A 57,671-nucleotide genomic window follows, 5' to 3' on the forward strand; every position below is an offset into this window, starting at 1 on the left:
AGATTGGGGATTCAATGGCTGGGGTGAAAAATTTGATTTTGGAAACTGTGATGAAATTCCACAAAAGATTGGATCAGATCTAGGTATAAAAGTGATCAATCTGAATGATGAAATGGTGAATGAAGGAGGATCTGTGGAAACTGATGGAAACGGAGTTTTAATGGCTTGTAAAAGTTCAGTTATCAGTCAGAAAAAAGGTGCTACCAGAAATAAAGATATCACGCAGGAAGAAGCCGAAGAAATGTTTGAAACTTACTACGGAGTTTCAAAAGTGATCTGGCTGGATGGAGTAACAGGGTTAGATGTTACCGATATGCACATTGATGGTTTTACGAAATTTATCAACCATAATACCATGATTACCATGAAAGACAACGATCTTCTTGAGCTTGGACTTTCTGAGAAAGATGTCAATACGCTTTATACAGCAACGAATGTCAATGGAAAAGAATATAAGAAGGTCTACGTGCCGGCTACCAAAAACAAAGTGAAAACAGCCTACGGAAAACAACTTGACGAAAGCGGGTCTTATGTAAACTATTACGTAGCTAATACAGTGGTATTGGTTCCCAACTATGGAGATCCTAATGATACCATTGCCAATAAAATTATTCAGGATCAGTATCCAAATAGAAAAGTAATAGGAATAGATGTAAGAAATCTGTATGAAAACGGAGGAATGGTTCACTGTGTAACCCAACAGCAACCTGCCGGAAGTTCATCAAAATAAATTCAAATAACAAAGTAATTTTTTTGTACATCAGTCAGGTGGAATCAATTGAATAAATTAATTCCACCTGATTTTTTTATCATAACAAATCACAGAATCTGAAGGGTTTTTCGGTTATTTTTCGTATATTAGTAAGAGGTTATATTTCAAATTCAGGTGAATATTATAATCTGTTTGAAATACCTGCGGAGAAGCCGAAAACCGTTACAAAAAGTAGGCAGGACCAAAAAAGACATCTATGGCCAATTTATTTCAAACCCTTACCAATACAGTGAAACATTGGTATATTCCATTAATCTTCGGAATTCTTTTCCTTATCTGTGGTTTTTATGTATTCAGCGTACCTCTGGCAACGTATGTTACACTTTCTATTTTTTTCAGTGTTTCATTCCTGTTTTCAGGAATTACAGAGATATTTTTTTCCTTACAAAACAGTAAATCTCTGCAGGGTTGGGGCTGGTTTCTTGTAAGCGGATTACTAACAACCGCCATAGGAGTTTATCTTATCGCGAATCCTCAGATTTCAATGACAGTGCTTCCATTTGTGATCGGATTTACTTTGCTGTTCCGTTCTTTTCAATTATTAGGTTTTGCATTTGACTTGAAAAGTATGAGGATAATGAGTTGGGGAAATGTAGCCCTTGCCAGTGTCGGAGGAATTATCTTTTCTCTACTGCTCATATTTAATCCGGTGTTTACGGGGTTTTCATTGGTTACCCTTACCGGTGTTGCTTTTATCTTCATGGGAATTGCTTCAATTATGTTGGCCTTAGATTTAAGAAAAGTTAAAAAGATTCCTGGAAAAATAAGCAAGGAACTAAGAGACAGAATCCAATCTATTCAGGAGGAAATTGATGATCTTAAAAAATAAATAATACTATTATTTCTCAATATAAAAGGCCTTGTAAAGGGTCTTTTTTTTGTATACTAAGCAAAAATCTTCAATGATTATTGATATTGGAACTTGTTATGAAAGATACTGTTATGTAGTCTGATGCTCGTGTTAAATATCAATAATATATTTAATAATGTTAAATTTGTGTCTGAAAACTCAAATTTTGAATAGAAAACTGATTTCACAAGTCTCATCATAATATAAAAGATAACTATGTCTTACCAATGCAGAAATTTTTAATATCTAAAAGGCTATTGCAATAGGGTATATCTTTAAGAGTTCTTCCTGCTAATATCACAACTCTCAAAACTACTACACACAACCAATGTTTGATATAAAACAAACTTAATAATTATGATAAAAAATGATTTGAATCTACGCTTTAATATTTGGGATTATGAAGATATAAATGATTCAGAAATAACAGAATCTTTAAGCTTGGTACCCTATAAGGTTTATATTAAAGGAAAGCAAATAAATCCAAAATCTCCAAGAATATCAAAGAGAAATGGGTGGGTATATAGTGCATCATACGGGAATAGAGATGATTTTAAGGAGCAAATGGATAAAATTTTAGATGTTCTTGAACCTAAAATTCCTGTTCTAAGAGAATATGCAAAAAAATATTATTGTGAATTTTCTTGTGCACTGTTTCTAAATAATAGAGAAGAAAGTGCTCCTTATGTACAGCTTGATAAAAGATATAATGCTTTTGTAAGAGAAGTAGATGTAGAGTTTGATTTCAATATCTATTGTCCTTCTTTAGAAGAATAGAAAAAACTCCTGTCAAAAGATAGACGTTTTTATTATTGAAAATAACATGAAGTAAAAAATAGAATACCATAGCTTTTTAAAGAAAATAAAAATAGAGTAATATTCGGGATCAACTTTTAAAGTTCGTGCTTGAAAGATTATGTGAGTGATTACTATAATTATAATTTCGAATTGTAATTATTAAAATAGAAGTCTGAAAAATAGAAATAAAAGCAAAAACCATCCTTTTTAGGATGGTTTTTGCTTTTATTTCTTTATTAATTTTAAAGATTGTCTGCCTCTTTTTTTAGTTTCAAACCAGATCATATAATTCCCTTTTTCTAACCTTTGAACATTTATTGATTCATTGAATCTTGATGAACCATTTTGAACTATTTTCCCGGACATATCAAAAATACTGTACTCAAAACTTTCATTACCCTGTTTTTTATTTTGTATGGTAATATGATCCCCGGCCGGATTAGGATAAAGGGTAAAAGTATTATAATCTTTCACAGAAATATTATCAATTCCTAGAAAACCGCTGTTAAATTTCGTCAAAAAAGATTTATCGCCATGTGTTACACTGCCTCCGGAATAGCAAAGCACAAGTGAACCATCATTCAGATTAAACAATTTATGAATATAATCGGCCCTTAGCGAAGTAGTAGGAGGCGCAGCCATAAAATATTGAAAGCCCGCACTTGAAGTGGTATAATCTACAGTTCCATTAGCATTCAGTCTTGTTACAAATAATTGTGCAACAAGATTCGGGGTGCCATTATACATATTTGTTATACCTCCTGTTACTATTATTTTTGAATTGGGTAATACGGTAATTTGTCCCAATGCTAATTGCTTAGCAGTGAGAAATGAATAGTCTGGAGTTTTTCCATTATTAGCGAATCCCGAAACAAAAGATCCATTTAAAATTTGGATTTTAGTTAAGAAGAATGTACCTCGAGATGGTGAATTTTTCTGATGTAACAGTAAAATGGAATTATTTGTATAATCATATTCAAAATCTCGGACTGAAGAAGCCTCAGTATTGGGAATAAAAATAGCTCCATTGTTGCCAAATGTAGAATCATAGGTTCCATCAGCTAATCTTCGTTCTATATAAGAATCCTGAGTGTTAGTTAATGGATTGGTTTTAGTCCCTGCCATAACCAATTTTCCGTCGTTCTGGATATAAAATTTATTTGGATAAAACGTATTAAGCGATAACTTTCCATTGGTGCCGAAATTATTATCAATTACACCATTCTGGTTTACTTTTACCATATAAGAACCCATGTTGGAAATAAGAAGGTAACTGTTTCCATTCTGATCTACCGTAAAATCATTCACTGTACCATTTTGACCCACAGATTGAGTGGTAAAACCATTGTTGCCAAAGCTGGTGTCCAGAGATCCATCCAGATTAATTCTGGTTAAAAACCAATCATATAAGCTGTGAGTTGGCGTGGCGTTTACTCTTCCATAGATCAATATTTTATTATTATTTAAAATCATCCTTTTGATAGATTCACTTTTATCCAGTGAATTGCTGCCCATATCATAATCCTTTTCTCCGAAAGTGCTGTCAAGAATTCCGCTTTGGTTTACTTTTCTGATGGTGATAGAGCCCGTTGATGTTGCAGTAATGAATTGACCATCCGGAAGCAATACAGCATCAGACATTAAATCAAAATTGTCAAACATACAATAACCGCCATTTCCGAAGGTGGGATCCAGGCTAAAGCTTTGGGCATTCAGAAAAATACTGATGATTGAAAAGAATAAGAAATAGTGTTTCTTCATAGTTATAGTTTTAAATTGTTTATTCTGAATTCACTCAGAAATAAACGATAGTTATAAAAACAAAAACCACCCTTAAAAAAGAGTGGTTTGTAGACTCACAGGGATTCGAACCCCAGATGACTGAACCAAAATCAGTAGTGTTACCGCTACACCATGAGTCTGTTTGTTTTAGTGGTGCAAATTTACAGCTTTTTTCTTTATATACAAGAACTTTTTGATTTTTTTTTTAAATTTACTGTAGAATTTATTTACGGAAAATATGCTGATAGACTTCAATAATCTCAATATTAATCAATTATCATTCGATACCGAATTTGAAAAGAAAGTGAAAATTTTTCTGGAGGAATGGTTTTCAGAAAAAACAGGAGTAGATGTCCAGACTTCAGGTTCTACCGGAGTACCAAAAATTTTTGAAATTGAGAAAAAGAAAATGGTCAACTCTGCAGTCATGACCTGTAATTTTTTAGGATTAAAAGAAGGCGATACCGCATTACTCTGCCTGCCTGTAGAATATATCTCTGGGAAAATGATGATTGTACGTTCTATAGAAAGGAAATTAAAATTAAAAATTGCTGATCCTTCTTTAAAACCTGTTGAAGATCTGGATAAAGAAATAGACTTTTGTGCGATGACACCGCTTCAGGTAGAAAACTCACTGGAAAAACTCCATCTGATTAAAAACCTGATCATTGGAGGTGCCGCTGTTTCAGAAAGCCTGAAAAATAAAATTCTGCAGATGAATCTTAGTGCTTCAAACCGTATTTTTGAAACCTATGGAATGTCTGAAACCCTTTCTCATATTGGTTTAAAGCAATTGATGCCTGAGCAGGAAGATTATTTCACCGTTTTTGAAAATGTGTCCATTTCTTTGGATGAGAGAGGTTGTCTGAAGATCTTTGCTCCGAATGTAAATGCTGAAGAATTGCAAACTAATGATTTAGTTAATATTAAGGATGAAAAACAGTTTAAATTTCTCGGAAGAATTGACAATGTGATTAATTCCGGAGGCGCAAAAATTTTCCCGGAAACACTTGAAGCATTAGTGAAAAAAGAAATCCCGAACGAAGCTGTATTTGTGGGTTTGCCGGATGAAACTTTGGGACAGAAACTGGTACTCATTATTGAAGGAAATAAATCTGATGAGGTAATAAAGAAAATTACGGAAACGCCCTTTGAAAAGAGTTACCACAAGCCAAAAGACATTATTTTTATGGATGAAATTCCAAGAACACCTAATGGAAAAGTAAGCAGAATGGAACTCTATAAAAATTTAAATCTCTAGTCTTGGCTCTTGATTCTAATATCTCAAAATCTTTAAAAAATGAAAAACTTTTCAAAAGAACTCAGCTTCAAAACTTCCCGCAGCAGTGGTGCTGGCGGACAAAATGTGAATAAAGTGGAGACTGCCGTTACCGTACTTTGGAAAGTAGAAACTTCAGAATTTTTTAATGAAGATGAAAAAGTATTGATTCAGCATAAACTGAAAAACAGAATCAATGCAGATGGCTTTTTATTCCTCACGGTTTCCGAGAGCAGAACCCAGCTGATGAATAAGAATAAAGCCATTGAAAAAATAATTGAAATTGTAAACAAAGCACTTATTGTCCCCAAAAAGAGAACCGCAACTAAACCTTCAAAAGGGCAGAAACAAAAAAGACTGGATAATAAGAAAAAGCTTTCAGACAAAAAAGAAAACAGACGTTTCAGGTTTTAATTTGTTTGTCCGGTAGAAAACTTTATTTTTGCCGGAAACTTTTAAAACCATGATAAAAAAATTAATCTTAGTTGGAGTATTCTCAATCTCTACCATGTCTTTCGCTCAGAAATTTTCTATCAGACCTTCCGTAGGGTATGCATGGAGAACAGCAAAAACAATTTCCGGACTTAGTAAGGAAGAAAAAGACTATGTAAAAGATCTTAAAAACGGAGTGAACTTTGATATCGCAGCCCATTATGAAGTAAATAACGGGTTTGGGCTTGGTTTAAAATATTCTCATTACAGTGCATCCAGTGACGGGTTTTTGCTTGGCTATGTAAATGGAATGCCAGTATCTGTTCCTGTGACTACAAAGGATAATATTACTTTTTTTGGAGTTTCCGGGCTTATTTCAAATGATAATTCGCCTACCAGACATAAAGTATTTGCAGATATTGCATTGGGAGTACTATCTTATACTACCAAAACAGGAGATGTAAAAGGTACAGGAAGTACTTTCGGAGCAGAAATTGATTTTGGTTACCGATATCAGGTCAGTAAAAACTTTCTTATAGGGCCAAAAGTTGGTTTAAGTGGAGGTACCCTGAATAAAATGAAGTTTAATGGAGTAACCTATAAATTTGATGATGATCAAAAAGAAGGTTTACATAGAGTTTCTTTAAGTGCAGCCGCTACATTCCGTTTTTAAGGTGTATCTTTGTTTGAATTAATAATAATTGATAATGACAGCAACAATCTTTTTATCTGCAGAACACCGCCGGTCAGGATTGCTGCTGTCTTTACTTTATCTTCATACAGATTCTTTTCTGAAAAGTTCTAAGGACTTCATTATTTAAGCCCTGTCAGGATCCAAGACAGGGAATCATTCCGAATTTTATATATTGCTTTTTGCAGTTTTCTAGGGAAGAAGGCTGTCATACGTCTGTATTCTACATTGGATCGTCAGAGAATAACTGCATTTTAATTCAAAAAAAATGAAGAACATGTCCAATCATATTATTGTAACTACCGGAATTTATGATGCTATAAAAGATACACTCAGAAGAAAAAAAGTGAGTATCGGAGAAGAAAAGAGATTAGCTGAAGAACTTAGAAAGGCAAAGCAAGTGCTGAGAAGAGATCTTCCTAACGATATTGTAACGGTTGAAAGAAAAGTAACCTTAAAAGACCATACATTAGATTTTGAGCACGAATATATTTTTGTGGCGTCTAGTAAAGAAAAGCTTAAAAAAAATAAACATTCCATCCTGTCGGATATTGCGCTTGCAGTAGTAGGGTATAAAGTAGGAGATATCATCAACTGGCCTTTCAAAGACGGAGAAAGAAAAATCGAAATCCTGAAAGTGGAAAGCTGGGAAGGATAAATCTTTGTGAATATTATTAAGTTCAATGATAATGAAAGCGTGGCTCAATTTGGGCTGCGCTTTTTTATAAGAGCTAATGTTGGAAAATGCAAAGGCGCTATTTTTTTTATATACTATGTGCTTTAAGACGCAAAGATTTTTTTTTGATAAAATTTCATATTGTATATGTTATATCACACTGATTTACAGATAGTACAAAAAATGTGTGATTGGTGTGATTTGTGAAAAAAATAATCTAAGATAAAATGTCCCTTGCTAAAAATCTTGGATTTTTTTTGCACCTTAAATATTCACAAAGTTTTAAAACCCTTTGCGCCCTTGCGTTTTCCAACTTATACCTTCCCAATTTAACAAATGATAAAAAATACTTCTCTATCACACTTTCTTCAAGTGCTTTGATTACATTCCGTTTTTAAGTTTTATCTTTGCAAAAATTTAAAAAATGAGCAAACCGATAACTGAATTCATAGAAAAGTATTACCTGCACTTCAACGCAGCTGCATTGGTGGATGCTTCTAAAGGATATGTTGCACATCTTAAAGATGGCGGAAAAATGATGATTACTTTGGCTGGAGCAATGTCTACTGCTGAATTAGGGAAGATTCTTGCTGAAATGATCCGTCAGGGAAAAGTAGATTTTATCTCTTGTACAGGTGCTAACCTTGAAGAAGATTTAATGAACCTTGTAGCACACTCTCACTATGAAAGAGTTCCTCATTATAGAGATTTAACAGCTCAGGATGAGTGGGATCTTTTGGAAAGAGGTCTGAACAGAGTTACAGATACTTGTATCCCTGAAGAAGAAGCTTTCAGAAGATTACAAAAACATATCGTAGAGATCTGGAAAGATGCAGAAGCTAAAGGAGAAAGATATTTCCCTCACGAATTCATGTACAAAATGATCCTTTCAGGAGTATTGGAGCAGTATTATGAAATTCCTAGAGAAAACTCATGGATGATTGCTGCTGCAGAAGCCAACTTACCAATCGTAGTTCCGGGATGGGAAGATTCTACAATGGGTAACATCTTCGCTTCTTACTGTATCAAAGGTGAGCTTAAAGCTACTACAATGAAATCAGGAATCGAATATATGACTTACCTTGCTGACTGGTATACTAAAAACTCAGGAGGAAAAGGAGTTGGTTTCTTCCAGATTGGTGGAGGTATTGCAGGAGATTTCCCTATCTGTGTAGTACCAATGTTATATCAGGATATGGAAATGCATGACATTCCTTTCTGGTCTTATTTCTGCCAGATTTCTGACTCTACAACATCTTATGGTTCATATTCAGGAGCTGTTCCAAATGAAAAAATCACTTGGGGTAAACTTGATATCACTACACCGAAATTTATCGTTGAAAGTGATGCAACAATCTGTGCACCATTGATGTTCTCTTATATCTTAGAAAACGCTTAAGAATAAACATCTCATCAGAGATTACAATATCAGCGCTTCAATTTATTTGGAGCGCTTTTTTTATTACCATAAGTAAGTGTAATTTTGTTGGAAAACGCAAAGGCGCAAAGAGTTCCTAAGTATGTGGATATTTTTAAGGCGCAAAAAAAATCAAAGATTTTCAGCAAGGATTCTATATAGATTTAACAATCCAAAATTTTATCGAAGATAAAATCCTTGCATCTTAAAGCCCATAGTATATAAAAAAAATAGCGTCTTTGCGTTTCCCAAAATTCAACACCAAAATCTGTGTCATCTGCGGGAAAAACATTCACACAAATCCAGAAAAATCAATCCAAAGAATTCACCAGCACAAAATAACGATACACCAGAATTCCCTTTTCGATCTTAGTCAGATGATTAGGATCTTTCTTGCTCAGCTTCGGAAGAACTTTTTTATTAACGGCATTCAGCAGCCTGAAAAATGATTTTTTCATATCTTTATCTTTTAATGAAACATCATTGAATTTGATAGAGTTCAAAAATGATGCAAAAAAGAGAATACTCAGATATGGAAGAAATTTTCAAACAACAGGTTTACGAAGTGGCAAGACTTATTCCGAAGGGAAGAGTGTCTACTTATGGAGCCATAGCAAAGGCTGTTGGCTATCCAAATCATTCCAGACATGTAGGAAAAGCAATGGGTGGATGTCCAAAGGATGTCCCCGCTCACCGTGTGATTTCAAGTTCAGGAGTTTTGTCTGTTCCTGAATTTCAGCCTAAGCTGGAAGCTGAAGGAATCATTGTGGAAAACCTTAGAATAAAAAATTTCAAAAAACTGTTTTGGGATCCGTTGGAGGAATTGTAATTTGAGTGAAGTTTAATCTCATTATAAAAAATGTCACTCCATACATTAATATGAAATGACATCAATATTTTCTACAGTTTCAAACCGTATTATTTTCTTCCTCTTGGGATAACTTTCAGTTCTTCTTTCAGTCTTTCGTTTTCCTCTTTTAACAGAGCAATATAGTTCTGTAGATTTTCAATGATAGCTCCCGGAATATTATCATAATTATTCTGGTTAGTAATTACCCCTGCAGAAGAAGATCTGTCATTAAATACGGGATGATCATTATTGATAACTATTGCAGGTTCATCCTCTTCATAAATGTCCTCAAACGGTACATCCAGAAAACGGGCAAGTTTGTCCCACTCATCTTTTACAATTCTTACATCACCGCTTTCTTTTCTGCTGTAATTAGATACATCTGTTGCGATAAAGTCTGCTACTTGCTGTTGAGTGTAGCCTTTTTGCTTTCTGATGACGCGTAATTTTTCTTTTTGCATGACCTACATTTTATACAAAAATGGCAAAAAAGCAGAATCTATACAATAGAAAACAGAAAAAATGTAGAGCAAGGCAATGAAAGCGAATAGAAAAAGCGGAAAAGCTGTATAATATAAATCTTATTTGGATTAATTGTGTACGATTTTTATATTGTTTGGAATTGTTGGAAAAACGTGAAGGTGCAAGGATTTCTATCTTTATACTGTTGTAAGACGCAAGAAAATCAAAGATTTTCAGCAAGAATAATGGATCATTACTTAGCGGGATACAATTTTATCGGAGATAAAATCCTTACGTCTTAAAGCATATAGTATATAAAAAAATTAGCGCCTTTGCGTTTTCCCAAAAAACTCTCCACAAACATCTGTGGAAATTTAAGATTTTCAAAAACCTTAAGTGCCCAAGATCTTTTGTGACTTTTGTGGTTTAAAAAGATAAAAAAAGACTGCTTCAAAATGAAACAGTCTCTTGAGTATTATTTTTCAAGTTGCTTATAGCTTCTCTGTATAAAATCTGTCAGGTCTTTTCCTTTCAGTAAGTTTTGTGAAAGCTTGGCAAGATCAAGGGCATATTTGATCAAGCTCTCTTTCTCTTCAGCATTTTCTGTCTTTAAGATCTGATTGGAAAGTTCACTGTTGGAGTTCACCACAAGATTGTACATCTCCGGGAAACCTCCCATTCCAAACATACCACCTCCGCCTGTCGCCTGCATTTCTTTCATTCTTCTCATAAATTCTGGTTGGGTAATAGTAAATGGAGCATCATTGCTGTCAAGATCTTCAAGCTGAACCGTAAATTTGGAATCCTGAATAGCTTCTTCTACGTTCTTTTTCAATGATTCTTTTTCCGTTTCATTCAGTTTTGAAATTACCGGCTCGTCTTTTTTGATCAAATTATTAACATGATCAGCATCTACTCTTGCAAACGAAATATTTTCTTTTGACGTTTCCAGTTTCTGAATCACATGCGAAATAATAGGAGAGTCTAATAACAGAACTTCATATCCTTTATCTCTTGCAGACTGGATGTAGCTGTGTTGCTCATCCGCATTGGTAGCATACAGTACAACCAGTTTGTTATCCTTATCGGTTTGGCTTGGTTTGATTTTCTCTACCAATTCATCCCAAAGGAAGTATTTACCGTCTGTGGTAGGGTATAATGTGAATTTGTCTGCTTTTTCAGCAAATTTCTCTTCCGTAACAATTCCGTACTCGATAACCACTTTAATATTATTCCATTTTTGCTCGTAGTCTTCACGGTTTTCATTGATTAAAGAAGCCATTTTGTCGGCAACCTTTTTCGTGATATAAGATGAAATTTTCTTTACGGCACCATCTGCCTGTAGATAAGAACGGGATACATTCAATGGAATATCCGGAGAATCAATTACTCCTCTCAGGAGCATCAGGAAGTCTGGAACAATTCCTTTTACTTCGTCCGTTACGAATACCTGGTTTTGGTATAATTGAATTTTATCTTTGTCGATATTCAAATTGTTGCTCAGTTTCGGGAAGAACAGAACTCCTGTAAGGTTGAAAGGATAATCAACATTCAGGTGGATGTTGAATAATGGTTCTTCAAACTGCATTGGATACAATTCGTGGTAGAACTTCATATAATCCTCATTGGTCAATTCGCTTGGAGCAATTGTCCATGCTGGTACCGGATTGTTGATGATATTGTCTACCTCTTCTGTTTCAGCTACAGCATCTTCCGGAGAACCTTCTGGTAAAGGAAGTGTATGTGTTTTTGTTCCAAATTTAATCGGAACAGGCATAAATTTATTATACTTTAATAACAGTTCTCGGATCTTTCCTTCTTCTAAAAACTCTACGGAATCTTCAGCGATATGAAGGATGATTTCTGTTCCTCTGTCTGTTTTGTCAGTAGTTTCTTCAAGTGTAAATTCCGGGCTTCCATCACATATCCAACGTACTGCCGGTTCATCTTTGTATGACTTTGTAAGAATTTCTACCTTTTCTGCCACCATAAATGCAGAGTAGAATCCGAGACCAAAATGTCCAATAATTCCTGAATCTTTAGCAGAATCTTTATATTTTTCCAGAAACTCTTCAGCTCCTGAGAACGCAACCTGGTTGATGTATTTTTCAACTTCCTCACTGGTCATCCCAATACCTTGATCGATAATGCGTAATGTTTTCTGCTCTTTATCAATTTTAACTTCAAGTTTTGGATTTCCATATTCCACTTTTGCTTCCCCAATGCTTGTTAAATGTTTTAATTTTAAAGTAGCATCAGTAGCATTAGAGATTAATTCTCTCAAGAATATTTCGTGGTCACTGTAAAGAAACTTTTTAATAAGTGGGAAAATGTTTTCCACAGATACATTAATATTTCCTTTAGTCATCATATTTTATATTTTAATTATTCCACATACTTCTCAAAAAAAATACCACCATGAGGAATGTGACAGATTGACATTTTTTTAAGTTGAAACAGGTTCATCATGTGAATTTGTCGAAGAAATATCTTATTTTTAATTCTTAAAATATTTTAAATATGAAGTTGAAATGTACAGTTTTTATTCTGCTCATCATAACCTCCTGGATGTATGCGCAGAAAAAGCCTTTAGACCATTCTGTTTATGACAGCTGGCAAAATATTGGCTCGAGAAAAATCTCAAATGATGGAAAATGGGTTGCTTACTCTGTGGATGCTCAGGAAGGAAATTCTAACCTTTCTTTATATTCCGTTAAAAATAAAACCTCAAAGAAGTTTGCAAGAGCCACAAAAGTGGATTTTACAAATGATTCCAGGTTTGCTGTTTTTCAAATCCGTCCCCAGTATAAAGATATAAAAGCGGTAAAAGATAAAAAACTGAAGAAAAATAAATTAACGAAAGACAGCCTTACCATTGTTGATTTTTTCAATGATAAAACGGAGAAAATTCCTAATGTAAAATCTTTTAAAATTCCTGAAAAGGCAGGTTCTTACGTTGCTTATCTTCTGGAAAATACAAAAGATAAATCTTCAGATGATGCTCCAGATAAAGAAGATGGAGATGAAAATAAAGACGAAGATAAAAATGTAAAACCATTACAGTTGGTAGTGCGAAATCTATTGGATGGAAAAAGTACAACATATGATAATGTAGTACGCTACGAGTTCAGTAAAAATGGGAAACAGCTTGTTTTTGTGACAAAAAAGCCAGACGAAAAAAAGGATAAAAAAGAAGGAAAAGAATCAACGGATGAAAAATCCGCAGATAAAAAAGATACGGACAAGTCAAAGCCGAAGAAATATGCATTGCAAACTGTTCAGGTGGTAGATCTGCAAAAAGGAAGTGTAAATAAAATTTCTGAAATGGAAGGTGATTTTTCCCAGTTATCTTTTGATGAAGAAGGAAATCAACTGGCCTATGTGGGAACTTCTTCTGCACAGAATGATCTGGTGAAATTATATCAGCTGTATTACTTTAATTTTAAAGGAAACAAAAAAGAAATTGTTACCAATGAGAATGCTCAGATGAAAAAGAATTGGGTGATTTCTGAAAACCGATTACCTCTGTTCAGTAAAAATGGAAAACAGCTGTACTTTGGTGTTGCTCCAAAACCTGTTGCAAAAGATACGGCAATGATTGCGAATGACCATGCTGTAGTAGATGTCTGGAATTATAGAGATGACTATCTGCAAACGGTACAGCTAAAAGAATTGAAAAATGATCTGAAGAAATCATATGCTGCAGTAATGCAAACAGAAAAACCGGATTTCTTCAGAAATATTGATGGAGAAGATTTAGATACTTTACGATTGGTGAATGAAGGAAATGCAGAATTCGAATTGGGAATTACCAGTATCAGCAACCGTATTTCTTCACAATGGGAAGGCGCAACAAAGAAAACGTATTTCCTGATTGATAATAAAACAGGAGACAGAACTGAAATTATTCAAAATCTGAATGGAGCAGCAGCTGTATCTCCGCTTGGTAAATTTGTCGTAATCTTTGACAGAGAAAAAGGAAAGTGGCTGAGTTATAATGTAAAAACAAAACAACCCCTTCCATTAAATACCAGCTTACCTGTTTCCTTCGTTGATGAGGAATTTGATATGCCGGATTTTCCAAATTCTTATGGTATTGCATCCTGGACAGATAATGATGAATCTGTAATTATCAGAGACCGTTATGATCTTTGGGAGTTTTTCCTTGACGGTTCAAAAAAGCCAAGAAACATCACCAATGGATTTGGACGTAAGAATAAAATAACATTCGATACTTACGATTTAGATAAAGATATTAAAAGCTTAAACCGTAAATCAACTATTTATTTATCAGCGTTTGATAATACAACCAAGGCAAACGGGATTTTTAAAACATCCATTCAGAAGAATTCTGATCCTGTAAAAATTCAGATGGAAAATGTCTGGGGTTACAGAAATCTTCAAAAAGCAAAAAATGCTGAGGAATATATTTTGGTAAAAGAATCGTACACAGATTCTCCCAATATTTTTGCAACATCAGATTTCTCACATCAGCAAAAACTGAGCAACACCAATCCTCAGCAAAATCAATATAACTGGGGAACGGATGAACTGGTAAACTGGACAACCCCAAAAGGGAATACTTCCACAGGAGTTTTATACAAACCGGAAAATTTCGACCCGAATAAAAAATATCCGATGATTGTTTATTTCTATGAAAAACTTTCAGACAATCTGAACCGCTATGTTGCACCAGCTCCAACACCTTCAAGATTGAATATTTCTTATTTTGTGAGCAACGGATATCTGGTTTTCACGCCTGATATTTCATATACAGATGGTTTTCCTGGAGAATCTGCTATGGAATATATTAATTCAGGAGTTGAAAAGCTAAAGCAAAATTCCTGGGTAGATGGTGCTAAAATAGGAATACAGGGACAAAGCTGGGGAGGTTATCAGGTAGCGTATCTTATTGCTCATACCAATATGTATGCAGCAGCATGGAGTGGTGCTCCTGTTGTCAACATGACTTCTGCCTATGGGGGAATCCGATGGACTTCCGGAATGAACAGACAATTCCAGTATGAAAAATCGCAGAGCAGACTAGGAAAGAATTTATGGGAAGCTCCGGATCTTTATATTAAAAACTCACCGCTCTTTGCAATTAATCAGGTGAAAACTCCGGTAGTTATTATGAGTAATGATAAAGATGGAGCAGTGCCTTGGTATCAGGGAATCGAAATGTTTACCGCATTGCGCCGTCTCGGGAAACCAGTATGGCTACTGAATTATAATGGTGATGATCATAACCTTATTAAACGTCAGAACAGGAAAGATATTCAAATCCGCGAACAGCAGTTTTTTGATTATTACCTTAAAGGGGCAAAAGCTCCGGTCTGGATGACAAAAGGTATCCCAGCTACCCAAAAAGGAAAAGATTGGGGATTTGAGTTGACAGATGATAAACCTAATTAATAAAAAATTCCGGCGGAGCCTTTGGCTCCGCCGGAATTTTTTATTATAAAAGCAATGAAGAAGAAACTGACACAATGGCATTTTTTTTATGTTGGGTCTGTTGAGCACTTTTATTATATTTACCGCCAATTATAAATAACAGTATGGGAATCTTTGATTTTTTTAAGAAGAAAAATAACAGTCAGGAAAATGTAAGTATTCCGGTTCAGGAAATGGAAATGCCGGAAGAAAAAGTAGTAGAGGAAGTGATGGAAGAAGTTGTGGAAACAATACCGGAAATCCCTTCGCAGCCGGTAGAAGAGCCGAAAGTAAATGAAGAATATGAAAAAATCAGGATTTATAATGATTATATCGTGTATTCTATAGCTCTTCAGTTAAGAGGTGAGTATACGCCTCTTTCTGCTTTTGAAAAAGAGAATGGCAAGGTAGAAGGCTTTGCGTATATGGTAACTGAAGATGCTTATGCACTTTCTCCACAACAGGCGATTGCAAAAATGGAAGAAAAGTTCGAAAGTGAACTTCAGGAAGGTAAGATTAAATCTTATGTGATCCTGTATCATTCTCAGTTTGATCATAACGGTAACCACACTCCGGCAATTCAGGAAGGAGAATTCAAGGGGATTTCACTTGCTTATCACTTTGCTGGTGATGAAAAGAAGAAAACAGGGTTGCCTTATATTTTCGAAAACCAAAATATTACTTATAAAGGTTTTGCAGAGTTTTCTCATGAAGAAAATAATGCAATCATGAATCATCAGTTGATTGAGGGGCAAAATTATTTCCAGAATACAGAAGGAATTGCAGCTCCTGAAATGACGAATGAAGCAGGAATCATCATCAGAAAATCGAATGTTCATAACATGATGAATACATGGAGTGGGATTTTTGGTCATCAGAATTTCCAGACTAAAGATTACGGTCAGTATCTTAATGCTATTCTGACACAGTCTGAATCTTCTGATCCATCAGTGGATATTAAGAGCAAAACAGAATTTGAAGGGGTAACATTTAAAACTACTTTAACGGAGGAATTAAGCATTATCATTCCGGAAGTAACAACGGATTATACGTTGGATTTTGAAACGAGATCTATCAGGGAATGGGAAAATGCACTGAATTTACAGGCGATTGTAGCAGGACCTACTAGAGAAACTTTTGCAGTTTGGTTCTTTGCAACAGATTATGCTGAAAATAAAAATACATACATGACACAACCACATCTGAAAGTAAATGTCAGCGGAATTGTGTTTATTCTTGATGTTCACACCAATATTGATTTACCAGATGGTACTAAAATGAGTGAGGATTTCACAACGTATGCACCAAGCCAGGATCTTCCTAACTATGCATGTTTTGACTTTATTGGGCAGGTTGTAGATTTTAAGGAAACAGAATTGCTTGAAGATGGAAGTGTTAAAGGATATATTCTGAAGCTGAAGCTGATCACCAATGAAGAGAATGAAGATTTCTTCACCATTGATGCTTTTGTGAATAAAGAGAATATGAGATTTGAAACTCCAACAAAAGGAATGAAAGTGACCGGAGCACTTCAATTGCAAGGTAAAATTGCTGAATAATTTTTAGAAAATAATAACTGTATAAAAAAGGGATCTGAATATTCAGATCCCTTTTTTATTATAAAATTCTCGTAGATTTTTTATTAATCAAAGATAATTTTATCCTTACTTAATTTATAATATTTTGAAAAATAATCTATTTTCATTTGAAAAACATCAATTTTTTTTGACTTAGCAATTACTAATAACTTTTCTTTATTTTCTTCTGTTATATGTGCACCTAAATAAATTTCTTGAGGGCAAATATTTTCTATAAAGCCAAAGTTTGATTTGCCATCATCATAGTTAAGATTAGTTTGTTTTATTATTCTCCATTCTTTTTCATAAGACCAATCTGTTGATTTAAATAATAAATATTTATAATAAAAAAGTTTATCGAAGAATGGTTGATTAAATTTAATACCTAGTTGTAAATGTATATTATATAAAAAATTAAATTCCAAGTAAGATGTAGCATCATATCGTTCATCTATATACTTTACAGGAAATAATTTTTTATCGGCAAATTCAGTTGCTTTTACGTTTGGTATTCCTGTTTCAATAGAGTATCTTGCTTTAAAATTATAATTTAAAGCAAATCCTTGATGATTTTGTGCATAATGTGACCACATTAATACAGAGTTTATATTCTCGGTTAAGCAGCCAACCAATGAGGATTGTTTTAAACTTTTTATTGATTCTTCCGTTATATTATCTATGAGTTTGGTATGTATTTTATCAGATAACTCATTAAAAAAAGCCTCTTCTTCTGAGTCTTTAAATCCTGGACTTTGTAAATGATAACTTACAAACTCTTGTCCTAATAATTCTATTTGTGAGTTTCTGAATTCTAAGTCATTATTTAGTCTATCGATTAAACTTGAATCTTTATTTTCAGAATTAGTTATAATATCTATTAATGCTTGTTTGTCAACAAATAATAATGAGTCATAAGGATCATTAAACATTGTCGGTTTAGTTAGTAAAAACTTGTCATTTTCTAATGCATCAAAGCTATATTCATTACATGCCCTATATCTGTATAAATTTTCAGGGGTATTGTCCCAGCAATTCTTAAAAATTTCACTTACAATATAAGATTCTTCTTGGGTTGTTAAATCTGATGGAATTGTTTTGTTTAATAAGTAATCAATTAATTGGTCATTAGTCATTTGTAATTTATTCTTTGTATGAATTAAAAATAACAAAAAAGGCAATCCGAAGACTGCCTTTTCTATATTGTTCTGAAAAACTATTTGTTTTTCATTTCTTCTTTGATCTTACCTTCCAATTCTTCAGCAAGATCCGGGTTATCTCTTAAAACATCTTTTACAGCATCACGTCCCTGACCCAATTTAGTCTCTTCGTAGCTGAACCAAGATCCACTTTTCTTCACAATTCCCATATCTACTGCAGTATCAAGAATTTCTCCTACTTTAGAAACTCCTTCACCATACATGATATCGAATTCTGCCTGCTTGAAAGGAGGTGCTACTTTGTTTTTCACAATCTTCACTTTCACACGGCTACCAATAGCTTCGTCACCTTGCTTGATAGGTGCGCTTGCTTTTCTGATATCAATTCTTACAGAAGCATAAAACTTAAGAGCGTTACCTCCGGTAGTAGTTTCAGGGTTTCCAAACATTACACCAATTTTTTCTCTCAACTGGTTGATGAAAATCACAGTACATTTTGTTCTTGAAATAGTAGCTGTAAGCTTTCTTAATGCCTGAGACATTAATCTCGCATGAAGACCCATTTTGGAATCTCCCATTTCACCTTCAATCTCTGCTTTTGGTGTAAGAGCGGCAACAGAGTCAATGACAACGATATCAATAGCTCCTGAACGGATTAAGTTATCTGCAATTTCCAACGCCTGCTCACCGTTGTCTGGTTGAGAAATGATCAGGTTTTCAAGATCAATTCCTAATTTCGCAGCATAAGTTCTGTCGAAAGCATGCTCTGCATCAATGAATGCAGCAATACCACCAGCTTTTTGAGCTTCAGCAATAGCATGAAGGGTTAATGTTGTTTTACCTGAAGATTCAGGACCATATATTTCAATGATTCTTCCTTTTGGATATCCACCTATACCTAGTGCAATATCTAATCCTAAAGAACCGGAAGGAATTACTTCTATGGTATTGTCGATAGATTCATCACCTAAAGTCATTACTGTTCCCTTTCCATATGTTTTATCTAGCTTGTCAAGCACTAAAGCGAGTGCTTTTTTCTTATCATCAATGTTACTCATCTCTATTAATATAATTTCTCAAAAATACATAATTTAAATATTAAAAGCTAATATATTTTATTTCCTAAAGCTGTTTTTAGAGTTAAAAAATGATAAAATTTTATGGCTGATCTTATTCATTACGAAGCAGATGGAGGATGTGTTATCTAAAGTTTTTTTTAATGTTTTTTACTTTAGTAAAATGAGTTTTTTTTTGATATCGCAAAGGCGTAATTCTTTTAATATAGATTATGCTTTAAGGCGCAAAGATTTTATCTCCTATAAAATTGAGTAGTGTATGTATTTTTTACCTCACGCTGATTTTGCAGATAACGCATATGCTATTAAACCTGTATCGTCTGGTTGATTGCAAGAATTTTACCTGAAATTATATAATTCCCCTGCTGAAAATCTTCGATTTTCTTGCGTCCTAAAAAACTTTTGCAATGTCTTGAAATCTTTGCGCCTTCCAACAATTACTTTTAATGAAAATTTGAGTTTTTAGTGATGGCAAGATAATCTTCCAGTACTTTCATCTGATCCTTGTTTCCTCTTTGTATTCTCGATTTCCGGCTGACAAGCTGATCATAAATTTTGTTGAAAAGTATCTTAGATTTTGGAAACAGATTTCTGTAAGGAACTTCCGGAATTTGTAATCTTTTACACACTTCGTCATCCAACAAAAACCAGGTACAGCAGACATGTAGATATTTCAAATTTTTTCTTTGAAATTCATATTTTAAAATAGGGTTTTCCAATGATTCATCCAGCAGAGAATGAGCAAGAAGAACAGAATCTTTATCCGAAGGGGGCTGAACAGAAGTCCATAAATAGAAATATTCTGTTGCCTGTTTTTTATCATCAGGAAGAAGCTGCTCCGGAATTCCCAAAAGATAACCTACATATTTCCAGAGATGAAAAATTCCCTGTTCCTCTTCAACAGAAAAGCTATTTCCTAATTTTTTAAGACTATGAAGGAATACCAGACTGAATCCGATATAGGTTGCCATCATATCCCACGAATTGATAGGCTCTCCCCAGTTTTCAGTATCCCAGTCTTTATAATGTTTCTTAATGGAAAGTCTTGCGTAAGAATGGATCAAACGGGTTTTTATAGCAAATTCATATCCTTTTGCATGAATTTCCAGTGCATTATAGCGGGTAGCATTCACCCAGAAATCCAATGTTTCCGAAAGACGCTTTACAGCACCTTTTTTCAATGCTTCTGTGACAATCAGTGGCTTGTTGAGATAGGCGTAGTCGTAACCGCCAATCAGACAATAATCCCTCAGGGAGATCAAAGAATCAAGGTTGCTTCTCATACACAGTTCAGCACCACTTTTGAGAAGGTTATAATCCAGCCATTCGGGAACTTTTTGAGTTTGGGTGAAAAGCTTTTTTACACTTTCAGGAACTGCCTCTGTTTCCGAAACCCCATTTCTGATATACTGTTCAATTTCCCTGGAAGCCTCATGAAATTTTTTAGTGAAATAAACCTCTTTTACCACTTCATCACCGATTTCATCTACATGATGAAAATAGGGAGCAAATTTTTCAAATTTTTCAAAATTCACCTCTGCTCCGGAAAATTCAATAAGGAGTTTTCCATTCCCACTTTCCCAAAAGTTTCTGAAGTGAGGAGCATCTTTAAATCGAGGTTGTATCATGTTCATTCCTTTACCTATAAAAGTACAAGTTTTATGCTGAAGTTTTCCGGTGAGATTTATCAGCTATCCAGGAAAAACTTTCTGGAAAAATACCACAAACGGGTAATTTACTTGTGTTTATATAATTTGAAACTTTGTGTAAAACAAAACTAATAACCATGAAAACTTATTTATTACTACTATTTCTGCTTGGGTATGTGGGAATGGTTTTTGGACAAGAAAATTTTAATGTAAGATATCGCATCTATGATAAATTAGGTGATTATACTCTAAAAAAGAATATAAAAACGAGTTTTGAAAGTTTATCTGAGGAAGAAAAACGCAAAATAAAAGAAAAATATAAGTTCGGAGATAAAATATCTGTTGAAGATAAAGTTATTATTGACGGAAAAGAAATAAAAGTGATAAGAGAGATTACTATTGATGAAAAATTCTTTCGGGAGTATCAGGTTGATGAGGTTGTCGATGCAAATATAGGAAGTATGGAATGTGGAAATGTGAAAGTTGAGAAGAATAAATTGCTTGTTAATCTGCTGTTGAAAGATGGAAAGAGTAGCCCAGTCTATTTTTATGAATTGCAAAACAGAAAGAGCCCTGTTTTATACTTTACTTCTATGACCTTGAATGCTTTAACAATACCTATTAAATATCGATTTAGAGGTAAGAATGGACTTGATGAAGAGTTTTCGACAGGAATTAATGGTAATCTATTCTGGGGTATATATTCATATGGAGGAACAACATTTTTCTACAAGGACGAAATTGAAACCAAAGAGAATACATGGCGGATTACCGGAGGATTGTTGGTAGGAGCATCTTCTGTTAAGCTTAATAAATCAAATACAAACCTTGCGGATCGACCGATTACAGATGATACTGAAATTACTAAGGGACTAGGATCCGTTGCTTTGGGAATTACTTTTATGTATAATAGTATCAACATCGGAGTATTTTTAGGCGTTGATTATGCTATCGGAAAGGATGCTTCCATGTGGAACCATAATAAAAAACCTTGGCTAGGTGCTGGCTTTGGGTATAAAATATTTTAAATTTTATAAAAGTTAATACCTAATAAAAAGAAACCTTCCCATCGGGAAGGTTTTATATTACTAATTGCTTATCGTTTATTATAAAGAAGCAGCGTGTACAAGCATATCTACTAACTTGTTTGAGTAACCCATTTCGTTGTCATACCAAGAAACAAGTTTCACGAAGTTAGGAGAAAGCATGATACCAGCATCTTTGTCGAAGATAGATGTTCTCTTATCTCCTACGAAGTCCTGAGATACTACAGCCTCTTCAGTATATCCTAGGATACCTTTCAATTCACCTTCAGAAGCAGCTTTGATTACTGAACAGATTTCTTCATAAGAAGCAGCCTTTTCAATTCTCACAGTTAAATCTACTACAGAAACGTCAACAGTTGGTACTCTGAAAGACATACCTGTTAATTTTCCGTTTAGTGAAGGGATTACTTTTCCTACCGCTTTAGCAGCACCTGTAGAAGAAGGGATGATGTTGTTTAGAGCAGCTCTACCACCTCTCCAGTCTTTCATTGAAGGACCGTCAACAGTTTTCTGAGTAGCTGTTGTAGCGTGTACAGTTGTCATTAAACCTTCTACGATTCCGAAGTTATCGTGGATTACTTTAGCTAAAGGAGCTAAACAGTTTGTAGTACAAGAAGCGTTTGATAAAATTTTGATATCATCAGTAAGTTCCTTGTGGTTTACACCCATTACGAACATTGGAGTATCATCTTTAGAAGGAGCAGAAAGGATTACTTTCTTAGCACCTGCAGTAATATGTTTTGCAGCGCTTTCTTTATCTAAGAATAAACCAGTAGATTCTACTACGTAATCTGCACCAATTTCATTCCACTTTAGGTTGCTTGGATCTTTTTCAGCAGTTACTCTGATTCTTTTCCCGTTTACTACAAGATCATTTCCTTCTACAGAAACTTCACCTGGGAAAATACCGTGTACAGAGTCATATTTTAACATGTAAGCCATGTATTCTGCATTGATTAGGTCATTGATTCCTACAACTTCAATGTTGTCTCTTTCAGTCATTGCTCTGAAAACAAGACGTCCAATTCTACCAAAACCGTTGATACCTACTTTAATTGTTGACATAATAGTTTGTTTTTATTAGATTATAAAAATAATTAGATTGCTAAAATTTCTGAAATCAGTAAAAGATCTTTATTGATTTCGTTATGTTTTTTAATGGCTTCTTCTATCGGTGTATACGTCAAATCATTGGAACGCATTCCTGCCATTACATTGGTTTGTCCTTCCATGAGTCCTGTTACAGCACCGTATCCCAGTCTGCTGGCCAACACTCTGTCTGCACAGCTTGGAGAACCTCCTCTCTGCATATGTCCCAAAATCGCTACACGAATATCATAATCAGGGAATGTCTGCTTGGTTTTTTCAGCAAGTTCGTAAACGTTGGCTAATTTTTCACCTTCTGCTACCACTACAATACTGGATGATTTTCCTGTTTTTTCAGCATTTCTGAATTTTATGAAAAGTTCATCAATACTGTCTTTTTTCTCAGGAATTAAAATATCCAGAGCTCCGGTTGCCAATCCACTGTTTAAAGCAATAAAACCTGCATCACGACCCATCACTTCCACAAAGAAAACTCTGTTGTGAGACGTTGCGGTGTCACGGATTTTATCAATGGCATCCATTGCAGTATTCAAAGCAGTATCGTATCCGATGGTGTTATCTGTTCCGAAAATATCGTTATCGATTGTTCCCGGGATACCGATTACTCTGATTCCAAATTCTTCATTAAAGATTTTTGCACCGGTGAAAGTTCCGTCTCCACCAATACAAACCAATCCGTCTATTCCAAGCTTTATGCAATTGTCATAAGCTTTCTGACGGCCTTCTTTCGTTCTGAACTCAGCGGATCTGGCAGATTTTAGAATCGTTCCACCCTGGTTGATTATATTTTTTACGGAACGGGCTCCCATTTTCAGGAAATCATTGTTGATAAGGCCGTTGTAGCCTTCTCTCACTCCGTAGCATTCGATATTATAGTAATTGGCGGTTCTTACTACCGCTCTTAATGCCGCATTCATACCCGGAGAGTCACCCCCTGAAGTAAGAACTGCAATCTTTTTTACAGCACTCTCTTTCATCAAGTAAAAAATTTCGAACACAAATTTACAAAAACAAGTTCAGATTATCGTAGTAACTTTCCAATAGTTTTGAATATAAATTATTAAAAGCTTCTGAAGTTTGTAGGTTTAAAAAAATATCGTGCAGTTTTTGTTTCCTGAGCATCGATATCCAGGTCATACCAGGGCGTAAAATAGGGATTAAACGGATTAGAAAGCACATGAACCGATTGAGCTGGGGTAAATCCTTCACTTAATAAATACAATCTTTTCCCTTTTTGATTTTTGCAAACTCCGGTAATGAAAACAATATGTCCGGGACTGCCTGGAGTGATCAGAATATCTCCCGTTTTCAGATCAGAATTTCTTGTAACAGGCTTTGTTTCTTTATTTAAAGAAATTGTTCCTGCGTAATTGAAAATAAGATCCAGGTAATTTCTGAAACTCCCATAAGAATCATCAAAAGCTGCTGTTTTTCTAAAGCTGACCGAATTTCCGCTGACAAAAGCTCTCGTTCCGTTTTTATAATCGTTCCAGCTGAGAAGATCACCACTGGTAAAATGAAACTTGATTTCGTCAAATTTTTTTGCCTTATAAAGATACTCAGCTCTCATTCGGATTGCCGCATCAGCACATTGCTGGAGATCTTTATTTCCGGTATCAATATCAAAAACGGCTTCATGAAGATGCTGGGTAGAAATAGGAGTACCGTCATATTTTAAAATTGGACTGTCATAAGGTTTCAGTTTAAAATTTTCAATAAAATATCCGTAAGAATCTGGTTTTTCGTCAATCCACTCATATCCTTCCGGTGGAGAAAATCTTTCCCGGATGGTATTTTTATCCTTATGAATCTTTAGAGAATTTTCAGCAATTAAATGTTCGTTATGATCTGGTTCAGCCAGTAAACGGTCTGACAGTTTTTCTTTTGTACAGCCTGTGAGAAAGAGAAATGCTGTAATTCCTGTGATAATTTTTTTCATGCGTTTTTAGTTGATACAAAGATCATTTTTTTAGATATCTGGCAATTAAGGATTCTGAAAATATGAAGATTTGAAACCTCCTTTACACCTTTTCTTTTTCCGGAATTAAAAGTTTTCCCCAATCATTCAGCTGCCAGAGTATTTTTACTAATTTTTCTCCCAGTTCCGTAAGTGTGTATTCAACCCTTGGGGGAAGTTCATTAAAAGATTGCTTTGTTAAAATACCATCTTCCACCATTTCACTCAGTTGCTGATTAAGAACTCTTCGGTCCACTTTTGCAATACCACGCAAAAATTCACTGGGACGTTTTTTTCCTTCATTAATCTGCCAAACGATAGGAATTTTCCATTTTCCACTGATGGTATTGACTGCGACTTCCAACGGACAAATTTTATTTTCTTCAGCTCTTTCCTTTGTTTCCATAAATTGACTTTTTTATCCCTATGGGGGAAAAATATGCGGTATTGTTTTTCTCCGCCCACTTTCAGACTTTTGTAAAGATAATCATTAAATAGTATGACAGAAAAACGAAAAGGAGCCCGCTCCATCAAAGATATTCCACCAGATATATTGGAACAGCTGAACAGAGGAGAAATTGAAACCGCTAATCTTACAGAATGGCTGGCTGTAGATCAAAGGTTGTTGCTGGAAAATCTGCTTTTACAAAATGATCGTAAAGAATATCTAATCCCTGTTTTAGAAAATGTAAACCAGCTGAAGAAACAAACTGTCAATACTATTAATGAAACAATTGGTGTTGGGCTTCTTAATCTTGCTGTGAAAAATAAAGATGATCAATTTCTATTAAAATTATCTGTTCATCCGGCAGATTTGGTACGTTGCTGGGCAGCTTATACCATTGGGCGAAACCATGATTTAAAATTGAAAGAAAAGTTAGATAAAATTCAATATTTTGCTTCTGACTCTCATTTTGGAGTGAGAGAAATCTGCTGGATGGCGGTACGCCCGGATATTTCCAGAAACCTGGACGAAAGTTTATCTATATTATCAAAGTGGACAACACATGACAATGAGAACGTAAGACGTTTTGCCAGCGAATCCACAAGGCCTAGAGGTGTGTGGTGCGAACATATTGATACTTTAAAACAAAATCCGGGGCTTGGACTGGAAATACTGGAATCTTTACGATCTGATTCCTCCAGATATGTACAAGACAGCGTTGGCAACTGGCTGAATGATGCCAGCAAATCACAACCCGAATTTGTAGTGGAAATCTGTGACGAATGGCTTCGGGAAAGTCCCACAAAAGAAACGCAGTATATCGTCAAAAAAGCATTGCGAACGATTAAAAAGTAAAAGTTATCCACAAATTTGAAATGTTGATTTCAATTCTTGTTGTATAAATAACAGGTTTTCATCTATTTATATAAGATTTTCATATTCCTTATTCTTTTAGAAATGCCTTAATCTGCTTAGTTTTTAAGGAAAAAACTGTTTTGAAATATTTTCAATGTTAACGGTATGTTAACTGAAAAAAGTTATCCACAATATGAGTTTTCAAATAATGTGAATTATATCTACCACAAAATTAATAGGTTAAATGATCTTCTTCAAAAAAGAGTTTGAAATTATCTCTTTTTTCGCTGAAATAAAAAGTTATCCACAATATGGAATTTCAGACTACCATTTTTCAGTCAGATACTTCCAATATCTTTTCGGAACATGCTGAATATGGAGTTTCATATTTTTTCTTTCCACAATATTTGTTTTTGTGAAATACCTCTGCCAGAGAACCTGATAGCTTTTTTCATCATCATGGAATTTTTGCTGGTAATTATTGAGATCAATTTTTTCATCAGGATAGAAAAACTCACAATCGTTCAGATCATACAGAATTCCATAGTTTCTTCGAAGATCATAGATCATCCATTTCTGATCCTGATAGCGGTCATGAAAATGTTTTCTGATTAAAGGAAGAACATTGAAATCGGGATCTGTTTTGGAGAAGAAAACACCATCCTGCATTTTTTCAAAGCGGACAAATGCGGTCATTCTATGTCTTTCCCTGTCTACGGATTTCCCGATTTTAGAGATTTTCAAAATATCAGAATCAGCAAAATTTTCAAGAATATTAGCTTCCGGATGTTTTATAGACTGTTTTACAGCAGATAAGATGAGGTTTTCCAGCTCCGGTTCTTCAGATAAAAAAACTTTTAAAAGTTTGTAAACACCCTGTTTTCCGATATTCTGTTCCAGTTTATTCAGTACTCTTTCAGATTTTTCTGTCTGGGTAATAACTTCATGGATCTCCGCAAAAATATTTTCCTGGTGAAATCTTTCTCTACTTGTGATCTCTACATCTTTATAACGGTATTCGAAAACTTCAAATATCGCAGTGAAAAGTCCTTCGAAGCTGCCATCGTAGAGTAGGGTTGTCATGTATTTAATTTAAAATTTATTTGTGTTTGTCATTCTGAATGAAATAAAGTGAAATGAAGAATCTGGTTAATTGAAGAGATTCTTCCTTCGTCAGAATGACAAATGTGCTGTTAGATCGAAGTAATAAATTAGTGGCCATTTGTGAACATATTCGTGTGACTTGTGTTTAAAAATCAAAATAAAGTCAGCTGTTGTGAAAACTGGTTATGGAATTTGGATGAACTTCCCCCTATCAGCAGCTTTCTGAAGTTTTTATCTGTTAAATATCTTAGGTAAGCATTTCCTGCATTAAAATCAATGAAGTATTTTGCCCGATTCACAGCCGCACCCAGTTTTTTCAAATGATCCATGGTTAAAATCTGAAAACGTCTGGCACTGACAATTTTCTGAGCCGTTTTTACTCCAATTCCCGGAATTCTTAAAATCAACTGATATTCTGCAGTTTGAAGATTAATGGGAAACTGATCGAGATTTCGCAACGCCCAGCTTAATTTCGGATCTACTTCCAGATCGAGGAAAGGAACACGAGGATCTAAAATTTCTTCTGCTTTAAAACCGTAAAATCTCATCAGCCAATCCGACTGATACAAACGGTTTTCCCGAAGCATAGGAACTTCCGTCGTTAAAGAAGGCAACCTCTGGTCTTCCAACACCGGAACATATCCGGAGTAGTAGACTCTTTTCAAATTAAAGTTTTTATAAAAATGATCAGCAACTTTAATGATCTGAAGGTCGTTTTCATTGGTTGCCCCTACGATCATCTGTGTAGATTGTCCTGCCGGAGCAAACTTGGGAACTTTTTTCAGAACTTTCTTTTCATCCTTATATTGAATAATTCCTTTTTGGATATACCGCATCGGGCTGATCATATCCTGTCTGTTTTTTTCAGGGGCCAGCAATTTTAATCCGCTTTCTGTAGGAATTTCGATATTTACGGATAACCGGTCTGCATACAACGCAGCTTCCTGCATCAGATCATCACTTGCCCCGGGAATAGATTTCAAATGAATGTACCCGTTAAAGTTTTCTTCCAGACGTAACTTTTTGGCAACTCTTACAAGCCTTTCCATCGTAGTATCAGCGTTTTTGAAAATTCCTGAACTCAGAAATAACCCTTCAATATAATTCCTTCGATAAAAATTGATGGTAAGATCTACCACTTCTTCTACCGTAAATGCTGCTCTTTTGATATCATTGGAACTTCTGGAAACACAGTAAGCACAATCATAAATACAATGATTAGTCAATAAAATTTTAAGCAAAGAAACACATCTGCCGTCTTCTGTATAGGTATGACAAATCCCGCTTGCGGAACTGTCTCCTAAAGCTCCTTTTTTATTTTTTCTCGTGCCTCCGCTTGATGAACAGGAAACATCATATTTCGCTGCATCAGCAAGGATTTCAAGCTTTTCTTTAAGTCGGTCAAAATTCATATTTTAAAACAATTGATCTGTTTTGTATCAAAAAAGTATTTTAATTTTGTTCAAATTTAGTTCCAAAATTGATAAAAGTCAATCTTTTTTCATAGAAGTTATCAACAAAAAAGAGTCTCAAAATCATTATATTTACGGCTCATTAAAGTTTATATCATGAATCATAAACCAATCGAAGGTTTTTCCAAGCTTCCAAAGCAGGGGAAAATCGAATGGCTCGTAAACGAATATCTTGAAGGAAACCAGGAATATCAAAATATATTAAAACAGTATTGGAACGATGATGCAGATCTTCAGAAACTTCATGAAGAGTTTTCTGAAAATACCATCTCCAATTTTTATATGCCGTACGGAATTGCTCCGAACTTTTTAATCGATGGAAAACTATTGGCTCTTCCAATGGCTGTTGAAGAAAGTTCAGTAGTAGCTGCTGCTTCCAAAGCTGCCAAATTCTGGATCGACAAAGGGGGATTTAAAACAACCATTATCAATACAGAAAAGTTGGGACATACCCACTTTATTTTTAATGTAGAACCTCACAAATTATTACATTTCTTTAATTTCAGTTTAAAGAAAAAATTATTCGAAACAACGGAAGATATTACATCCAACATGAGAAAACGTGGTGGAGGTATTTTAAATATCAGCCTGGTGGATAAAACAGCAGAAATGCCGAATTATTACCAGCTTAAAGCAAGCTTTGATACTGTGGATTCAATGGGAGCGAACTTTATCAATTCTTGTCTTGAGCAGTTTGGAAAAACATTGAGGCAGGAAGTTGCTACCAGCGAAGATTTTACTCAGGAAGAAAAGAATTCACTACAAATTGTAATGAATATTCTTTCCAACTTTACGCCTGACTGTATCGTGAGAGCTGAGGTTTCATGTAAAATGGAAGATTTAAAAGACGACAGTGGAATTTCTCCTGAAGAATTTGCCGCTAAATTCAAACAGGCTGTTACCATTGCAGAAATTGAACCTTACCGCGCAACCACTCATAATAAAGGAGTAATGAACGGAGTAGATGCTGTTGTGATTGCTACCGGAAATGATTTCAGAGCTACTGAAGCCTGTGCACATGCGTATGCAGCGAGAGACGGACAGTACAGATCTTTAACCCACTGTACAACAGATAACGGAGTTTTCAGATTCTGGATTGATCTTCCTATTTCTGTAGGAGTCGTAGGAGGGCTTACCAACCTTCACCCTCTGGTAAAATTCTCTCTGGCACTTCTTGGAAAACCTTCTGCTCAGGAGTTGATGAGTATTCTTGCCGTTTCTGGCCTTGCACAAAACTTTGGTGCTTTACGTTCTCTGGTAACCACAGGAATTCAGAAAGGACATATGAAAATGCACTTATTGAATATTCTGAACCAATTGGGAGCTACCGAAGAAGAAAAGCAGCACTTTGTAACGTATTTTAAAGATAAGACGGTGAGCCACCATGAGGTGATCAACGAGTTTAACAGAATGAGAGGAAACTAATGTTACAGATCATTTTGCCCATTGTATTCCTTATTTTTGGATTTTTTCTGAAGAAAACAAACCATGAAGGTTTTAGAAGCTCCAAGAGATTTGCCAATATGTTTATCATACTGGGGATTTCTACATTGGTGGCCAAGTTCATTTTAATGTACTTAAAATCAAAATAGTGAAAAAGGGTATTGTATTTTTCTTACTGATTTCCGGATTAAGTTTTTCACAACAGCAAAAAGTGAAAATAAGTAATCTGCAGCCGAAAACTGAAGATACCGTTTTTCCGGTTGTTTCTTATTATGAAAATCCTCGGGTAGAAAATAAAATCAATACATTTTTGCAGGTGGATCAGCTGGAATATGTCCCCGGATCTGGTGGTAATCCTTTTAAACTGGCTTCTACAGCAACCAATTCCTATTCCAACTATCTTTATTTTTATAGTTGGGATAAGATTGAAACTCCCAAGAATATTCTGAGTATTGCCATAGATGGTGAAGCTTCAGGTGCTTATCCGGAAGGTTTTTTGATCTGGAAGAATTTTGATTTGAGAACAGGAAACTTTATCAATGCCAAAGATTTATTTCAACCCAGCTCAGTGAAGACTGTTGAGGGGATTATTCAGAAAAGAGTAAAGAAAAGGATTTCTGATTTTCTTGTTACACTGAAATCTGAGAAAAATCCTGAAGAGGAGACTCAGGATCAGATTGCTATGTATGAAGACTGTTTTACGGAACATACTTTAGAAGGGATCAGGTATTTCTTTGGAAAAGATAAACTGACTTTTGTTGCCGGAAGATGTTCTAATCATGCCATGAGAGCTTTGGATGAGCTTGGAAGTCATGAAATAGAATTTTCCTACAAAGAGCTGGAAAAACATTGGAGTCCTTACGCGAAAAATTTAATTTCCGGATCTGAAAAAACAGAGATAACCAGTCTTACTAATAAATTGTATAAGGGAAAGATCGATGGAAAGTATTCCATTACTGTTTTGATCAGTGAAGTATATGACGATGGTTCTTTTTCTGCAAAATACTGGTATGATAAAAATAAAAAGCTGATTGAGTGGAACGGAAAGATAAAAGGTAATCATATCTCCATTATAGAAAACGATTATTACAGCGAAGAAACCAACCAGTGGATTTTCAAAGCCTTGGTGGAAGCGGATCTGCAAGGCAGGAAAATTATGGGAACCTGGCAGGATTATAAAACAAAAAAATATTTAACCCTAGAATTAGACGAGTTATAAAATGAAAACAATTACTTTAGTTTTTGGAGCAGTTTACGGAATGGTTTCTGTAATCTTAGGTGCATTCGGAGCGCACGCTTTAAAGAAAATATTAGCTGTGGAAAGACTGGAAAGTTTTGAAACAGGCGTAAGATATCAGATGTATGCAGCTTTTTTCCTGCTGATCATCGGATATATTTTAAAATTCGAAACATCTGCTGAAAAATGGACTTCCATTTTAATGATTGCAGGAACTCTTTTATTCTCAGTAAGCATCTACTTTCTGAGCATGCAGGATTATCTGGGGATGAATCTTAAATTCTTAGGCCCTATCACTCCGCTTGGAGGTCTGATGATGATCTTAAGCTGGGGAATGTTGATCTTATATTTTGCTAAAAACAGAATTTAAGAATGAAAATCAATAGAAGGAGACGGTTAATACGAACATTCAATCTCTTGGATCAACCTATCAGATTCAACCCGTTTGTGTTCAGCCGCACTTTTTTTATGTGGGCTGTTACAGGCCTTGTAGGCGGCATCATTGCCGGAGGATATTGGATCGTTCTGGAACATTTTACAGAATTTCTGGCTGAGTTTCAAGGTTGGCAGGTGATTCCGACGATGGCGATCTGTGGTTTGCTGGCCGGACTGGTAATTCATTTTATCGGAGATCCGGGAGAAATTCATCTGATTGTTAATAATATCAGATTCAATAAAGGAAAACTGGAACCGAAGAATAATCCTTCGATGATCCTTTCTTCTCTTTTCTGTGTAGCATCAGGAGGAAGTTTAGGTCCTGAAGCTCCTTTGGTACAGGTCACCGGATCTACAGGAACCTGGCTTGGAAAAATTTTCAGACTGAAAGGGGAAGAGTTGCGGTCTTTGAGCATTGCCGGTATGGCTTCCGGTTTTACAGCGTTATTCGGTGCTCCGCTTGGAGGAAGTCTTTTTTCTTTGGAAATTTTGCATCATAAACATGCGGTAGAATATTACAAAGCTATTATTCCGGCACTGGTAGCAAGTTGTTTCAGTTACCTGATGTTTGCTTTGATTATCCATTTGGGAATTGGAGCAACCTGGGATCTGAAAGCATATCATTATACCGGAGTGTATGATTTTCTTTATGCTACATTGTTCGGAATTGTAGGAACTCTTTTCGGATGGATCTTTATTTTTGTAGTCAAATTTTTCAAAAAGGTTTTTGAGTACAGAAAATTTCCGATTTACATTAAAACATTAGTAGGTGGGATTATTTTAGGAATCATTGCCTATAATTTTCCCATTACAAGATACTTTGGGCACAACGAGATCAATCAGCTGATCGGAGGAAACTTCGGACTGAATTTTTTAATTCTGATTCTTATTTTTAAAATATTGGCCATTGCCATTACGGTGACTTCCGGATGGAGAGGAGGATTTATCATTCCCTTGTTTTTTGTAGGAACAACATTAGGACTGATTATCCATAATTTGTTTCCAAATTTTGATACTACTTTAGCTATCGTAAGCTGTATGGCTGCAATCAATGCCTGTGTGACAAGGACACCGATGAGTACAACAATTATTTTGGGAACACTTACAGGATTTACCTATTTTGTACCTATTTTATTTGCCAGCCTTACCGGATATTTTTTGGCTCCAAAAATTCCGTTTATCGGATCTCAGTCTGAGAAATTGTCGGAAGAATAGGGGAAATAGAATGATATGTTAAAAATCAAGTCGATCAGACTTTAAATTTTAAGTCAATAAACTTGAACTTCCGTGTCTTTTTAGTAAATTTGTCAACCTTTAAATATTAAAATAAAATAATAAAAATAATATGAATCTTCACGAGTATCAATCAAAAGAGATTTTATCAAAGTATGGAGTAGCTATCCAACGTGGTTTCGTTGCAAACAACGTAGATGAAGCTGTAGCAGCTGCTGAAAAATTGACTGCTGAAACCGGAGCACAGGCTTGGGTTGTAAAAGCACAGATTCACGCAGGTGGTCGTGGTAAAGGTGGGGGTGTTAAGTTTTCTCCAAACATGGATAAACTTAAAGAAAACGCTCAGAATATCATCGGAATGCAGTTGGTAACTCCACAAACTTCTGCTGAAGGTAAAAAAGTACACTCTGTTTTGGTTGCAGAAGATGTTTATTATCCTGGAGAATCTGAAACTAAAGAATTTTATGTTTCTATTCTTTTAGATAGAGCTGAAGGAAAAAATACAATCGTATATTCTACTGAAGGTGGTATGGATATTGAGCACGTTGCAGAAGTAACTCCTCATTTGATCCACAACGAATTGATTGACCCGGCAATCGGTCTTCAAGGATTCCAGGCTAGAAAAATTGCTTTCAACCTAGGTCTTGAAGGTAATGCATTCAAAGAATTTGTGAAATTTATTTCATCTCTTTACAATGCATATACAGGAATTGATGCTTCTCTTTTCGAAATCAACCCTGTATTAAAAACTTCTGATAACAAGATTATCGCTGTAGATGCTAAAGTAACTTTAGATGACAACTCATTGTTCCGTCACAAAGACTTAGCTGAGCTTAGAGATACAAGAGAAGAAGATCCAATGGATGTAGAAGCTGGTGAAGCGGGGCTTAACTTCGTAAAACTAGATGGTAACGTTGCTTGTATGGTAAACGGAGCTGGTCTTGCAATGGCAACTATGGATATCATCAAATTATCAGGTGGTAACCCAGCAAACTTCCTTGACGTAGGGGGTACTGCAGATGCTCAGAGAGTACAGACTGCTTTCGGAATCATCTTAAGAGATCCAAACGTAAAAGCAATCTTGATCAACATCTTCGGAGGTATCGTAAGATGTGACAGAGTTGCTCAGGGTGTTGTAGATGCTTACAAAGCTATGGGTAGCCTTCCGGTTCCATTGATCGTAAGATTACAGGGAACTAACGCTGTAGAAGCTAAAAAATTAATTGACGAGTCTGGTCTTCCGGTACACTCTGCAATTACTTTAGAAGAAGCTGCAAACAAAGTAAAAGAAGTTTTAGCTTAATCTAAAATTTTCAGATAAATAAGAAAACCGTTTCATTTTTGGAACGGTTTTTTTGTTGGCACGTAAAGGGTACAGTTTTGTAATAACTTCAGTGGAAATGTACTATTGTAAACCTAACAGGTTTTTAAAACCTGTTAAGTTTAAACATCTTCAATCAATCATCATAAAAAAGACCACTTCAATACTTGAAATGGTCTTTTTATTTTTATAAATAATTTTACTTATCCTGATGGCTTTCCGGCAAGTTAGCCTCTCCACTTGTAATACTAATACTTGTGGGCGTTACCAACTGAACTTTATCCACATCAAAACGTTCTTTAATTCCTAAATAGGCCTTACTTCTTATTTGAGCAAGGTTGGCTCCTACTTTTATCCAGAATTTCACCTGCAGGTTAAATGCCCCTTGTTTAAGGTCTGTAAAGATTACCTCTATAGTATCTAACTTATCCACATTGTCAAGATTTTTAATCACATCAAGAATTCCTTTCTGTGCTTTGGTGATATCTTCATCGGCCGGAATTTCAAAATTTAAAATAATTCTGCGCTGTGGTGAAGCAGTAATATTGTAAAATGGAGCATTAAATACTACTTGATTAGGAATATATGCTTTCTTCCCATCATCCGTAAGAATTTTTGTGGTTAAGAAACCGATTTCCTGTACTGTTCCGGAGTGGGCACCGATGGTAATATAATCACCTACTTTAAATGCTTTATCGATTCCGATCAGCATTCCTGAAAAAATACTCGAAACAAGGTCTTTCAGGGCTACCCCTGCAATAACTCCTGCAACTCCTAAACTTCCGATAAATTTCCAAAGAAAGTTACTGAACCCCATTATTTCAAGAGAAATAAATGTACCCATCAGCATGATCAGAAATCTGAATATGCTAATTAAAGTTACTAATGAACTTTCTTTTTGACTTTTCGGGAAAAATTTGTGAAATAATTTTACAGCTCCTTTGCTTAAATATTTACTGCTGATAAGAAAGAATGTAAATACTAAAATTCCGACAATCAGCTTTGGGGTAAGTGCTGCAAAAGTTACATACCAACTTTCCAATACCTTATAAACAACATCTACATACCTTAATCCGGTTTTCTCCATGGATAAAATTTTAGTTAAATATATAAATTTTCATCAAAAAATTTGCCAGTTCCAAAAAGTCTACTAAATTTGTAGACTATAAAGAAGGAACATTATGTCAATTAAGCTAGGAGATACAGCACCCAATTTTCAGGCAGAGTCATCCGTAGGGGATATTAATTTTTATAATTATCTGGGAGATTCCTGGGGAATTCTGTTTTCGCATCCTGCAGATTATACGCCGGTATGCACTACAGAACTGGGATATACGGCAAAACTACAATCTGAGTTTGATGCCAGAAATACAAAAGTGATTGCTCTGAGTGTAGATGGAGTAGAGGATCATCAAAACTGGGTGAAAGATATTAATGAAACTCAGAATACCACTGTGAAGTTTCCCATTATTGCTGATAAAGACAGAAAAGTTTCTGAGCTGTATGATTTTATTCATCCCAATGCTTCCGCTACGGCTACTGTACGTTCTCTGTTGATTATTGATCCTTCCAAAAAAGTAAGACTGATTATTACCTATCCGGCCTCTACAGGAAGAAATTTTGATGAGATCCTTAGAGTGCTGGATTCTTTACAGCTGGTAGATAATTATAGAGTGGCTACTCCTGTTAACTGGGAAAATGGAGAAGATGTTATTATACCTCCAACAATTTCTACAGAAGATGCACGAAAAATTTTCCCAAAAGGGGTAACGGAAATAAAACCGTATTTAAGATATACCCCACAACCGAATACATGATTTATTTGATTTTTTATAGTTTAGTTTTAATTTGTACGAAAATCGCCCCGAAATTTAATTTCGGGGCGATTTCATTTTTTATAAGTATTTCAGTGATTACTTAACGTCGTTGATGATTTGTTTACCTTTAGAAGTTGGTAAATAAATGCTAAATCCTACATTGAAAGTTAAAGTAGAAGTTAATCCTTCGCTACCAAATCCTGCAACACCATTATATTTTACTAAACCTTCAACACCGATATTTGGTGTAATGAAGTATGAATAACCAGGACCTGCTCCAAAATCTAAACCTGTAGTAGAGTTAGATCCTTCAGTAGAAGTACCTCCAACACCTACATTACCTTCGAAGAACCATCTTCCATGGTGTAGTAAGTTATCTACTCCTTTTTCCCCTGGAGAAACATAATATCTTCCTAAAGCTCCAACTTTATATACAAAATTGGTAGGGGATCCATTTGTTACTTTATTAAATCCTAAATCTACATATCCTCCTACTGCTACATTGTCTTGAATAAAATAAGCTGCTTTTGGCTGTAGTGAAATATTATATCCACCGCCTGTATTTAAACCAAAATTACTGGCTACGATGCTACTTCCTACCATCCAATTACCTTTTTGAATCTGAGCGTTGGCAGTTGCTGTTAAGCCTGCTACGGCTAATATTCCTGTTAAAATAAGTTTTTTCATAATTTATTATTTTAATAATTAAATGTTTATTATTCACGAATTATAGAAAAAACAATAAATGTGCCAGACTCTTAATTTTAGGTAATTTCTCTAAAGAAACGTTAAGATTTTCAGGTAGATATAATTTATTTTTTTAACCTATTCACTCTATATATTATCATGATAAAGAAAATAAAATGAGTGATTTAAGAATAAAATGATAAAATCAGGTGGTATATCATTAATTATATAAAATGTTTATTTTTTTCTTCCGGTTCTGATTTTTTAAATAAATAAAAGAATTGCAGAAATAATAAGTCCTGCAATGGTAAACTTAATTCCGCGTTTGAATGCTTTGGTCTTGGGATTAAACATCCAGAAACTTGAGATAACAAAAAAGAAAAGGGAAACTCCAAAGAATACACTTAGCGGAGAGATGGCGTCTTTGGATTGCGATTTGTGTAGAGAAACCATTTTATCCAATACGAAAGGCAGTTCCTTTTTAGTGTATTTAGCTTTTCCTGTGGCACTGTCATAAGTTCCCTGTTTAAAATAAAGAACACTTCCTTCCGTTTTTTCCACTTCCAGGCCTTTCATCTTCAGTTCTTTTTTTAATTCTTTCTCTGAAAGATTGGCTGCAATGTTTTTTTCATATTTCTTTTCGCTTTTCAGAAAGTCTGTGTCTCTGTACACCAGAAGAATTCCACTTAGGGAATATACAGCCATAATTCCGGCAAGAAAATATCCCAGATAACGGTGAGTAATTCTCATGAAACTTCTTGTGTCTTTAATCTTATCCATATCTTATTGTTTTGTTTTTGTTTAAAATTTCAAAAGTGGAAACTGCAAAAATGCAATTTCCACTTTTAATGAAAGAATTATTATATAAAGAATTCTAGAGTCTGTATGTCAATGTGAAATAGTAATTTCTAGGAGTAATAGGATTCACTGAATAATTCTCGTGAACATTGTAGTTTTCGACATTAAACAGGTTACCCACTTTTCCTTGGATAGAGAATTTTTTCCACTCATATCCTACAGAAACCATTACGGTGGTGTAATCTTTTAAAGCAAATGATCTGCTGATCCCGTTTCTTGCACCCAATCCTGTAGAACCATTTTTTGTATCATTCCATCCTGCTAATCTGTCACCGATGAAATATGCACCTGCACCTACTTTAAGTCCTTTTGCATAACGCGTGAATTTATAAAATACAGAAGCGTTTGCTGTTGTAGCTGGTGTTCTTACTAATCTTTGTTTCTCAACATATCCAAAACCGTCTGGCGTATCAAGATATACAGAGTTGTTATAAGAGAATCCACCGATAATTGATAAATTTTCTGTTGGATTTCCTGTAATATCCAACTCAACACCACGGCTTCTCATTTTTCCTGCGAATTCTTTATAGAATGAATCTGAATTCGCCTGCCCATTTGCTAATTGAGGCGCGGTTTGATAATAATTATTGTAAACAATTTGATATGCAGTCAGGTTTACAGCTAAAGCATTATTCCAGAAATTCTTTTTTACTCCTGCTTCATATTGATCAATTGTAGTAGGTTTTAATGCTTGTTCATAAATATCTTTTCCTGTATTCTGAGCAAAAGAGTTGGTATAGGTTGCAAATACGGAAAGGTTATCGTTTGGCATATATACTAAACCAGCTTTTGGTGAAAATGCTCTGTCAGATATTGCTGTATTTTTTTGATCAACATCTCCAAGGTCATTTGAAAATGTATTTTTAGTATTGGTCATTGTTTCCAAATAAGACCATCTTAAACCAGCAATTACTTTAAGTTGCTTGGTAAGGCTTATGAAATCCTGAATATATATACCCAATCTTTGTGTAGGGATTCTTGTTCTATCTTTTAAGGATGCGTCAGGCATTTTTCCACTAGCCCAAGTTGATGAATCATCTAAGTAAAGGTTATTATTAATGGTAGCTGTATTACCGTTAGTCCCATAAACTGTTGGATTGGTGTAAGTATAGTTATTTTGAACACCATAGTCTCCATCAGTACCAATTAAAACCTTATGATTGATTTTTCCGGTATTGAACTCTCCATTAATATTAACTTGTAATGAAGTGTAATTTTGCTCGTTAAATGTTTTATTTAAAGGTCTTTGCCAGAAAAGACGGTTTGTGTTCTTTTCATATCCCCATTGCACTCTTTCAGTAGAGTAATAGTCTTTAGTATAGTTCTGATAAGAAGCTACAGCATTTAATGACCACTTATCAGTAAATTGGTGATTAAAAGTTACATTGGTAGAAACTTGTTCTACATTTTGATATTGCCAGTCCGCTCCTAAGAAAGCATTTTTAGGTAGAAGATCATTGATTTTATAACTTCCATCAGGATTGGTGATGGATCCAAGACCGAAATCAGGAGTGAAATTATTCTTAAGATAATCTGCTTCCACAATCAATTGCGATTTTGGACTTAAATTGAAAAGGAATGAAGGATTGAAATAGTATTTTTCTGATTCTACCACATCTCTGAAACTTTCTGCATATTCGTAAGCTCCATTTACTCTGAAAGCAATATTCTTTGATAAAGGGCCGTAAATATCAACAGTTGGTTTGTAAGAATTCCAGCTTCCGCCATTTAATCCGATACTTCCACCAAAATTGAATTTAGGTTTCTTTGTAATCATGTTGATGATACCACCTGCTGCTGCATTACCAAATAACATGGCATTTGCCCCTTTTAAAACTTCAACTCTTTCCAGACCACTTACTTCAGGAAAAACTCCACTGTTTACTCTTGTTCCGTTTTTGAAGATATTATCATTTCCTAAAATGAAACCACGTCCCCCGAAGCTGTCCTGAGAATTTCCTCTGGATGAAGTAACATACATTCCGTTTACATTCTGAAGAACATCACTCAGTTGCTTTGCCTGTTGCTGCTCAATGATTTCGTGAGTAACAATAGCAATGGGCTGAGGGTTTTCCATTACCGTCAGATTTGATTTTGTTGATAATGGTCTCGCCTGGTTAGGATTTCCTGTTTTGTGAAGATTAATATCCTCAATCGTCTGAGTTCTGATGGTGTCTGCTTCCGCATTTTTCATCTGAGAACTTGCTGAAACAGCGATCAATAGAAGACCTAAAGAAAGTAGTTGTCTTTTCATTTTATTTTTATGTAGAACAGTTTTAAATAAGGCGCAAATGTAAGTATTTGTTTAGAATAGATAAAAATAATTTTATGATTTAAATCATATTCTTAGAGTTGATGAGATGGATTATTTCTATAGCTCCTTTAGACCAAGGGATAGAGAAATTTTTATGAATATATTTGTTAAAAATTATAATATGCAATTGGTAAAAGCAGGGCTTTGTGCCTTTGGAATGAGTGGAAAAGTATTCCATGCTCCCTTCTTAAAAGAACATCCGGGATTTTTTATGTCTGCTGTGGTGGAAAGAAGCAAGGAAGAATCGAAGGAAAAGTATCCGGAAGCAACAATCTACCGCTCCGTGGAAGAAATGCTTCAGCATGCTGATGTAGAGCTGGTGATTATCAATACTCCGGTTCAGACCCATTATGAATATGCCAAAAAAGCACTGGAAGCAGGAAAAAATATTGTTGTGGAAAAACCCTTTACAGTAAATGTTTCTGAAGCAGAAGAGCTGGTACAGTTGGCAGAAGAAAAAGGATTGTTTTTAAGCGTATATCAAAACAGAAGATTCGACTGTGATTTTTTGCAAGTTCAAAAAGTTTTAACTGAAGGGAAATTAGGCAATATTAAAGAAGCAGAAATCCGCTTTGACAGATTCCGTACCACAGCTAGTGGAAAGCAGCATAAAGAAAATCCTGATCAGGTGGGATCAGGATCACTTCACGATCTGGGAGCACATCTTGTAGATCAGGCAGTGCAGTATTTTGGATACCCAGAAAAATTGTTTGCAGATGTGTTTTCCATGAAAGGAACTGAGTTTGCTAACGATTATTTTGAAATTCTCTTATTCTATAAAGATAATCTGAGAGTGAGACTGAAATCGTCTGTTTTCAGTAAAGAAGGTCACTATGCTTATACAATTCATGGAGACAGAGGAACTTTCTTGCAGGAAAGAACCGATAATCAGGAAAATGAACTGGTAGCAGGCGCTATTCCTGAATATGGTAAAGAATGGACGCAGCCTTTAAAAGAACCGGACGGAATTTTAAACTTTCTGAATGATGATTCCGAAACAGAAAGAATTCTTATCTCCAGTGAAGCCGGAAACTATATGAATTATTATCAGCAGATTTATGAACACATCGTTTTTGGATATGCTTTACCATCTCCCGGAAAAGAAGTTATTCAGAATATGAAAATCATAGATGCTTCTCTTGAAAGTGCAAAAGAAGAAAGAATAATTGAATTATAAATTATGAATGATGAATTATGAATGAGTCAGAGCGTTTTAGAGTTTGAGTGTAAACGAGTTGGAAACTGCTGATCACGACTGCTATCAACCTTGAACTTTAAACTTTGAACCTTGAATTCATTCATAATTCATAATTTTTAATTCATCATTATTAAAGAATTTCCTGAAGTTCCAGCCATCTCATTTCATGGTTCTCCAGTTTTTCTGAAACGCTTTCCAGTTCTGAAGAAAGTGTGGCTATCTTTTCGTAGTCAGCTTCGTTATTGAGCTTATCCAGAATTTTAGTACGCTGTTCTTCCAGTTCAGGAATTTCTTTTTCAATCGTTTCCAGTTCTCTTTGCTCTTTAAAAGTGAGTTTTCTTTTAGAATTCGAAGACTGAATATTCTCGGTTGAAGAAACAATTTCTTTTACAGGCTCAGGTTTTACCGCTGCATTTTTTTCTAATGCTTCTTCACGGCTCCTGGCTTCTCTGTATTCTGAGAAATTCCCTACAAAGTCCCTGATTTTTCCGTTTCCTTCAAAAGCCAGTACATGATCTACAATTCTGTCCATGAAATACCTGTCGTGGGAAACGATAATCAAAGATCCCTGAAATTGCTGAAGGAAATTTTCTAAAACCGTCAATGTAGGAAGATCCAGGTCATTGGTAGGCTCATCAAAAATCAGGAAGTTAGGATTCTGATACAAGATATACATCAGGTGAAGTCTTCTTTTTTCACCACCTGAAAGTTTAGAGATAGGAGAATACTGCGTCTGATCGTCAAATAAGAACAATCTTAAGAACTGTGATGCAGATAAACTTTTTCCATTTGCCAAAGGATAAAATTCTGCAATTTCCTTGATAAAATCGATGACACGCTCATCTTCTTTATAAGTAAGACCTTTTTGTGAGAAATAACCGAAAGAAATAGTTTCTCCAGTTTCGATTTCTCCTTTATCAGCTTTTTCAAAACCTTGAATAATATTAAGCAGGGTAGATTTTCCTGCACCGTTCTTTCCAATGATTCCCACTTTTTCTCCACGTTGAAACTGGTAGCTGAAATCTTTTAATAAAACTTTAGGTCCAAAACTCTTATCAATATGTTTAAGTTCAAGAATTTTATTTCCCAAACGTTTCATTTCAAAATCCAGCTCAAGCCCGTCTTTTCTGGTATCGGTTTTGGCTACCTTTTCAGTTTCATAGAAAGCATCAATTCTGCTTTTTGATTTTGTGGTTCTGGCTTTTGGCTGTCTTCGCATCCATTCCAGTTCCTTTCTGTAAAGGTTATTGGCCTTGTCAATTGTAGCATTAAGATTTTCCTCACGAATCATTTTGTTCTCAAGGTAAGTAGCATAAGAACCGTTATGAACATACAGATTCTGATCCTCCATTTCCCAGATAATGTCACAAACACTGTCAAGAAAATATCGGTCGTGGGTGACAAGCAATAAAGTAATTTTTGCTTTGTTCAGATAATTTTCAAGCCATTCTACCATATCCACATCAAGGTGGTTGGTAGGTTCGTCCATGATAAGAAGTGTATGTCTGTGCTCGGCTCTTGTTTCTGTTAAAAGTTTAGCCAACGCTACACGCTTGATCTGCCCTCCGGAAAGAGTGCCCATTTTAGCATCCAGATCAGTGATTTTAAGCTGGGAAAGAATCTGTTTCATTTCATTTTCCAGATCCCAGGCTTTATGAACTTCCATATCAGCCAATGCTTTCTCAATAAAATCATTGTCTGTAGAATGAAGCGATTTATGATAGTTTTTAAGGGCCAGGATAGGCTCAGAATCAAGGGTCATCATAAATTCCTCAATGCTCAGCTTAGGATTATAATCAATTTCCTGGTCAAATAATACTACCTGGATATCTTTGTTGATAATCACAGTTCCGCTGTCTGCAATTTCCTTACCCATTAATATTTTCAGAAGGGTAGATTTTCCACTTCCGTTTTTGGCAACAATAGCTATTTTATCTCCTTCATTAATATGAAAAGAAATGTCTTTAAACAAAACTTTGATGCCGTAAGATTTGGTAAGATTTTCTGCAGAAACGTAATTCATTGGGAATTAATAGTTTGATTTTAATTTTGAACTAAGCAGCAAAAATACGAAAATGTAGCCATAAAACTTTCCGGAACGCCTCTTATAAAAATGAATATTTATGATTTTTTAATAGACTGTGTCCCATGTCTGCAAAAACTAATCAGTAAATTTGATCAGAAACAATACAATATACAGTTTAAAATAGTAATAAATAATACAAAAACCTGATTGAATTAATGAAAAAAGTAATTGTCGACATGGACGGGGTAATGGCGGATGTATATCATCAGCTGGTACAATTTGAAAAAAGAGATACAGGAAGAGAAATTGAAATCAGTGATTTGGCTGGTAAACCTGAAATAGAATCTTTCCCTAACGGAAAAAAACATGTAAATGAAGTAGGTTTTTTCAGAACCTTACCTTTAATGAAAGGAAGCCGTGAGGCAATGGAGTATCTGAATAATAAATATGAACTCTATATTGTCTCGGCCGGAATGGAGTTTCCGAACAGCTTAAGAGAAAAATATGATTGGCTGGCAGAGCATTTCCCATTCATTACCTGGGAACAGATTGTTCTTTGCGGAAGTAAAAAAGTGGTTGCCGGAGATGTTATGATAGATGATTATCCAAAAAATTTAGATCATTTTTCAGGGCAGAGATTGATATTTACCCAACCTCATAATGAACTGATAGAAAATGAAACTTACGAAAGAGTTCATTCATGGGAAGAAATTATGAATATCCTTTAAGTAGGAAAAATTTATAATTAGGAAATATTTAAAACAACTTTAACTAAAGGGAGAATAATTTTAATAAAGTATTGGGATAGCGGACTGTTTAAAATAAATAAGTTTGCGTCAAACTTTTAACATGAAAATATCTCATACTTTATTTTTCCTTTTGACAGCTTCAGCCTTTCATGGGCAGACTATTTCCGGAACCATCATTTCTAAAAATGAAAACCATCCAATTCCTTATGTAAAAATTGGAATTGAAAAAAAATCAATTGGAACGATCTCTGATGAAAAAGGAAATTTTTCAATTGATCTTTCCAATATGGATCCTCAGCAGAAAATAAAAATAGAAGTACCAGGATTTGACCCTTACCAGGAAACGATACAGAATTTTAAAAAAAATGATCAGCAAAAAATATTTTTAACAGAGAAAACTAAAAATATTAAAGAGATTACCATTAAGCCTAAGAAACTTGTTGATAAAAACTGGGGAGTCAATACCAAGACAAAAAGTGTTATGTACTCTGTAAATCCACACCTCAGAAAAGAAGATTTTCTTGGTGAAACTGCATTGGCTTTTAATGCTAAAAAGAAATCAAAGATTAAGAATATTAACCTGAATATTGCCAGCTATACCTCAGATAAGCCTGTCGTTATGCGGTATACTATTTATAGTGAAAAAGATGGTTTTCCGGATAAGAATATTCTTGATGAGGAAATTACTGTTGAACTTACCAGCGATATGATTAAAGATGGAACTTATACATTGGATGTTAATGATCGTAATATCTGGGTTCATGGAAAATTTTTTATAGGAATTCAGTTTTTAAAAGAATTTGAAGGGAGAGTCAATATAAGTGCAGCATTGTTCAAAACAGGATTTATAAGGAAATTTTACGGAGAGTGGACAAAAATGACTCTTGCCGCACCTGCCATTAATATCGATGTGAAAATGGATAAAAACGGAGACAAAAATACGGATGATGAAAACGGTTTTGCAGATGATAGCGCAGAAGCACTGATGCCTGATGTATCAAAATATATACAGGAATCTGAGCAAACTGTGTATGGTCAGAATAAAGCGGTGGGAAACTATCTGAAACTTCAGGATACGAACCTTTATTATGAGGTCTATGGTGAAGGAGAACCATTGATTCTGCTTCATGGCAATTCCGGAAGTATTAAAGATTTTTATCAGCAGATTCCTGTTTTATCTAAGCAGTATAAAGTAATTGCTATAGATACAAGAGGCCAAGGAAAAAGTATAGATTCTTCTAAAAAGGATTTTACTTATAAAATGTTTGCTGATGATGTAAAAGCAATTACAGATCAATTAAAGCTCAATAAAGTAAATATCGCAGGCTGGAGTGATGGTGGAAATACCGGACTGGAATTTGCCCTGAAATATCCTGAAAAACTGAATAAGCTCATTACAATTGGAGCCAATGCATTTCCTGATGGAGTGGATGACAGACTTACTGATCATTTTGAAAATAAAATGCTGGTGATGAAAGAACTGAAAAACCCTGAAAAGTTTAATGAACAAAGGCTTTTGAAAATTATGCTGACACAGCCGCGCATTGCGAAGAAAGATTTAAATAAAATTGGAAGTAAAGTATTGGTTATTGCTGGTGATAAAGATGTTATTAAAAAGGAGCATACCGAATTTATTGCTAAAGAGATACCTAATGCCGAACTTAAAATCTACAGCAATGCCACCCATATGATTCCTTTTGAAAATGCAGATCAACTCAATACAGATATTCTGAATTTTTTAGGAAAAAGTAATTAAATAAAGGCAGGATGGAAGTAGGGAAATGGAAGTTATATCAGTCAGGTAATGTTGAAAGCGGGATCAATGAAATTTTATCAACTCCCAGCTTCCTGCTTCTAGCTTCCTTTCATTTTTTAATCCAGTGTCAGTCTTTTCAAAGACCACGAATTACCATTATAAATATCAAGATCCACCTTCACATTGATCCCATGAACAATTCCGTTTTCTGTAAACTGCCAGAAATCCCACTCATCATCCGGCGAAGGAGACGGAACATCATTGTAATTGGCCAGCCATAAAGGATAACCTTCAAACTCGCCTTTCAGAAAATCTTTATAATAATGATAGTAGGTGTAGATAATCGGCTTTTCACCATAAGCATCTTCTACAATTTTACACCATACTTTCAGATCTTCAATGAGCTTTTTATTGGTTTTGCGCTTTGGGATTTTTTCAATATCGAGAATCGGGGGAAGATCTCCGCTTTCAAGTTTTACATTCTCTAAAAAATTATTAGCCTGGATTACAGGATCTTCATCGGCTCTGTAAAAATGGTAAGCTCCACGGATAAGATCATGTTTTTTAGCACTTTCCCAGAATTCGTCAAAATGTTTATCGGCACTTCGGTTTCCCATTGTTGCACGCATGACAACAAATTCTAGCGGAATCGTTTTATTTCCGATGCTGAGACTGTCCCATTTGATATCTTCCCGGTTTTGATAATGAGAAACATCAAAACCATAGGTTTTATCAAGGTTGCTGGCTAATATTCTCTGAATTCTTGCTGCTTCTTTTTCACTGTTATGAAGCTTTTTATGCTTAAATTTATTAAAGTACAAGGCATAGTAATAACTGATAGACTGTCTTAAATAAAGCCCTGTTCCTACCAATGCGATCGTTAAAATAGCCAATATCACCCATCTTCGGAAAAAATACTTCTTCCGTCTCGATTTATGGACCTGTTTGGCAGTTTTTTTGGTGTACTTTTTTGGTGTCATAAAGTTTTGCAAAACTAACTTTTTTCACTGCTAAATGCTAAAATAAAATCAGTAAATTTGTGTATTATGGAAACACGCGAAAAAATCATCATTATTGGAGGAGGATTTGCGGGGCTGCAGCTTGCAAAAACATTGAATAACAAGAACAAAAAGGTCATTGTTCTGGATCGGATGAACCACCATATGTTTCAGCCGCTTTTTTATCAGGTAGCCTCAGGGAGGATAGAACCTTCCAACATTTCCTTTCCCTTCAGAAAGATTTTTCAGCAGTCCAGAAACACACAGTTCCGTATGACGGAAGTCAAAGAAATAGATCCTGCCAATCATAAAGTTATTACAGACGAAGCAGAATTTACCTATGATAAACTCATCATTGCAACGGGCTGTAAAACTAATTTTTTCGGAAATAAAGAATTGGAAGGAAAAGCTTTCGGAATGAAAAATACCCAGGAAGCCATCAGTATCAGAAATCATGTTTTGATGACCTTTGAAAAACTGATTATTGAAAAAAGCCGAAGCGATGACGGAAACTGGAATATTGTTATCGTTGGAAGCGGTCCTACAGGAGTAGAACTGGCAGGAGCTTTTGCTGAAATGAAAAAAGACATCCTTCCAAGAGATTATCCTTATATGAACTTTGATCATCTGAAGATTATTCTGGTAAGTTCTACCGAGAAGCCATTGGCTGTAATGAGTAGCGAAGCACAGGATAAATCTGAGAAATATCTTAAAGACTTAGGAGTCACTTTTATGAGTGGGGAAGTGGTAACGGATTATGACGGAGATAAAGTTCATTTGAAAAGCGGAAAAGAAATTCCATCCAATAATGTGATCTGGGCAGCCGGAGTTACAGGAAATGTTGTAGGAGGTTTTCCGGAAGAAAAATTAGTAAGAAACAGATATATTGTAGATCGATATAATAAAATAAAAGGTTACGATAATATTTATGCTATCGGGGATATTGCCTATATGGAAACCCCTAAATATCCACAGGGACATCCTCAGGTAGCCAATGTAGCCATTAATCAGGCAAAAAATTTAGGTAAAAATCTATTAAAGAAAAGCCAGGAAGAATGGAAAGAATATGAATATGATGATAAAGGCTCATTAGCGACTATTGGGAAGCACAGAGCGGTTGTAGATCTGCCGTTTATAAAATTTCAGGGATTTCTGGCATGGTATTTCTGGATGTTTCTCCATTTAATGCTAATTTTGAGCGTTCGAAATAAGCTGGCCATATTCTTCAACTGGATGTGGAGCTATATCAACAAAGATTCTTCTTTAAGATTAATTATTATACCTACTAAGAAAAACGGAACATTACAATGAGAATTGACATAATAAGCGTACTTCCGGAATTGATGGAGAGTCCGTTCCAGACTTCTATTTTGAAAAGAGCAATGGATAAAGGGCTGGTAGAAGTACATTTTCATCATCTGAGAGACTGGGCAATCAATAAGCACAGACAAATTGATGATGAGCCTTACGGAGGCGGAGCAGGAATGGTAATGATGGTTGAGCCATTGGATAAATGTATATCGGAGCTTAAATCTCAAAGAAATTATGATGAAGTGATCTATCTGACTCCGGATGGGATAACTTTAAACCAAAAAATAGCCAATTCATTGTCTATCAAAGATAATTTAATTTTTCTTTGCGGGCATTACAAAGGAATAGACCAAAGGGTAAGAGATCTTCATATCACCAAAGAAATTTCAATTGGAGATTACGTTCTTACAGGAGGAGAATTGGCTGCCTGTGTTTTGGCAGACTCAATTATCAGATTGCTTCCAGGAGTTTTGAATGATGAACAAAGCGCCTTAACAGACAGTTTTCAGGATGATCTTCTTTCACCACCCATCTATACTAGACCTGAAAGTTATAAAGGTCTGGATGTCCCTAAAATCCTATTGAGTGGAAATTTCGGAAAAATTGAAGAATGGCGTCATGATGAAGCTGTAAGAATTACAAAAGAAAAACGCCCCGATTTACTGTAAACGAAAATTGTCAGAAATGATCTAATTTTTGCTTCAATATTTAATTCCATTTATTATAGATAAATGGAATAATATTTGTTGTAATTTTAATAAGTGTGAAAAATATTAATGTTTCTGATTTTAAATTGAAAATTTATTTCTATTATTCCATATTTTGTATATTGTCTCAATTTTGATTAATATATCGAAACTGCGGGATGGTTGAAAAATTAATTCACAATGACTTATTTCATTAGTATTTTTTACTATATTTGAATTGTTTTTTATTGGAAATTGATTTACTGTTTTATAGGTAAATCACGAAAATTTGAAAAAAAATAATAAATTTACATATTAAAGTAAAAAGGACATAATAAATTAAAAGTATAGAAATTAGTGTAGATGGAGCTGTTCTCTTTTTATAATGTTGAAAATTTATTTTTACCCGATCCGAAACCTGTCCACAAATTAGATCCTACCCGGTCAGGATTAAGGAATTGGGATGAAAAGAGATATAGAAATAAACTTTTCAAAATCTCTCATGTATTTCAGTTGATGAAGGAGGATAATGAAGTATTACCATTTGTAATAGGATTATCTGAAGTTTCCGGAAGGAAAGTTTTGGAAGATCTAGTAGAAATGGAGCCCTTTAATTCGGAATACGGAATTGTACATTACAATTCTATGGACGAAAGAAAAGTGGATGTAGCCATGTTATATGATAAAAATAAAGTAGAGGTAATAGATTCGGAAACCATTACTTTCTTTTTTGAAATAGTAAATAAAAACACAGAAAATTACGACACAACCCGAGACGTACTTTTTTCAAAAATTAAATATAAAGGGGAAATTATTAATGTCTTTATCGCCCATCTTCCCTCTAAGCGCGAAAAAGATATCAATAAACCTAAAAGAGCCTTTATATTGAATGAAGTACGGCAACGGATTATGAAAATTATAAATGCTGATAAAGAGCATGTTATATTGTGTGGTGATTTTAACGAAAACCCGGATGATGAAAATTTAGTACAGATTCTCTATGACAATGACCATGAGAAGGTTTTAATGAACCCTTTTCAACAATTGTTTTCTACAAGAAATTATTCTACTTTTCATTATAAATCTGGATTGCTGTATGATCAGATCATTATGTCAAGATCTTTGCTTGATAATAAGACGCTGGCTTTTCAGGATGCCCATATATTTAATTCTGAAAAAATCCGCAGCAGAACCAGAAATTTTGAAGGACGGCCTTTCCGAACATATGCTGGTACACGGTATTTAGGAGGATATAGCGATCACTTTCCGGTTTTTGTAAAATTTAAAAATTTACATTAAAAAACATAAATAATAAAAAAGTAGAAAATGAAAAATTCGAGCAACACAAGCTACCATTTAGATTCTATTGACAAAGAAATCATCTACATGTTGATGGACAATGCTAAAACTTCTTTAGCCCACATTTCAAAAAATGTTGGAATTTCCACAACGGCGGTGCATCAAAGAATCAAAAAACTCGAACATGCAGGAGTTATTGAAAATTCAATATCATTTCTTAACCCTAAGAAAATTGGATATAAAGTGATTTCCTACATCGGGGTATTTCTGGATCAGCCAAGCCATTATCCGGAAGTGGTAAAGTCTTTGCATGATATCAATGAAGTAGTGGAGGCCCACTATACTACAGGAAATTATACTATTTTCCTGAAAGTTCTTTGTAAAGACAATGATCATTTAATGCAGATTCTTAGTAAGCTTCAAAAGCTGAAGGGAGTAACAAGAACAGAAACTTTTATATCTTTAGAACAAGGTATTTACAGACAATTGAAAGTATAACAATATGAACATAGCCCAATATTTGGATTCAACTTACCTGAAAACTCCGGAACAGTCAGGTATTTCCCACGAAGAAACACTTCAAAAAGATAAAGAACTTGCTCAGGAAGCAATAGACAATGGTATTTTTGCCGTGATGATTCGACCGGATTATGTATCTGAGATCAAAAAATTTATTCAGGAAAGAAATTCGAATGTTGTAGTAGGAACTGTGATAGGTTTCCACGAAGGAACGTACTCTATTGATGAAAAACTTGCAGAAGCTTCAAAAGCAATAGAAGACGGAGCAGATGAATTAGATTTTGTGATTAATTATACTGCTTATCTACAGGGGAATATAGAACTGGTAAGAGAAGAATTTGTAAAATGTACCGAATTATCTCTTGAGCATCATAGAGTTGCAAAATGGATTATTGAAATTGCAGCATTAACGGATGAACAAATTGCAGATCTTACTAAAAAGATTTCTACCTGGGCAGAAGAGAATTTCTCTGAAAATGAGTTGTCGAAAATTTTTGTCAAATCATCTACAGGATTTTATCAGACTGCTGAAGGAAAAGCTAATGGAGCAACCTTTGAAGGAATAACAATTATGCTCAGCAATGCTGGGAAACTTCCTGTAAAAGCAGCAGGTGGAGTGAGAACTCCCGAAGATGCTGAAAAAATGATCAAAATGGGAGTTAAAAGAATTGGAACCTCTTCAGCTTTGGGATTAATTAAAAACGAATCTTCATCAGAAGGATATTAAATTAGATTCTCAATATAAAAAACCATCAGTTTTGCTGATGGTTTTTATTTTTATAGTTGTGCCTGATATTCTTCGTAGAACTGTTGGGTTTCTTTAATCAAGCTATTCATTTCTTCCATAGTGAACACTTCCAGGAATTTTTTTCTGAACTCCTTGAAATGAGGAATTCCTCGGAAATAGTTGCTGTAATGTTGTCTCATTTCAACTAAACCTAATCTTTCTCCTTTCCATTCTGCACTCCATTCTGCATGCTGACGAACAGCCAGTAATCGGTCTGAAATGGTCGGTTCAGGTAAATGCTCTCCTGTTGCAAAGAAATGTTTGATTTCATTAAAGATCCATGGATATCCAATGGCAGCACGTCCGATCATAATACCGTCACATGCATACTTTTGTTTATACTCTAATGCTTTTTCAGCAGAATCTATATCACCATTTCCAAAAATTGGAATTTCAATATTAGGATTTTGTTTAATTCTTGAAATATGTTCCCAGTCTGCTTCACCCTTATACATCTGAGCACGGGTTCTTGCGTGTATCGTAAGAGCTTTAATTCCTGTTTCCTGCAGACGCTCTGCTACTTCATCAATATTAATACTGGTGCTGTCCCATCCTAAACGGGTCTTTACCGTAACAGGAAGATGAGTAGAACTTACAACAGCTTTTGTAAGACGTACCATAAGGTCGATATCTTTCAGGACACCAGCTCCTGCTCCTTTGCAGACAACTTTTTTTACAGGACATCCAAAATTAATATCTACCAGATCCGGATTTACCGTTTCAACAATTCTTGCAGACATAGCCATAGCTTCTTCGTCACCACCAAAAATCTGTATCCCAACGGGTCTTTCATAATCGAAAATATCCAGCTTTTTACGACTCTTGATAGCGTCACGAATCAATCCTTCGGAAGAAATAAATTCCGAATACATTAAATCTGCACCATGCATTTTACACAAACGTCTGAACGGAGGATCACTTACGTCTTCCATCGGAGCCAGCAAAAGTGGAAATTCCGGCAGTTCTATGTTGCCTATTTTTATCATGGTGCAAATTTACGAAATTCTGAAAAAACAATATTTTATAAATTAACATGTGGTATCGTGTTTTGTCTGTGTTAGGTTATTTGAAGTATTTTATGATATTATGTTTAAATTTTTATTAATATATTTATTTTATTATCAATGTTTATTGAATTTTATTGATAATTATTTTTTATATTTAGTATAATAAAAATTAATGTCATGAGAAAAATTCTATTTTGTTTGATGGCAATTTTGGTTTCATCAAATTTTTATTCACAAGTGAATATTTCTGCCACGGCAGGAACAGCTACAGGAACCTATACCACATTAAAAGGAGCATTCGATGCTATTAATGCGGGAACACACCAGGGAGCCATTACAATCAGTATCACAGCGAACACAACAGAAACAGCCACCGCAAGTCTGAATGCCAGTGGTGGAGCGGCAAGCTATACTTCTGTTGTCATAAAACCCGCTATAGGAGTTACGGCTGCTATTTCCGGTGATATTGCCAGTGCTCCCTTAGTAAGAATACTGGGGAGTAATATTACCCTGGATGGAAGCAATGCAGCTTCAGGAACGACAAGAGATCTTACTCTTACCAATACTTCTATTATAGCACCGCAGGTACTTACCTTTATTGCAGCTTCTGCAGCTGCCGCTAATACGAATATTATGGTTAAAAACCTTAATATTATCAACGGAATGAATAATTCGTCAGCTTTGGTAATGTATGACGGAGCAGCAACACCTACGGGAGGCTTCTTTAACAATGTTACTATTCAGAATAATGCTGTGAAGAAAGCTTATATGGGAATCTATTTATTTGCTGCTACAGCTGCTGGTAACGGAGCTAATACATTGGTTACGGGTAATGATATAAGTGCTTCGGGAGCAGATGCCAACCGTCTTGGAGGAATTTATGTTCAGGGTGCAGATGGAGTAACAGTAAGTAATAACACGTTAGGTAACTTTGAAACGACCAATGCTGAAATTAAAAGAGGAATCTGGTTTGCCACAGCAACAGTCAATTCTTCAATTATTTCAAATACCATTACCAATCTTGGGTATACCGGAACTGGTGCGGGAGGAGCTTCCGGAATAACGATTACCTCAGGGAGTACAGGTGCCTCTGCTGCAGCCAATATTATTGTAAGAGGAAATACAATCTCCAATTTTAATTCCAGTGGAACAGGGACTCTTTTTGCTGGTATATATGCGGGAGGTACGTTAACAACCGGAATGACTATTACCAATAATAAAATAACCGGGATCAAAAATACAAATACATCCGGATATGGAGCACAGGGAATATATCTTTCAACAACTAGCCTTACTTCGAATACCTTAGTTGCCAATAATATCGTGAGCGGTGTAGCCGGTTATGGATATGCAACCACCGGAGGTGTGAATGACAATGGAAACGGAATTGTGATTGCTGCAGGAGGAGGATATAAACTTTATTATAATACTGTTGTGATGGATGTAAGCCAGACTGTTGCAGGAAGACCGTCTGCTTTAAATATCACAAGTGGAGTAACCGGTTTGGGAGGAATTGATGTAAGAAATAATCTTTTTGTGAATACCCAGACCCAGGCAGGAGAAAGATATACTATTTATGCAGGAGCCGCCAGCGGGGTTTTCTCTACTATTAATTTTAATAATTTCTATTCTTCAGGAACTAATCTTGGCTATATTGGAGGTCTTGCAAAAGCTACACTTGCAGATATCCAGGCGGGATTCGGAGGAAATGTAAACTCTCTGAATGTTCTGCCAGTATTTGTATCAGCTACTGATTTCCATTTATCTGCCACAGGAAATGCGGTTCTTGATAACAAAGGAACTCCTGTCGTTGAAGTAACTCTGGATGCAGATGGTAATATAAGAAATGCTTTAACACCGGATCTTGGAAGCTTTGAATTTACAGCAGCTGTATTAGCTGTGAATGAAGCTGCGAAAAAAAATACGGTGAGTGCTTATCCAAACCCTGTTACGGATTTCCTTTATATCAATAATGATACAAGGATCAAATATGTTGAAGTGTATAATGTTTCAGGCCAGAGAATTCTTAGCAAAACAATGAATGCTGAAAAAGGTTCTGTAGACATGAGAAGTGCCGCTTCAGGTGTTTATATTGTAAAAGTAAATACAGAAAAAGGATCACAGTCCTTGAAAATTATTAAAAAATAACTGTTAAACTAATAACTAAAACAAATCCCCAATAGCGATATTGGGGATTTTTTATTGTAAAAAATAACGGTCATTATTAGAAACTTGCTTTTACCTGCATACTTCCGATATGAATAGTTCTGTCACCGGAATTTCTTCCTTCGTAATTAAGATTCAGCTGGATAAACGAGTTGATAGCCTGTTGGATAAATACGCTCCATACCTGGTTTTTTCCAGGTTTAAGTCCATCCAGCATCTGGTTTCCTACAATACTGAAATTGTTTCCTGTAAAATTGTTACTGATGAATGAGAAGTTTCCACGGATAGACGTTTTTCTTCGCTCCCACTGGATGGTTCCCGTAACATCAAACGCTTTAAGAAGTTCTTCACCATCCAATCTTTGTTTCTGGCGGAAAGCAGAAGATAATTCAGCCTGAATGGCATCTGTAAATTTATAAGTTGCTTTAGGCTTGGTTTCAAAATTATTGAGACGATAATCTCTTGTTTTAAATAATTGGGAGGAGTTCTGGATATCGTGAACCGAGTTTTCCCAATCTACTCTGAATTCTTTATTGAACCAATATCCTATATTCAGGAAATGGGAAGTTTGCTCACGTTCTTCATTGCTGAAATTGGCATTGATGAGATTATCATTGGTGATGAATCTGTAATTTCCGTTCCAGCCTGATTTATCGGTTGGGTTAAATTGCACGGAAGCAAGAATGTTCTGATTTTTAAGGATCTGATCACTGTTCTTTTCAAAAGGATTCAGAACAAGTACTTTTTCCTTTTTGTAGAATGAGTTTTGAGAGTTTAATGAAATATTGAAATTCCAACGTTTTAAAAATCCGTTTTCAGAATTGAAAACAATGGCCGGATTGACAAATAAGGCCAACTGCAATTTATTTTTATTGGAAGGAATGTATCTTACAGAATTAGTATACACACGGATATATTGGGCAAGATCTGAATACTCAGCGATTTCAAATTCGTCCAGCTGCTGAACGCCGTCTCCGTTATAATCCGTCCATTTATAGACACCTTGTCCGTCTGTTACTTTAATGTACTGAAATTCCCTCTGGGCTTCCTGTCCGTTCCCCAGTTCATAGAAAGCCTGAAGACGCATACCATTTCTGAACAGCTGTTGGTTGTATAAGATGTTTCCAACAACAAAATCATTATTACGGGTTACTTCACCTTCTGCACCTGCATAGAAGAATTTTCGGTAGTGAATTAGAGCATTTAAACTAGTTCTTTCGGTCTTGATAATCTGACTTTCAGCCATGATCCCCAAAATATTGTTCATATTCTGAAGTCTGTTATCACGTACTGAGTCATTATCTCTCATATATACTTTCGCCAATAATTTGGTTCTTGTACTGTCACCGATTTTCTTTTGCAAAAAGATTTCTTTCCAGCTGAAACTTGTGACATCCAAAAGCTGAGTATCATTGTACTTTTTCTCGTTATGTTCCATACTTCCACCAATGGCCCAGCTTCCTTTTTTACCGGTAAATTCTGTTGAAACTCCACCACGGATGAACTTCGTGTCCTGAAGAGTAGCATTGGTGCTCAGATAAGACAGATTTCCTTTAGTAAAGAATTTTCCTGTCAGCCAGCCGAAGTCAAGGTCATTTTTAATCCCTTTGTAAGAATCCTGTTCATTCAGGTAATTGATGCGGTAATTCAGCGTAGATTTATTATTCCATTTATTAAGGAAGCTGAAAGTAAATCTGTTCTGGGTCTTTTTATTGAATTCCTGTGTAAGGTTGAAGTCTCTGGAGAATTCTACATCGTTGATACGGTCAAGGATATGAAACTGTCTGTCTATATATTGATATTCAAAGCTTGGAGTTCCTCTCCATGTGTTCTTTGTAAAGCTTTTATTTCCAAAAATACGCCATGCATACCCCATATTCTGATCAGAATCTTTTGATGAAAATAAATTGACATCATAGTTACTCAACGAGATATCAGCACCTATTTTCCCTTCGTTCAGCAGATATTCAGAGTTCAGAGAGTATACCTGCGATTTCTGTGGCGAAGGTAGTTTTCTTACGGCTCTGTAATCTCCGGCATTAGGACCCACATATTCAAAAACACGTCCGTTGTTAGTGGTCTGTGCTATTTTATAGTCTCCCTGATTAACTCCGAAATAGGTAAAAGAAACCTGATAAAGCGTTAAACTTGAATCCGTAGAATATTCATAGAAGTTACCTGCGGGACTTAATTTGTATAAAATTTTATTGACATCATATTCCGTTATCACTCCTGAAGGAGCATACATCAGGTCAGGATTATTTCCGGCTTCGGCAAGAATTTGCTCATCTTCTTTAGAAAGGTTTAGAGAAAGAGGTGCATTTTTGTTGTCATTTTCCATAAACCAGTTGAATCCTACTTTGAATTTCTCTCTCTGATGCTCAAGCTTTCCTGTAAACAAATACCTTGAATAATTCCTGTTGGCATAGTTATAAGAAATCGTGATGAAATTCTGCTGGAAAATAGGACGGAAACTGGTAAAGGTAACTTCACCTGTATTGTAATTGATAATATAATCCTGGTTTTCACCACGCTTCATTAAAATTCCATCAATAAAAACCTGTTCAGAACCGGAGATCAGTGTGATAAATTGTTCTCCGTTCTTACCGGTCAGACGATAAGGTCCCTGGTTACCTTCAACCCCCTGAAAACGTATTCTGTGGAATTCACTTCGGGCAACACCTGCAGAGATATCTACGAATGTCTTATTCTCTTTACCGAATTCTGTCTGGAACTGAAGTCCCATACTTCTTCTCTGGTATTTGGCAAAATAATTCTTAGCTTCTACAAGATCAAGATGTCCCGCCCTGAGGATAGACTTATCTTTAATATTAAGCTGCATATAAATTTTGTCAAACTCCTCTAAAGTCTGAGTATAACCATCAGCCTGAATAGGAAGGTTATGATCTGAAATACTCGCTAAAATAGTGACATCTT

The 57,671-nt window shown here is 35.1% G+C and carries 49 protein-coding genes and 1 tRNA gene (2 of these 50 cut by a window edge); 28 read left to right on the plus strand and 22 right to left on the minus strand.

Going from position 1 to position 57,671, the window contains the following annotated elements:
- From REB14_RS05810 to REB14_RS05820, 3 genes are all read left to right on the plus strand, one after another.
- Positions 1 to 730 carry the 3' portion of an agmatine deiminase family protein gene (locus tag REB14_RS05810; protein WP_309521739.1) on the plus strand. Its footprint begins 377 nt before the window's first position, so the window shows 730 of its 1,107 coding nt (coding positions 378-1,107); its start codon lies beyond the left edge, outside the window; its stop codon occupies positions 728 to 730.
- A gap of 238 nt (positions 731 to 968) precedes the next feature.
- Positions 969 to 1,601 carry an HdeD family acid-resistance protein gene (locus tag REB14_RS05815; RefSeq protein ID WP_079243164.1) on the plus strand — a complete coding sequence of 211 codons (633 nt, stop codon included), beginning with the start codon at positions 969 to 971 and terminating at the stop codon, positions 1,599 to 1,601.
- A 378-nt stretch (positions 1,602 to 1,979) separates the two neighbouring features.
- The gene (locus tag REB14_RS05820; protein WP_309521740.1) at positions 1,980 to 2,399 is read left to right on the plus strand and encodes a DUF4279 domain-containing protein; all 420 of its coding nucleotides are present in this window, start codon (positions 1,980 to 1,982) and stop codon (positions 2,397 to 2,399) included.
- 246 nt (positions 2,400 to 2,645) lie between these two features.
- Here REB14_RS05820 and REB14_RS05825 read toward each other — a convergent pair whose 3' ends face one another.
- Positions 2,646 to 4,181 (minus strand): T9SS type A sorting domain-containing protein, encoded by a 1,536-nt coding sequence (locus tag REB14_RS05825; protein WP_079243162.1) that lies wholly within the window; start codon positions 4,179 to 4,181, stop codon positions 2,646 to 2,648.
- Positions 4,182 to 4,271: 90 nt separating this feature from the next.
- Positions 4,272 to 4,342 (minus strand) — tRNA-Gln (locus REB14_RS05830).
- 98 nt (positions 4,343 to 4,440) lie between these two features.
- Between REB14_RS05830 and REB14_RS05835 the strand changes: the two genes are divergently transcribed.
- The 5 genes from REB14_RS05835 to REB14_RS05855 all read left to right on the plus strand — a co-directional run bounded on the left by REB14_RS05835 (position 4,441) and on the right by REB14_RS05855 (position 8,679).
- Positions 4,441 to 5,463 carry an AMP-binding protein gene (locus REB14_RS05835; RefSeq protein WP_309521741.1) on the plus strand — a complete coding sequence of 341 codons (1,023 nt, stop codon included), beginning with the start codon at positions 4,441 to 4,443 and terminating at the stop codon, positions 5,461 to 5,463.
- 39 nt (positions 5,464 to 5,502) lie between these two features.
- On the plus strand, positions 5,503 to 5,895 hold the full coding sequence (gene arfB, locus REB14_RS05840) for an alternative ribosome rescue aminoacyl-tRNA hydrolase ArfB (protein WP_309521742.1): 393 nt from the start codon (positions 5,503 to 5,505) through the stop codon (positions 5,893 to 5,895).
- A 49-nt stretch (positions 5,896 to 5,944) separates the two neighbouring features.
- On the plus strand, positions 5,945 to 6,586 hold the full coding sequence (locus REB14_RS05845) for an outer membrane beta-barrel protein (protein ID WP_145953305.1): 642 nt from the start codon (positions 5,945 to 5,947) through the stop codon (positions 6,584 to 6,586).
- Between the two features lie 295 nt (positions 6,587 to 6,881).
- Positions 6,882 to 7,262 (plus strand): GreA/GreB family elongation factor, encoded by a 381-nt coding sequence (locus REB14_RS05850; protein WP_079243158.1) that lies wholly within the window; start codon positions 6,882 to 6,884, stop codon positions 7,260 to 7,262.
- Between the two features lie 442 nt (positions 7,263 to 7,704).
- A complete protein-coding gene (locus REB14_RS05855; RefSeq protein WP_047097747.1) occupies positions 7,705 to 8,679 on the plus strand; it encodes a deoxyhypusine synthase family protein in 975 nt (324 codons plus the stop codon).
- A gap of 329 nt (positions 8,680 to 9,008) precedes the next feature.
- Here REB14_RS05855 and REB14_RS05860 read toward each other — a convergent pair whose 3' ends face one another.
- Entirely contained in the window at positions 9,009 to 9,155 is a 147-nt protein-coding gene (locus tag REB14_RS05860; protein ID WP_309521743.1) for a hypothetical protein, read from the minus strand.
- Positions 9,156 to 9,229: 74 nt separating this feature from the next.
- Between REB14_RS05860 and REB14_RS05865 the strand changes: the two genes are divergently transcribed.
- Entirely contained in the window at positions 9,230 to 9,526 is a 297-nt protein-coding gene (locus REB14_RS05865) for an MGMT family protein (protein ID WP_079243984.1), read from the plus strand.
- 89 nt (positions 9,527 to 9,615) lie between these two features.
- Here REB14_RS05865 and REB14_RS05870 read toward each other — a convergent pair whose 3' ends face one another.
- Positions 9,616 to 10,008: a helix-turn-helix transcriptional regulator gene (locus REB14_RS05870; protein ID WP_079243156.1), complete on the minus strand. Its 393-nt coding sequence runs from the start codon at positions 10,006 to 10,008 to the stop codon at positions 9,616 to 9,618.
- Positions 10,009 to 10,484: 476 nt separating this feature from the next.
- Positions 10,485 to 12,377 (minus strand): molecular chaperone HtpG, encoded by a 1,893-nt coding sequence (gene htpG / locus REB14_RS05875; RefSeq protein ID WP_309521801.1) that lies wholly within the window; start codon positions 12,375 to 12,377, stop codon positions 10,485 to 10,487.
- A 152-nt stretch (positions 12,378 to 12,529) separates the two neighbouring features.
- Here htpG and REB14_RS05880 point away from each other — a divergent pair, with 152 nt between their 5' ends.
- Together REB14_RS05880 and REB14_RS05885 are read left to right on the plus strand one after the other, a co-directional pair.
- Positions 12,530 to 15,424, plus strand: a complete 2,895-nt coding sequence (locus tag REB14_RS05880) for an alpha/beta hydrolase family protein (protein WP_309521744.1) — start codon at positions 12,530 to 12,532, stop codon at positions 15,422 to 15,424.
- A gap of 143 nt (positions 15,425 to 15,567) precedes the next feature.
- Complete coding sequence (locus tag REB14_RS05885) at positions 15,568 to 17,001, plus strand: hypothetical protein (protein ID WP_309521745.1); 1,434 nt, start codon at positions 15,568 to 15,570, stop codon at positions 16,999 to 17,001.
- Between the two features lie 83 nt (positions 17,002 to 17,084).
- On the opposite strand, the gene REB14_RS05890 is transcribed toward REB14_RS05885, so the two are convergent.
- From REB14_RS05890 to REB14_RS05900, 3 genes are all read right to left on the minus strand, one after another.
- Positions 17,085 to 18,152 carry a DUF2971 domain-containing protein gene (locus tag REB14_RS05890; protein ID WP_309521746.1) on the minus strand — a complete coding sequence of 356 codons (1,068 nt, stop codon included), beginning with the start codon at positions 18,150 to 18,152 and terminating at the stop codon, positions 17,085 to 17,087.
- An 80-nt stretch (positions 18,153 to 18,232) separates the two neighbouring features.
- The gene (gene recA / locus REB14_RS05895) at positions 18,233 to 19,234 is read right to left on the minus strand and encodes a recombinase RecA (RefSeq protein WP_034694853.1); all 1,002 of its coding nucleotides are present in this window, start codon (positions 19,232 to 19,234) and stop codon (positions 18,233 to 18,235) included.
- Positions 19,235 to 19,695: 461 nt separating this feature from the next.
- Entirely contained in the window at positions 19,696 to 20,880 is a 1,185-nt protein-coding gene (locus REB14_RS05900) for an oxygenase MpaB family protein (RefSeq protein WP_309521747.1), read from the minus strand.
- 158 nt (positions 20,881 to 21,038) lie between these two features.
- Here REB14_RS05900 and REB14_RS05905 point away from each other — a divergent pair, with 158 nt between their 5' ends.
- On the plus strand, positions 21,039 to 21,929 hold the full coding sequence (locus REB14_RS05905; RefSeq protein ID WP_309521748.1) for a hypothetical protein: 891 nt from the start codon (positions 21,039 to 21,041) through the stop codon (positions 21,927 to 21,929).
- 78 nt (positions 21,930 to 22,007) lie between these two features.
- Here REB14_RS05905 and gap read toward each other — a convergent pair whose 3' ends face one another.
- The 4 genes from gap to REB14_RS05925 all read right to left on the minus strand — a co-directional run bounded on the left by gap (position 22,008) and on the right by REB14_RS05925 (position 25,417).
- Positions 22,008 to 23,012, minus strand: a complete 1,005-nt coding sequence (gene gap / locus REB14_RS05910; protein ID WP_034694859.1) for a type I glyceraldehyde-3-phosphate dehydrogenase — start codon at positions 23,010 to 23,012, stop codon at positions 22,008 to 22,010.
- Positions 23,013 to 23,044: 32 nt separating this feature from the next.
- Positions 23,045 to 24,031, minus strand: a complete 987-nt coding sequence (gene pfkA, locus REB14_RS05915) for a 6-phosphofructokinase (protein ID WP_309521749.1) — start codon at positions 24,029 to 24,031, stop codon at positions 23,045 to 23,047.
- 83 nt (positions 24,032 to 24,114) lie between these two features.
- Positions 24,115 to 24,993 (minus strand): DUF4846 domain-containing protein, encoded by an 879-nt coding sequence (locus tag REB14_RS05920; protein ID WP_309521750.1) that lies wholly within the window; start codon positions 24,991 to 24,993, stop codon positions 24,115 to 24,117.
- An 82-nt stretch (positions 24,994 to 25,075) separates the two neighbouring features.
- Positions 25,076 to 25,417, minus strand: a complete 342-nt coding sequence (locus REB14_RS05925) for a winged helix-turn-helix transcriptional regulator (protein WP_079243148.1) — start codon at positions 25,415 to 25,417, stop codon at positions 25,076 to 25,078.
- Between the two features lie 93 nt (positions 25,418 to 25,510).
- Here REB14_RS05925 and REB14_RS05930 point away from each other — a divergent pair, with 93 nt between their 5' ends.
- Positions 25,511 to 26,311 (plus strand): DNA alkylation repair protein, encoded by an 801-nt coding sequence (locus tag REB14_RS05930; RefSeq protein WP_309521751.1) that lies wholly within the window; start codon positions 25,511 to 25,513, stop codon positions 26,309 to 26,311.
- A 324-nt stretch (positions 26,312 to 26,635) separates the two neighbouring features.
- Here REB14_RS05930 and REB14_RS05935 read toward each other — a convergent pair whose 3' ends face one another.
- Entirely contained in the window at positions 26,636 to 27,394 is a 759-nt protein-coding gene (locus tag REB14_RS05935; protein ID WP_079243146.1) for a TIGR03915 family putative DNA repair protein, read from the minus strand.
- A gap of 173 nt (positions 27,395 to 27,567) precedes the next feature.
- Positions 27,568 to 28,827 carry a putative DNA modification/repair radical SAM protein gene (locus tag REB14_RS05940; protein ID WP_079243145.1) on the minus strand — a complete coding sequence of 420 codons (1,260 nt, stop codon included), beginning with the start codon at positions 28,825 to 28,827 and terminating at the stop codon, positions 27,568 to 27,570.
- Between the two features lie 156 nt (positions 28,828 to 28,983).
- Here REB14_RS05940 and REB14_RS05945 point away from each other — a divergent pair, with 156 nt between their 5' ends.
- The 5 genes from REB14_RS05945 to sucC all read left to right on the plus strand — a co-directional run bounded on the left by REB14_RS05945 (position 28,984) and on the right by sucC (position 34,538).
- Positions 28,984 to 30,312 (plus strand): hydroxymethylglutaryl-CoA reductase, degradative, encoded by a 1,329-nt coding sequence (locus tag REB14_RS05945; protein WP_079243144.1) that lies wholly within the window; start codon positions 28,984 to 28,986, stop codon positions 30,310 to 30,312.
- Between the two features lie 166 nt (positions 30,313 to 30,478).
- The gene (locus REB14_RS05950) at positions 30,479 to 31,549 is read left to right on the plus strand and encodes a hypothetical protein (RefSeq protein ID WP_079243143.1); all 1,071 of its coding nucleotides are present in this window, start codon (positions 30,479 to 30,481) and stop codon (positions 31,547 to 31,549) included.
- Between the two features lies 1 nt (position 31,550).
- The gene (locus REB14_RS05955; protein ID WP_034694871.1) at positions 31,551 to 31,937 is read left to right on the plus strand and encodes a DUF423 domain-containing protein; all 387 of its coding nucleotides are present in this window, start codon (positions 31,551 to 31,553) and stop codon (positions 31,935 to 31,937) included.
- Between the two features lie 2 nt (positions 31,938 to 31,939).
- On the plus strand, positions 31,940 to 33,217 hold the full coding sequence (locus REB14_RS05960) for a chloride channel protein (RefSeq protein WP_309521752.1): 1,278 nt from the start codon (positions 31,940 to 31,942) through the stop codon (positions 33,215 to 33,217).
- A gap of 130 nt (positions 33,218 to 33,347) precedes the next feature.
- Entirely contained in the window at positions 33,348 to 34,538 is a 1,191-nt protein-coding gene (gene sucC, locus REB14_RS05965; protein ID WP_034694875.1) for an ADP-forming succinate--CoA ligase subunit beta, read from the plus strand.
- Between the two features lie 217 nt (positions 34,539 to 34,755).
- On the opposite strand, the gene REB14_RS05970 is transcribed toward sucC, so the two are convergent.
- Entirely contained in the window at positions 34,756 to 35,643 is an 888-nt protein-coding gene (locus REB14_RS05970) for a mechanosensitive ion channel family protein (protein ID WP_309521753.1), read from the minus strand.
- Positions 35,644 to 35,737: 94 nt separating this feature from the next.
- Here REB14_RS05970 and REB14_RS05975 point away from each other — a divergent pair, with 94 nt between their 5' ends.
- A complete protein-coding gene (locus REB14_RS05975) occupies positions 35,738 to 36,373 on the plus strand; it encodes a peroxiredoxin (protein ID WP_309521754.1) in 636 nt (211 codons plus the stop codon).
- 96 nt (positions 36,374 to 36,469) lie between these two features.
- On the opposite strand, the gene REB14_RS05980 is transcribed toward REB14_RS05975, so the two are convergent.
- The 3 genes from REB14_RS05980 to REB14_RS05990 form a co-directional block, all read right to left on the minus strand.
- Positions 36,470 to 37,060 (minus strand): hypothetical protein, encoded by a 591-nt coding sequence (locus REB14_RS05980; RefSeq protein WP_034694879.1) that lies wholly within the window; start codon positions 37,058 to 37,060, stop codon positions 36,470 to 36,472.
- Between the two features lie 264 nt (positions 37,061 to 37,324).
- Complete coding sequence (locus REB14_RS05985; RefSeq protein ID WP_309521755.1) at positions 37,325 to 37,840, minus strand: hypothetical protein; 516 nt, start codon at positions 37,838 to 37,840, stop codon at positions 37,325 to 37,327.
- A gap of 94 nt (positions 37,841 to 37,934) precedes the next feature.
- A complete protein-coding gene (locus REB14_RS05990; protein ID WP_309521756.1) occupies positions 37,935 to 40,172 on the minus strand; it encodes a TonB-dependent siderophore receptor in 2,238 nt (745 codons plus the stop codon).
- A gap of 181 nt (positions 40,173 to 40,353) precedes the next feature.
- Here REB14_RS05990 and REB14_RS05995 point away from each other — a divergent pair, with 181 nt between their 5' ends.
- A complete protein-coding gene (locus REB14_RS05995) occupies positions 40,354 to 41,409 on the plus strand; it encodes a Gfo/Idh/MocA family oxidoreductase (protein WP_309521802.1) in 1,056 nt (351 codons plus the stop codon).
- Between the two features lie 151 nt (positions 41,410 to 41,560).
- Here REB14_RS05995 and REB14_RS06000 read toward each other — a convergent pair whose 3' ends face one another.
- Positions 41,561 to 43,453, minus strand: coding sequence for an ABC-F family ATP-binding cassette domain-containing protein (locus tag REB14_RS06000; protein WP_309521757.1), 1,893 nt, complete (start codon positions 43,451 to 43,453; stop codon positions 41,561 to 41,563).
- 218 nt (positions 43,454 to 43,671) lie between these two features.
- On the opposite strand from REB14_RS06000, the gene REB14_RS06005 reads away from it, so the two are divergent.
- Positions 43,672 to 44,184, plus strand: coding sequence for a 5' nucleotidase, NT5C type (locus REB14_RS06005; RefSeq protein WP_079243135.1), 513 nt, complete (start codon positions 43,672 to 43,674; stop codon positions 44,182 to 44,184).
- A gap of 121 nt (positions 44,185 to 44,305) precedes the next feature.
- Positions 44,306 to 45,961 carry an alpha/beta fold hydrolase gene (locus REB14_RS06010; protein ID WP_309521758.1) on the plus strand — a complete coding sequence of 552 codons (1,656 nt, stop codon included), beginning with the start codon at positions 44,306 to 44,308 and terminating at the stop codon, positions 45,959 to 45,961.
- Positions 45,962 to 46,077: 116 nt separating this feature from the next.
- Here REB14_RS06010 and REB14_RS06015 read toward each other — a convergent pair whose 3' ends face one another.
- Positions 46,078 to 46,941 carry a glycoside hydrolase family 25 protein gene (locus REB14_RS06015; protein WP_309521759.1) on the minus strand — a complete coding sequence of 288 codons (864 nt, stop codon included), beginning with the start codon at positions 46,939 to 46,941 and terminating at the stop codon, positions 46,078 to 46,080.
- Positions 46,942 to 47,007: 66 nt separating this feature from the next.
- Here REB14_RS06015 and REB14_RS06020 point away from each other — a divergent pair, with 66 nt between their 5' ends.
- The 5 genes from REB14_RS06020 (at position 47,008) to deoC (ending at position 51,501) form a co-directional block, all read left to right on the plus strand.
- The gene (locus REB14_RS06020) at positions 47,008 to 48,270 is read left to right on the plus strand and encodes an NAD(P)/FAD-dependent oxidoreductase (RefSeq protein WP_309521760.1); all 1,263 of its coding nucleotides are present in this window, start codon (positions 47,008 to 47,010) and stop codon (positions 48,268 to 48,270) included.
- Positions 48,267 to 48,938, plus strand: a complete 672-nt coding sequence (gene trmD / locus REB14_RS06025) for a tRNA (guanosine(37)-N1)-methyltransferase TrmD (RefSeq protein ID WP_079243131.1) — start codon at positions 48,267 to 48,269, stop codon at positions 48,936 to 48,938. The genes REB14_RS06020 and trmD overlap by 4 nt, the downstream gene beginning before the upstream one ends.
- Before the next feature lie 381 nt (positions 48,939 to 49,319).
- A complete protein-coding gene (locus REB14_RS06030; RefSeq protein WP_079243130.1) occupies positions 49,320 to 50,255 on the plus strand; it encodes an endonuclease/exonuclease/phosphatase family protein in 936 nt (311 codons plus the stop codon).
- A gap of 27 nt (positions 50,256 to 50,282) precedes the next feature.
- Entirely contained in the window at positions 50,283 to 50,753 is a 471-nt protein-coding gene (locus REB14_RS06035; protein WP_002976659.1) for an Lrp/AsnC ligand binding domain-containing protein, read from the plus strand.
- A 4-nt stretch (positions 50,754 to 50,757) separates the two neighbouring features.
- On the plus strand, positions 50,758 to 51,501 hold the full coding sequence (deoC, locus tag REB14_RS06040; RefSeq protein WP_079243129.1) for a deoxyribose-phosphate aldolase: 744 nt from the start codon (positions 50,758 to 50,760) through the stop codon (positions 51,499 to 51,501).
- Between the two features lie 50 nt (positions 51,502 to 51,551).
- Here the strand turns inward: deoC and dusB are convergent, their stop codons facing one another.
- Positions 51,552 to 52,547 (minus strand): tRNA dihydrouridine synthase DusB, encoded by a 996-nt coding sequence (dusB, locus tag REB14_RS06045; RefSeq protein WP_079243128.1) that lies wholly within the window; start codon positions 52,545 to 52,547, stop codon positions 51,552 to 51,554.
- Positions 52,548 to 52,745: 198 nt separating this feature from the next.
- Here dusB and REB14_RS06050 point away from each other — a divergent pair, with 198 nt between their 5' ends.
- Positions 52,746 to 54,716: a T9SS type A sorting domain-containing protein gene (locus REB14_RS06050; RefSeq protein ID WP_309521761.1), complete on the plus strand. Its 1,971-nt coding sequence runs from the start codon at positions 52,746 to 52,748 to the stop codon at positions 54,714 to 54,716.
- Positions 54,717 to 54,792: 76 nt separating this feature from the next.
- Here REB14_RS06050 and REB14_RS06055 read toward each other — a convergent pair whose 3' ends face one another.
- Positions 54,793 to 57,671: the 3' portion of a hypothetical protein gene (locus tag REB14_RS06055; RefSeq protein ID WP_079243126.1), read on the minus strand. It continues 349 nt past the right edge of the window; the window shows 2,879 of its 3,228 coding nt (coding positions 350-3,228); its start codon lies beyond the right edge, outside the window; its stop codon occupies positions 54,793 to 54,795.

This window comes from Chryseobacterium metallicongregator (assembly GCF_031324065.1).
GTDB lineage: Bacteria > Bacteroidota > Bacteroidia > Flavobacteriales > Weeksellaceae > Chryseobacterium > Chryseobacterium metallicongregator.

Coding starts and splice junctions, on each gene's coding strand:
- REB14_RS05870 (WP_079243156.1), bottom strand. CDS start 10,008: ATGCAAAAAGAAAAATTACGCGTCATCAGAAAGCAAAAAGGCTACACT.
- REB14_RS05820 (WP_309521740.1), top strand. CDS start 1,980: ATGATAAAAAATGATTTGAATCTACGCTTTAATATTTGGGATTATGAA.
- htpG (WP_309521801.1), bottom strand. CDS start 12,377: ATGACTAAAGGAAATATTAATGTATCTGTGGAAAACATTTTCCCACTT.
- REB14_RS06000 (WP_309521757.1), bottom strand. CDS start 43,453: ATGAATTACGTTTCTGCAGAAAATCTTACCAAATCTTACGGCATCAAA.
- REB14_RS06035 (WP_002976659.1), top strand. CDS start 50,283: ATGAAAAATTCGAGCAACACAAGCTACCATTTAGATTCTATTGACAAA.
- REB14_RS05930 (WP_309521751.1), top strand. CDS start 25,511: ATGACAGAAAAACGAAAAGGAGCCCGCTCCATCAAAGATATTCCACCA.
- REB14_RS05935 (WP_079243146.1), bottom strand. CDS start 27,394: ATGACAACCCTACTCTACGATGGCAGCTTCGAAGGACTTTTCACTGCG.
- arfB (WP_309521742.1), top strand. CDS start 5,503: ATGAAAAACTTTTCAAAAGAACTCAGCTTCAAAACTTCCCGCAGCAGT.
- REB14_RS05955 (WP_034694871.1), top strand. CDS start 31,551: ATGAAAACAATTACTTTAGTTTTTGGAGCAGTTTACGGAATGGTTTCT.
- trmD (WP_079243131.1), top strand. CDS start 48,267: ATGAGAATTGACATAATAAGCGTACTTCCGGAATTGATGGAGAGTCCG.
- REB14_RS05940 (WP_079243145.1), bottom strand. CDS start 28,827: ATGAATTTTGACCGACTTAAAGAAAAGCTTGAAATCCTTGCTGATGCA.
- recA (WP_034694853.1), bottom strand. CDS start 19,234: ATGAGTAACATTGATGATAAGAAAAAAGCACTCGCTTTAGTGCTTGAC.
- REB14_RS05850 (WP_079243158.1), top strand. CDS start 6,882: ATGTCCAATCATATTATTGTAACTACCGGAATTTATGATGCTATAAAA.
- REB14_RS05990 (WP_309521756.1), bottom strand. CDS start 40,172: ATGAAAAGACAACTACTTTCTTTAGGTCTTCTATTGATCGCTGTTTCA.
- REB14_RS05920 (WP_309521750.1), bottom strand. CDS start 24,993: ATGAAAAAAATTATCACAGGAATTACAGCATTTCTCTTTCTCACAGGC.
- pfkA (WP_309521749.1), bottom strand. CDS start 24,031: ATGAAAGAGAGTGCTGTAAAAAAGATTGCAGTTCTTACTTCAGGGGGT.
- REB14_RS05835 (WP_309521741.1), top strand. CDS start 4,441: ATGCTGATAGACTTCAATAATCTCAATATTAATCAATTATCATTCGAT.
- REB14_RS06050 (WP_309521761.1), top strand. CDS start 52,746: ATGAGAAAAATTCTATTTTGTTTGATGGCAATTTTGGTTTCATCAAAT.
- REB14_RS05925 (WP_079243148.1), bottom strand. CDS start 25,417: ATGGAAACAAAGGAAAGAGCTGAAGAAAATAAAATTTGTCCGTTGGAA.
- REB14_RS05975 (WP_309521754.1), top strand. CDS start 35,738: ATGTCAATTAAGCTAGGAGATACAGCACCCAATTTTCAGGCAGAGTCA.
- REB14_RS06005 (WP_079243135.1), top strand. CDS start 43,672: ATGAAAAAAGTAATTGTCGACATGGACGGGGTAATGGCGGATGTATAT.
- REB14_RS05960 (WP_309521752.1), top strand. CDS start 31,940: ATGAAAATCAATAGAAGGAGACGGTTAATACGAACATTCAATCTCTTG.
- REB14_RS05880 (WP_309521744.1), top strand. CDS start 12,530: ATGAAGTTGAAATGTACAGTTTTTATTCTGCTCATCATAACCTCCTGG.
- dusB (WP_079243128.1), bottom strand. CDS start 52,547: ATGATAAAAATAGGCAACATAGAACTGCCGGAATTTCCACTTTTGCTG.
- gap (WP_034694859.1), bottom strand. CDS start 23,012: ATGTCAACAATTAAAGTAGGTATCAACGGTTTTGGTAGAATTGGACGT.
- REB14_RS05845 (WP_145953305.1), top strand. CDS start 5,945: ATGATAAAAAAATTAATCTTAGTTGGAGTATTCTCAATCTCTACCATG.
- REB14_RS05825 (WP_079243162.1), bottom strand. CDS start 4,181: ATGAAGAAACACTATTTCTTATTCTTTTCAATCATCAGTATTTTTCTG.
- REB14_RS05865 (WP_079243984.1), top strand. CDS start 9,230: ATGGAAGAAATTTTCAAACAACAGGTTTACGAAGTGGCAAGACTTATT.
- REB14_RS05905 (WP_309521748.1), top strand. CDS start 21,039: ATGAAAACTTATTTATTACTACTATTTCTGCTTGGGTATGTGGGAATG.
- REB14_RS06015 (WP_309521759.1), bottom strand. CDS start 46,941: ATGACACCAAAAAAGTACACCAAAAAAACTGCCAAACAGGTCCATAAA.
- REB14_RS06030 (WP_079243130.1), top strand. CDS start 49,320: ATGGAGCTGTTCTCTTTTTATAATGTTGAAAATTTATTTTTACCCGAT.
- REB14_RS05980 (WP_034694879.1), bottom strand. CDS start 37,060: ATGAAAAAACTTATTTTAACAGGAATATTAGCCGTAGCAGGCTTAACA.
- REB14_RS05860 (WP_309521743.1), bottom strand. CDS start 9,155: ATGAAAAAATCATTTTTCAGGCTGCTGAATGCCGTTAATAAAAAAGTT.
- REB14_RS05885 (WP_309521745.1), top strand. CDS start 15,568: ATGGGAATCTTTGATTTTTTTAAGAAGAAAAATAACAGTCAGGAAAAT.
- REB14_RS05815 (WP_079243164.1), top strand. CDS start 969: ATGGCCAATTTATTTCAAACCCTTACCAATACAGTGAAACATTGGTAT.
- REB14_RS05900 (WP_309521747.1), bottom strand. CDS start 20,880: ATGATACAACCTCGATTTAAAGATGCTCCTCACTTCAGAAACTTTTGG.
- REB14_RS06010 (WP_309521758.1), top strand. CDS start 44,306: ATGAAAATATCTCATACTTTATTTTTCCTTTTGACAGCTTCAGCCTTT.
- REB14_RS05855 (WP_047097747.1), top strand. CDS start 7,705: ATGAGCAAACCGATAACTGAATTCATAGAAAAGTATTACCTGCACTTC.
- sucC (WP_034694875.1), top strand. CDS start 33,348: ATGAATCTTCACGAGTATCAATCAAAAGAGATTTTATCAAAGTATGGA.
- REB14_RS05995 (WP_309521802.1), top strand. CDS start 40,354: ATGCAATTGGTAAAAGCAGGGCTTTGTGCCTTTGGAATGAGTGGAAAA.
- REB14_RS05985 (WP_309521755.1), bottom strand. CDS start 37,840: ATGGATAAGATTAAAGACACAAGAAGTTTCATGAGAATTACTCACCGT.
- REB14_RS05970 (WP_309521753.1), bottom strand. CDS start 35,643: ATGGAGAAAACCGGATTAAGGTATGTAGATGTTGTTTATAAGGTATTG.
- deoC (WP_079243129.1), top strand. CDS start 50,758: ATGAACATAGCCCAATATTTGGATTCAACTTACCTGAAAACTCCGGAA.
- REB14_RS05945 (WP_079243144.1), top strand. CDS start 28,984: ATGAATCATAAACCAATCGAAGGTTTTTCCAAGCTTCCAAAGCAGGGG.
- REB14_RS06020 (WP_309521760.1), top strand. CDS start 47,008: ATGGAAACACGCGAAAAAATCATCATTATTGGAGGAGGATTTGCGGGG.
- REB14_RS05890 (WP_309521746.1), bottom strand. CDS start 18,152: ATGACTAATGACCAATTAATTGATTACTTATTAAACAAAACAATTCCA.